The following is a 57,671-nucleotide window of genomic DNA, read 5'->3' as shown; positions in this document are numbered from 1 at the left end:
TCCACTGGCTGAATATTCATGAGCATCTGTTCTTTCCCCTCTATGTCTCGAAGCATGGCACTGGCTTTGATCTGTCCTTTTTGAATGATGATCATACGGTCACATAGCTCTTCTACCTCATGCAATAAATGTGTGGCGAATAAGACGGACGTTCCTTCTTCTCTTACTAGCGTTTGCAAGTGCTCCCTGAATTCCTTCATACCTGCAGGATCAAGTCCATTTGTCGGTTCGTCTAAAATGAGCAGGTTCGGCTGATGTAATATGGCTTGTGCAATCCCAAGCCTTTGTTTCATCCCCAGTGAATATGTCTTCACCTTCTGATGAATGGCGTGCTCCAGACGAACTCTTTTCACCACTTCCTGTATTCGTTCCTCTGTCACTCCATCGTGCATCGCCGCATACAGTTCAAGGTTTTCGAAGCCTGTTAAATAAGAATAAAATTCGGGATTTTCTATGATTGCACCAACAGATGACATCGCATGTAGGAAATCCTCATCCTGTGAATATCCATTGATCATGATTCGGCCATTGTTTTTTTTCATCAAGCCAACGATCAAACGAATCAAGGTTGTTTTTCCAGACCCATTTGGTCCTAGTAAGCCGACGATTTCCCCTTTCCCTATTTCTATAGATATATCTTGTAAGATCATTTTCCGGCCAATTCGTTTATCGACTTTCTCTACTTTTAGAACAGCAGATTCCAACGTGGTTCCTCCTTCTGATGTAAAACCTAAAGCGGCAAATAAGACCGCTCATTCTGTTAAAAGTATATCACGCAAGACAAGGGACTCCATGAAAAAAAGGCTGATCGAGTCAGCCCTTCTTTTACATTACATGGATAGGTTCGGTGATGCTGCGTCTGTCTCGTGTTTTTTCTCCGTTTCTGTCACAATCACCGCACATGCGGCGTCACCTGTAATATTGACAACGGTTCTTGCCATATCTAATAAGCGGTCTATGCCAAGGATGAGCGCAATGCCTTCAACCGGCAGATTCACAGAGTTCAGTACCATAGCGAGCATAATGAGCCCAACTCCTGGCACACCCGCTGTACCGATACTTGCTAAGACAGCCGTTAAGACAACCGTCAACATTTGGACAAGCGTCAGTTCAACTCCATACACTTGCGCGATAAAAATAGTCGCGACCCCTTGCATAATCGCTGTGCCATCCATATTAATGGTTGCACCAAGCGGCTGTACAAAGCTTGAAATCGGCTCCGGCACCTTCAAACGTTTCTGGGCTGTTTCCATCGAGACTGGGAGGACTGCGTTACTACTTGACGTACTAAATGCGACAACCATTGCTGGAGAAAATCCTTTGAAAAATGCCATCGGATTTCGCTTCGCTAAAATGGCGACAGTTGACCCATAAGTTAGGAAGAAATGCAGCACGAGCGCAACTAACACGACCGAGAAATAAAGGCCCATCGCTTTCATCGCATCAAATCCCTGACTGCCAATGGCAGTTGCGATCAAACCGAATGTTCCGTACGGTGCGAACTTCATCACTATGCCGACAAGGTACATCATTAATTCATTTCCTTGTTCAAACAGCTTCAGCAAACCTTCCGTCTTCTTCCCAAGCATGGCAATGCCAAGACCTAAAAATACACAAAAGACGATGATTTGAAGCATGTTTCCTTCAACTAAAGATTGGACTGGATTGGTTGGGATGATGTTGAGTAGTGTTTCTGCCATTGATGGGGCTTCCTCTGCGGAATAATCAGCTGCTTTCGTATCAAAATGACCGAATGCTCCCGGCTTGATTAATAAGGCTAATGAAATGCCAATGATGATGGCAAAAGTAGTAGTAAGCAGGAAATAAGTAATGGTTTTTACGCCGATTCTGCCAAGCTTTTTCGGATCACCTAGACCTGCTACACCTAGTGTGATGGAAAAGAATACGATCGGCACCACTAACATTTTAATCAGGTTTAAGAAGATTTGACCTAGAGGCGTAAATAGATAAGGGTCTAACACTTTGAATACATTTGGAGCAAAAATGTTAAGCAATAGTCCTGTGATTGCACCTACAAACAAGGCAATAATAATTTTCGTCGCTAGCTTCAATAAAATCTCCCCTTCCTCATCAAAAAAGACCCACAAGAGAGTTTTCTCGTGGGTCTTTGTTTCCATACACGTACCACTGTTTACTCTCTTCACGCCGATGAGGTTAGCTGACGGGTTAGGACGAAGAGATGTCCTTTTTTCTCACAGAGAAAAATTCACCCCAAAAACATGGGTCCCCCATTCCTTTAGAAGGATTAAGCGTGTGGTAATATGATATTTTCATACTATTTATACCTTATTTTCGGAAAATTGTAAACAGGTTCATATGAACTTTTTAATTACTTTCTTCCTTATTCGTGACCTCCAAAATATCTAAAATGAACACAAAGATCGGGATACCAATAATCAGTCCCCAAATGCCGATGTAGTGTTCAGAGAAGATCAGCACAACAAATGTGAAGAAGATAGGGAGTTCTGTTTTTGCTGACATGAGCTTCGGGTTTAGGAAATAGGCTTCAATGGCATGGATGATGACGATCACAAGCACGATATACAGGACATACATGCCGCCTCCAAGCGTATACGCAATGATGCTGAGTGGAATAAGTGAGATAACCACACCTGCCACAGGGATTAAGCCTAGCAAAAAGACCATGACCGCTAATCCAAATAATTGCGGGAATCCCATAATACCTAGCGCAATGGTTGTTAAAACACAGTTAACAGTTGCAATAATAAACTGTGCTTCGAGTACCTTTCCGAACGTTCTGGAAAATTTACGTCCAAAGAAGGCGATTTCGTTATAGAACACAGAGATTTTACTCGTTTTGAACTTGTTCATGAATTGAATGAGGCGTTCCTTTTCGAACAGGAAGAACATGCTTAATATTAAGGACATAATGACCTGGATACTGAACGTACTGAAATCAGTTAAGTATGTATAGAGGAAATTAAACCCTTTCTCAAAGTAAGCTGATATTTTAAAATCTCCGAATACGTTCGTGATGACATCAATGAAGGGTAAATCTTGTGGATGATCTGCAATTTTCTTTCCTAAATGAAATAGCTGCTCCACCTGTTTGGCGATGATTGGCACAAACACGAATCCGCCAACCGTCAATCCACCAGCCAAAAGAATATACAAAATGGTAATAACCGATTTCTGCCCTATTTTCAGGAAGCGACTTAAAAAGCCTCTAATGACCTCTTCTAACCGATTCATCAAAAAGGTGAATATGAAGGTCAAGAGAATTAAATTCATCATTCCTCTTAATAAATATAAGGCTGTGGCTAATACTACAAATACAGAAAACCGCTTAACACCGGGTTTTTCGAACAATTTTAAAAATGCTGCCATTTCGTTATACACCTGCCAGGACTAAAGTCTATTTTTCATTGGATCTGATATACATTATATCGGATCTTTCTGTAAATTATATAACAAAAGGTCAATGAGGTCTTACGATTCGCACTAAATTTATCAAGCTTTCATGTTTTTTCTTTTTTTACACAAGAAAAAACCGAACCCCATGTAGACATAAGGTTTCGGTTTTTGGTTGTTTTTATACTATACAGCTTGCTTCATATTGCGCATTTCTTGAAGGGCTGTTTTGCTCTTCGCTTCGTCAAATTCACCTTCACTTTTCGCCACAACAATTGTCGCGATTCCATTTCCAATGAGGTTTGTGATGGCTCTTCCTTCGCTCATGAATCGATCTACTCCAAGCAGAAGTGCAAGCCCCTCTAGCGGAATGACCTGTAGTGCAGCGAGTGTAGAAGCCAGCACGATAAATCCGCTTCCTGTCACCCCAGCCGCTCCCTTTGATGTGAGCATTAGAACAAGGATAATGGTGATCTGCTGGCCGATAGACAAGTCTACACCAAACACTTGCGCTAAGAAGACCACAGCCATCGATAAGTAGATCGAGGTTCCGTCCAAGTTAAAGGAATACCCTGTTGGGATGACAAGACCCACAACAGACTTAGAGCACCCGTAGCGTTCCATTTTATCCATCATTCTTGGTAGCACGGATTCTGATGAGCTTGTGCCAAGAACAATTAAAATTTCATCCTTGATAAATCGCAGGTAACCAAACAGGCTGAAGCCATACATTTTACAAATGATATTCAGCACAACGAAGATGAACAGGAACATAGTCAAATAAACGGAGAGCATCAGACTTGCGAGCGGTTTAATCGATGCCAAACCAAAGTGACCGATTGTATAGGCCATTGCCCCAAATGCACCGAGCGGAGCTGCACGCATGATATATCCAATGATTTTAAAGAAAACAAGTGACAGCTTATCAAGCCACTCAATGATTCCTTTCCCCTTCTCGCCAAGTGCAGCAAGCGCAACACCGAATAAAATAGAGAAGAATAAGACCTGTAAAATATCACCCTTTGCAAAAGCATCTACCATGTTAGATGGCACAATGTGTGTGACAAATTCCATCCAGTCGATACCCTGTCCCCCGTTTTGGGTATACTGTGAAACATCCCCTTTTTCAAGCTTGCTATAGTCCAGACCTGCACCTGGCTTCATGATATTTACGACAAAAAGACCGATGACCAAAGCAAGCGTCGTGACGACTTCAAAATAAATAAATGCTTTTCCCCCAACTTTTCCAACCTTTTTCATATCCCCCATCTTGGCAATACCAAGAACAATGGTTAAGAAAATAATTGGTGCGATGACCATTTTAACGGCATTGATAAAGGTGTCACCAAGCGGCTTCATTTCTTTTCCGACGTTTGGCCAAACCATCCCGACAATGATCCCGATAATGACAGCTGCAATCACCTGAAATGTCAGGTTCTTCAAAAGCCTCTTCATAAAAAATCAACTCCCTCACCCTTCGATGTAAACGCTTAACTGTTATCTGTAGCTAAATGATAGCGATTTCATCAAAGGCTGTGAAGCTTATGAACATATCGTACATTTTGGTCTTTTTGGTCTCTTAGTCAGAATGTACGATATATTTATTGACAGGCCGGCCTACCCCGCCATATTGCATATCTAATTTCAGCTCGCCTTCTTTCACTAAGAAGTCTAAATACCGGCGTGCCGTGACACGTGCAATGCCGAGTGCATTGGCAACTTCCTCTGCAGACTGCGGACCTTCCTGCATGCCCATATAGGCTTTAATTTCATTCATCGTATGCACATTCAGCCCCTTAGGGAGCCAAGTATCTTCCTGCTTAACAGCAGGCTTTCGTATGATATCATCCAGCATCTCCTGAGAAAATTCTGCTGCTGTGCGAATTTTAGATTTAAACGCTTTATAGCTTTCAAGTGATTCTTTCATACGTTCGAACTTAAATGGCTTGATGATATAATCTCGTGCACCATTTTGAAGCATGGTGCCAATCGTCTCTTTGTCCTTTGCCGCAGAAATAACGATCACGTCCACCTGTATCTTTTGCTTTCTAATGTCTTGAAGCGTCTTTACGCCATCTTTTTTTGGCATATATACATCGAGGACAACAAGGTCTGGACGAATTTCTTTGATGAGCTGGATGCCCTGCTCCCCATTACCTGCGATTGCCGCCACTTGAAAGCCAGGAACACTCTTAATGAACTCCTTATTCACTTCTTGCACCATCGGATCATCTTCAATTAATAGCACCTTAATCTGAGTCATCTGTCTCTCTCCTCTATGATCATTGGGAATTCGATTGAGAAGGTGGTACCAATGCCGATGCTTGATGTGACTTCTACATTTCCCATCCCTTTGTCGATAATCGTTTTTACAATATACAGGCCATAGCCTGTTCCGCCTTCTTTGCCGTGTGTGAAGCCTTTATCGAAAATAGAAGGAATCATTTCCTCTTCAATCCCGGAGCCGTTGTCTTCAATTAAAATCGCGAGGACATCCTCGGTTTGATCAATACTAATCGAAATTCGTTTTGTGTCTCTTTCTACAGTATCATACGAAGCAAAGGCGTTCTCGATCAGGTTGCCAAGCAGCTTCGTTATATCATGTTGATCTAGACGTTCAGGGAAATCACGCAGACAGCTATGTTCGTCTACTTCGACCTTTATGCCTAGCTCCTTGCCCCTTCTGATTTTGCTCATCAATAATCCCGCAACGGCATCATGCTGTATGACACGGTGAAGAAAGTCCAGCACATGTTCCTGTTCTTCCGTCGTTTGAAAGGCTAAATCGAGCGCCTGATCGGCTTTACCAAGCTGAATCAGCCCGGCAATCGTATGAAGCTTATTCATATGCTCATGATTTTGCACCCGCAGACCGTCTACAAAGTTCTTAACCCCGGTTAGCTCCTCTGCTAATTTTGCCGCTTCTGTCCGGTCCTGAAAAATGGCGACCGCTCCAATAATTTTCTTTTTCATGACAATCGGAATCCGGCTGCTCATAATCCGCTTTCCGCTCATATGAATCTCTTCATTATAGACAGGCTCAGCACGATCAATGATCTCTGGAAGTCTTGTGTCAGACAGCACATCCCAAATATTCCGTCCTACGACATCCCCTGTCACGCCAAAGATTTGCTTCGCCTTTTCATTAAAAATGGTGATCATGTGCTGATTATCAATGGCGATGACCCCTTCATTAATAGAGTGAAAGGTTGCGGTACGCTCCTCTAGCATTCTGACAATCTCATGCGGCTCCAGCTTAAACATTTGCTGTTTAATATGACGAGCGAGTAAAAATGAACCTACAAGCCCAAAGCTGAGCGTCAGCAAAAGGATCATGAGGATATCCCGCTTCATTTCTCCTAATATATCGATCATACTTGGCAGCGTTCTCCCTACAAGGACGACCCCTGTTTGATTAAATTGATCATCCTTCACTGGATAAAAGGCTCTGATGGCGGTCCCAAGCTCTCCCTCTGCTTCTGAGAAATAAATATGCTCGGCAAAAGCAGGCTCTTCATCTGTCCCCTCCGAACGCTGGCCAATCCTTGCTTTCACTGGATGCGTTAATCTCACATGCTCCATATCCATGACGACAATGTAGTCAGCGTCTTGAATAATCCGAATCTCTTCGATGGCATGCTGTAATCGGTCACGTTTCTTTGTTTGATCAGCTAACGCCTGCTTTACCTCATTCATCTCCGCAACTGTTCTTGCTGTGTTCATGAGCCTTTTTCGAAGCTCTCGTTCCTCTGTTTGCTGGATTCCCCCAACAAGGACAATTCCTCCGATTAAAAGGGCGAAAATGACAACGAAATATGTGAGGATGGTGAGCTTCCATCTAATAGATAATTGTTGTAATTTCAATCGATTTCTCATCATTTTTTTCACCTGTATCTTTACGAATTCTTCCTCGGTCAAGTATGCTTGACATAAGGGGGATCGGACGCATGAAGAATTTACTCGCCTATACACTATTGCTCTTGATCGGTTTTGTAACCGCTTTATACTTTGGTTTCTATCATATGATGCCAAAAGCAGCGACGACCTTTGACGATGAACAGACAGGGCTGAAGGATCAGCTTGTGTTCAAATTTAGCCATGTCGTGGCAGATAATACACCAAAAGGACTTGCCGCAAAGAAATTTGCTGAGCTTGTGCACGAAAAATCCGATGGGAAGATCACCATTCAAATTTTCTCCAACGGAAGTCTTTATTCTGATATAGAAGAAATTAATGCACTCAAAGAGAATCAAGTTCAATTTATCGCACCATCTACCTCGAAGCTCGGCATGCTATCCTCTGAGTGGCTGGCACTTGACCTTCCTTTTGCTTTTTCTAATTATGATGCGGTTCAGGAAGGCTTGCACGGTGCAATTGGACAAAGATTGTTTGGCACCCTGCAAAAAGACGGGCTAAAGGGAATGGCGTATTGGACAAATGGCTTTAAGCAAATCACCTCTAATAAAGGTCCAATCAAACAGCCTAGTGATTTAAAAAACCAATCTCTCCGCATTATGCAAAGCGACATGATTGAAAAACAATTCAAACTTCTTGGCGCAAAGCCCTATCAGGAATCGTTTAATTCGACGTTTCAGCTATTAGAAACAAAAAAAGTAGATGGTGAAGAAAATACCATTTCAAATATTTATTCAAAAAAATTCTATCATATACAAGACTATATGACGATCAGTAATCACGGGTATTTAGGCTATGTGGTCTTAACAGATCAATCCTTCTTTGATCGCCAGACACCTGAAACGAAACGAATTTTACTTGAAGCGATGGAAGAAACAACAGCTTGGAATGAAAAACATGCAGAACAGATGAACAAAGATCAGCTGGAGGACATTAAACGGGAATCGCAGATTGCCATTCATGAATTGACGCCAGCAGAAAGACAAAAATGGATGAAAGCCCTCGATCCTTTGTATGAGGAAGCCGAAAAAACCATTGGTTCTACCCTAATCAAACAGATACGTGAGCTGCGTGCGCGTTATGAACATTCTCCGATCCATGCTTTTCAAGAAGAGGATCAGACCAAATAAAAAATCCCTTTGAGAAAGGGATTTTTTATGCACCAGATTCACTCTGTTCTTGCTGCGTGAGCTCTTCTAATCTTGAGACAATTCTTCGCTTTCGGTATTGCATCATGCCTGTTTCGGCAATACTTTTTAGTTGTGAGCGGTTGGAAACTGCGCCAAATAAAATCCCTGCTACGGGAACAAGCTGAAACAGTTTCTTCCAGCCAAATGAATCTCGGTAATTATAGACTACCTCACGCCATCCTTGGATTTGTGAGAACATGTTTTCGTGTTTCCCTTCGGAAGCATGATAGCTCCTGAGTTCTTTTAATATCGATTTCTTCCCAACCACATCAGCAGAGGTCAACTGTAAGCATTTTATGATGAAGACCCGCTCTTCCTTGTTTTTAGGATCATAGCCATAGGTGACGGCAATATCCTGTAATGTTTTAAGGGAGAGACCAAGTACCGCAGGAATATCTGCAGCCAGTGTAAACATACCACCGACACCCGTTGTCGCCCCTTGTACCGTGGCGAGATTCGTCCTATTTTTCCCCATATGTTCACTAATGGCATCCATGATTTCAATTGGAGCTTTTTCTATATCTTCTATACGCTGAATCGATTCGTCGGCACATTTCTTTTGAAATTGATGGATGATGCCTTTTTCTGATGTCAAATAGGCACCGCCTGATTGAATGTAATGCCCCATTTCATCTAGCAGCACACCGATTTTTTTCTGGATAAAGGCAGGCGTCAGCTTGTCCAGCATTTGAAATGGCAGGCGGCTGAGTTTCTCCCAAAACCATACCTTTTGCTGATCTTTCTCCCACTGTTCAATCTGCTTTAATTGTGCTTTTAGCCACTCTCTTTCCTCCATGCCTTTTTCCTCCTTAGATGCTGCTGAAGTATTTGTTTGTTATTATACACAATCCTTTTCCATCATACGTATAGAACATTGAATCGGTTTCGAAAGGTTTGAAACTTTTTCAAAACGGTTATTGCTTAATACACAAACAAAAAGAGGAGTGATCAACATGTTAGGATTTCTGATTTCATTAGTTGTGGCGATTGTCATCGGCCTTATTGGCAGTGCACTCGCTGGAGGTAGTGTACCAGGAGGATGGATCGGTTCAATGATTGCAGGACTTGCAGGTGCTTGGATTGGTCATGGATTACTTGGAACGTGGGGTCCTAGTTTGGCAGGCTTTGCGATCATTCCAGCAATCTTAGGTGCAGCGATCTTTGTCATCATCTTAAGCCTGATCTTCCGTAGTGTGGGATCAAGGGTATCTTAAAAAAACAAATAACAGAGGAAGCAGTAGGGACACCGTCTATAAAGGCGGTGTTTTTTATGTGTTGGATTGACAAGGTATCTATTTTTTTCACTTACATATGATAAACAAACCTATTAGTTCAGATAGTTGACTTTTCATGAAGATGGGCATATGATGATTAAAAATTGCATCAAGGAAACATTTTGTGCCCAAGCAAAACTTTGTAGAATCTAGGTGATGACATATGACAAACAAATACATCGAGGCACAGGCACACATGTCAGAGGCAGCTGAGCGTGCACTTGAAGGAAAAGTCAAGGGATTTAGAAGACTCCTTCCTTTTCTCGGTCCTGCTTTTATCGCAGCCATTGCTTATATTGATCCAGGAAATTTCGCCACCAACATTGCGGCTGGCTCCAAATATGGATATCTCCTTTTATGGGTCATTCTCATATCAAATCTCATGGCTTTGCTCATCCAGTCTTTATCCGCAAAGCTTGGAATTGCGACAGGCAAAAACTTACCTGAAATCGCACGTGAAGAGTTTCCAAAGCCCGTTTCGATCGGTTTATGGATTCAGGGAGAGCTCGTCATTATTGCCACGGATTTAGCTGAGTTTATCGGGGCGGCACTTGGTTTATACTTGCTCTTTCGAATCCCGCTGCTTGAAGCATCCATTATCGCGGCTATCGGTTCATTTGCGATATTGGAGCTGCAAAGACGAGGATATCGAGCATTAGAAGCAGGTATCACAGGCATGTTGTTCGTTGTCGTGATCGCTTTCGCTGTACAAACCTTTGTCGCCAAACCAGATATCGCAAGTGTCGCTGGCGGACTGTTCATTCCAAAATTTGATGGCGCAGACAGCGTACTGCTTGCAGCTGGAATTTTAGGTGCCACTGTGATGCCTCACGCAATCTACTTACATTCAGCTTTAACCCAAAGAAGAGTCGTCGGCAGAACGGAAAAGGAGAAAAAGCAGATTTTCCGCTTTGAGTTTTTAGATATCCTCATTGCAATGATCGTCGCCGGGGCCATCAATGCCAGCATGTTGATTGTGGCAGCCGCTTTATTTTATAAAAATGGTCTTTTTGTTGAAGATTTGGATGTTGCGTTTCAGCATTTTGGTACACTCGCAGGGCCTGTATCAGCCATCTTATTTGGTGTAGGTCTGCTTGTAGCCGGACTATCCAGCTCTTCTGTCGGTACATTGTCAGGCGACATCATTATGCAGGGCTTTATTCAATACCGGATCCCGCTGTATGTTCGCCGGCTGATTACCATCATTCCTCCTATTGCAATTATTGCATCTGGAGTGAATCCGACCTCCGCGCTTGTGATGAGTCAGGTCGTCTTATCGTTTGGGATTGCCTTTGCTTTAATTCCGCTCATTTTATTTACAAGTAAAAAACGAATTATGGGCGAATTGACGAATGCTCGCTGGGTGACAGGAATATCTTGGGTGATAGCAGCTCTTGTTGTAGCACTTAATCTCTTCTTAATTGTAGATACGTTTATGTAAAAGACCGTGTTGAGCTGTCTTTTTCTTTCCATTTGGTTATGGTAGAATTCCCCTGAGAGGATGTGGATACATGTTTGTTTATCAGGATCAAGAGATATCCATGCGGCTGCTTGAGCCAAGAGACGCAAGAAGTCTGTATTTGCTCATCCAGCGGTCGAGAGAGCATTTACGTGAATGGATGCTTTGGGTGGATTCAACGCAGACAGAGGAAGACAGTATGGCGTTTATCCAAGGTGCGATGCAGCAAGCGATGCAGAACAACGGTTTTCAAGCGGGCATTTGGTCACATGGAGAACTTGTCGGCATCATTGGCACCCATCAAATTCATTGGATCAATAGAACCGTTTCAGTCGGCTATTGGCTCGGAGAAGGCCATCAAGGAAAAGGCATCATGACAAAAGCATGCCAAGCAGTCATTCGCTATTTATTTGAAGAGTGCGGGCTGCATCGTATTGAGATTAGGGCTGCTGTCGATAACCAGAAAAGCAGACGCATCCCAGAGCGATTATCCTTTTCGCTTGAGGGAATTTTAAGACAATGTGAATGGCTGGGCAATCGCTTTACCGATCATTGTGTGTACGCCCTTTTACAGCCTGAATATATAAAACAAAAAACGCATTCGATGAATCAGCCCACTTAATTGTGTCGATTGCATGAATTATTTTACAAAGTGAAGCTTTGTAGTATCCGTTGTGATCGGCATCTGATAAAATAGAAGGAAAAATCGAGGTATGATGTATGTCTCTTATTATTTTATTTTACTTATGGATTGTCCCTTTGTTATTTGGTATTTTCTTCTCCTTTCTAACAAAGAAAGCCACCTACAAACGCCGCTTTGTCCCATCCTATAGCATGATAGGACTCAGCATCGTTTTTCTCATTCTGGCACTCGTCTTTTCAGCCAGCCATTTTCTATTTATTTGCGGTATGTTCCTATTTGCCACCACCCTTGTTGGCACAGGCATTCCCTTATTCTTAGCCTTTGGAAAAACACCATCCTAAACAAAAACCACCTTTTCACGATGGAAAGGTGGTTTCTTTTTATTGAAGAGGCATTCGGTATGTCATTGTGGCATTTGGATGTTCTTCAATCGTCTTCATCATGTCTTGAAGGATCTCGGCTGCGCGATCATTTGAGTCATACTTGCCGAGCATCTTTGCCCAGGAAGTACTCCCCAAGATCATCCCTTCAATTTTTTTGCCGCTTACTGAGACTTCTTGGACATGAATCAGCGTTTGTTGGTTTTGTGTGAGGATCCATAGCATGGTTGTTATTCCCCTTTTCAATTTGTAATGACTTCTATTTGATTTCTTCTCATTTTAAGCTTTTTTAACTGATAATTCATTTGACCATTGATCATTCATTGAATTTTTCAGCATATATTAAATCTGATTCCTTAGGTTCTTCCTTATACTCTTTCACATGACCATCTTTATCATATTTTATGTAAGTCATCTCTCGACCAGCAATACATTCACACTCATACTTTTTATTTCCATTCTCAAAAAACTCCACTTGATATCCCTCTGTAGTGTTCTTCCTCATATACCCTATTTTTTTCAAACTGCCATTTGGGTAAAACTCCACGTACTTCCCCTGTTTAATACCTTTCTCTACATAGAAATAACTTTCAACATGTCCGTTTTCGTACATATCATAGGCTAGTCCCGTAAATAGTTTTTCTTTCCCTCCTTGAGTATATTCTACAATCGCTAGTTCATAGGGTCCCCCATACTCTAGAGACTTTTCAAACTCAATACCACTTTCTACAACTAACTTCTTTGTCAATATATCATTCAATATTTAAAAACCCTTTCCGTTTCTATGTTTGAACAAAACAAAAAAACAGCTGTAAAAAATTATATAATCCGTTTTCACTTGCTCATGAGGTGGCTTCTAGCACTTTCTTGATAATGAAAAATTCCTTCACCATATTCATCACTATCAAATAATTTTCTAAACTCCGATCAACACAAAAAACCTTTTAAGACATTTAGTCATCAAGGTTTTTGTATTTCATAATACTCTAATTCAATGCATCTTCTAATGTTTTCTTTTCATGTTCTAACATGCCACTTATGATAATACCACATACTACTTCTTCTTTATCCAAAGCAAATCCTACTGTATCATTTTGTAAAATAGATACTGCATCATTTTCTGAGAATGAAATGAATACCTTATCCCTACCTATATACACGTCTAATTTACCTTTTTCGTCTATATAGGTATTATCATTAGATTCTTCTATCTGAAAACTCGGTACACCTTTAACCATAATTATATCTTCCATATCTAATTTCAAACTTTCCATTTTGTGTACATTTTCACTTAACGTTAGTGTAATTGAACGAATATTACCCGTATATTTCCCTAAACCTATTTCAATTAAAGATTTCTTGAAATCTCCAGTTCTCCAATATATCGTTGGCTCTTTTGATATATTCCAACTACCAAATTCTATATTAATCGGTGTATAAAGATCATATTCAATGTTGATAGGTTGACTGTCTTTATATTCTATTACTTTTAACATCATCATTTCTCCTTTTAAGGCATATACACAGCATGCTTTATTACTGGTAGCAATCCGTCTCCGCGAGGTTTACTAAATATTAATTCCCAATTACCTACCTTCATAATTTCTTCATATTTAATTCCTTGCTTGGCAGCATTGTTAACAGAGCTTTGGAAACTCGACAATAAAGTTTGACTATTTATCGGCATACCATGTGTCGTTGCATCTCTAGTTATATACTCAACCATATGTTTTGTCCCATTAGGGTGCACCCAGAACTTTCCATCAACTGTTGCTAATTCAAAAGATTTTGGGATTTTTGTACCTTCATAAAGTGGTTGAGTAACTTTTATATCCTTCCACACTGTACCATTATCCACATTTTTAACAGTACCACCTTTAATCCCCATCTTCCCATTGAACCCCTTCGCCCCAAACGGCAAAAGCATTCCCAGAGCCGCATTCATACTCGCTTCCTGCTGTTCTTTCGAGACCTTATTTCCAAACATGTCTCTACCTGTAATCGCTTCGCTGAAGCCGTTGGTGGCGGTAAGACCATATAAGCCTTTTTGAGATGTTTTTAAGGCGTCAAAGGATTTTTGCGATGTCTTGTAAATGTCGACTGCTCTGACTGCGGCTGATGTGGCTTGAGTTGTTTTATAGACGGCTTTTCCACCTTTGAAAATACGACCTGCCCATCCGACGATTGGGATATAACCTGCTGCTGCCATGCCGCCTGCGGCGACGCGCTGTCCTGCGGTAAGTTCTTCGCCTGTGATCGGGTCAACACCTGTTGCGGCGCGTTTTGCATCGTTCACGCCTGTCAATTCATTGACGATATTTCCGCCATAATCAAGTGCTTTTTCATACCAAGGACGGTTGGCGAGTGCTTCTTGTTCCTTTGCAATCTCACGGGCCTCTTCTTGTTCTTTTTTGATTTTCAGATATTCAGAAGTTTGCTTCTCAATATCGCTTTTTGCCTTGTAGATTTCACTATTTTGATACGCTTTCTTGTCAAAATTCATAGGCGAAATGGCTTTTCCGTCATTTGTGGCATTCATCATTTCCGTATACAATGCCATTGTAGCTTGCTGCTCCGTTTCTGACAAAGCATATTCATCTTTTACATTTTGATCAAGCTCTCTTAGGTCTTTCACTGTCTTTTTTCGCTCGTCTTCCGCATCTGCAATTTTTTCATCAAAGGTTTGACTATCAAATACTTCTAAAGAAATAAGGTCGTCGATGTCTTGAAAAATCGTTTTAAGCGCCTTTTTTTGATCCTTCACAATGCTTTTGGCATTTTTGATGCCCATATGTACAGCGTTGTCTAAAAAGTGTTCTTCTACAAAGGTGTCGCCGCCAAAGTTTGTATCATCTAGTGTCCCAGAAACACCTTCATGAAAGGCTTTTTGCTTATCAATGAAGCTGATAAACATATCTACATTTCCAGCCAGTTCTTTATAAAAGCTTTTAATGTTATCGGCACCTTTTCCAGTGAAATCATCACCGAGGTTAGAAACACCTTGTAATGCTTTTTTTAAATCTACCATTTGTTCACGGAGTTCCTGGTAGTGTTTTGCCCTTGCATCCATGGCACTTGTTAGTGCTTTTGCATCAAGTATCTTGCCCAGAAGAAGTCACTCCCTCCATTATTGATCATAAAGTCTATTTTACCTTTCTCAGCGAATTGGAAAAATAGGCTTTAAGTTACAAAAATAATTTCCAAATATTTTAATAGAGATGGAGGCAAGTGACAATTGAAATGTTTTTCCTAATCATCACAAAAAAAGTCAGCCCTCTTTTCAGAAGACCGACTACTTTGTGTTTAGAAAAAGCGTTTGAGGCTTTTCTTGAGTGGAGGTATATCCAGCTCACCTTTTTCAAAGAATTTTTTCAATAAATATTTACTGAAGCCTGCTGCTTGGGTGTAAGTGATTTTCCCAGGTAACGGAGGTTCATTGGCGACAGCGACATCAATAATGACTGGTTTATCGGATTGAAGAGCTGTATCAAAGGCTGGAGCTAATTCTTCATGTGATGACACGGAGATTCCTTTGCCGCCACACGCTTCTGCAAACTTAGCAAAATCAATATCCTCCAGCTCTATACCATAATTTATGTTTCCTTTTACCTGTTGTTCATATTCAATCATCCCTAAATTGTTGTTGTTTAAGATTACGACAACGATCGGCAGCTTATATTTTACAGCTGTCACAAAGTCTTGCATGACCATTGTGAAGCCTCCATCACCACAAACGGCAATGGCTTGTCGGTTCGGTTCATTCAATTTAGCTGAAATCGCACCAGGTAAACCGCAGCCCATTGTGGCAAGCCAGCTGGAGATAATGAAATCCTGCTGTTTCATTTCAAAATGACGTGCCATCCATACCGTGACATTACCAACATCAACTGAAAGAATGGCATTGTCCTCGACTGCTTCTTCTAGTCTAGCAATGACTTGCTGCGGTTTAATTGGTGAAGTAGCAACAGATTTTTCTTTATCCATTTCTTCTCGCCACTTCATCATATGCTCTGTACAAGCTTCAAGAAAGCCACGCTGTTCTTTATATTCAATGTAGGAAGTTAGTTCATGCAAACCACTCTTGCTGTCGCTCACAATTCCCACATCTACCGGATACCTTTTGCCGATTTGATCTGGTTTAATATCTAGTTGAATGGCTGGCGTGTCCTCTGGTAAGTAGTCTCTATATGGAAAGGAGGTGCCAAGCATAATTAAGAGATCACATTCTTCCATCGCTTCATATGCCGGCTTCGTTCCAATTTGACCTAAGTTACCTAAAAAGTATGGATGCCTGTCTGGCACAACCCCTTTTGCAGGAAGCGTGATGACGATAGGAGCAGCTGCCTTTTCTGCAAATGAAAGAAGCTCTTCTTTTGCATGTCTTAATCCTTTACCTGCTAAGATGACTGGCTTCTTAGCATTGTTAATCAGCTGAGCTGCCTTTAGCAATTGATCTTTCTTCGCCCGTACTTCTCCCTCAACATAAAGAGGAGATGTATAGACGGGTTTACGCTTTATTTTTTGAGAAAATAAGTCATCCGATACGGTGAGAACTGCCACACCTTTATGGGTATAAGCTGCTTTGATGGCTTGATTCAATAAGTCAGGCAGCGCCTCTGCTGTCTGTACCTGCTGATTAAAGACAGCGACATCGTCAAACATTCGCTCCAATTTGATTTCTTGGAATGCGTCTCTGCCTACTTCGGCCGAAGCAACCTGCCCTGCAATTGCTAAAACTGGTGCACCATCTGCTTTTGCATCATACAGCCCATTTAATAAGTGGACAGCACCCGGCCCAGCGATTGATAAGCAGACACCAAGTTTACCTGTTAGTTTGGCATCAGCCGCCGCTGATAGTGCTGCCACTTCTTCATGTCTCGTTTGGATAAATTTTATTTGGCTTGATTCATGCCTAAGTTCTTCAATCAATTCGTTTATACTATCGCCGGGCATTCCATAAATATGTTTCACGCCCCACTCTTCCAGTAGCGCTGTTACTTCTTTTCCTGCGGTTCTTTGCGGCATGTGAGAAAACTCCTTTTTTCTTACTCCATACCACCGCATCCTTTTGATCAAACGTTTCAACCTGCTTCTGCTACTTTTTAAAATGATAGGGCAGGGTTGCCACCACAATATCCCGCTTCCATAATAGGCGGAATCTTAATAAAAAGGCAGATTGATTATGCAAAATGGTGTGCCATCTTTTTTTCGGTATAAATTGTGGCACGAGGACCATCACTTTATATTGATGGGCATTTGCTTTTGTCTCAACTGTCTCAAGAAATTTATCTAGTGGGTGAATGAGGCTTCGATAGGACGAATGCAGCATCACAAGCCGTACACCGCTATTGAGTTTTTCCCAATCTTCTTCAATTTTCTTATCCTTTTCTTTATCAAAGGATACATGAACCGCTATGACTTGCTCTGATAAAGATTTTGCATACTGAACAGATTGTTCAACAACACGTGTGACTCCTGCTATCGGTACGATGACCACATTTCCTTTAATCTCAACTGGCTCTGTTTCATTCAATAAACGCAGTTGTTCTCCAACAGACAAATAATGCTTTTTAATGGAATGAAAGATAAATAAAACAATAGGCAGGAAAACAAATATTGGCCATACGAGATGGAACTTGGTCAAAATGAGAATCATAAAAACTGTAAAAGAAATCAGTGCTCCGACAATATTGATTGGCATTTTCGTTTTCCAGCCCTGCGGTTTTTCACGAATCCACTTCACACACATGCCGGTCTGCGACAGGGTAAATGGAATAAACACACCGACAGCATATAGCGGGATGAGATGTTCTGTCTTCCCATCAAACAACCAGATGAGCAGCATAGAGGCTACGCCTAGAAAGATAATGCCATTAGAGTAACCAAGCCGGTCTCCTCTAACAGTAAACATACGCGGCATATATTTATCCTTTGCTAAATTGACAGCCAATAACGGAAAGGCTGAAAAGCCGGTATTTGCCGCTAATATTAGAATTAGCGCTGTGACTGCCTGAATCACGTAATAGAAAAACGTACGTCCAAAAGTGTCTGACGCAATTTGTGATACAACCGTTTCTTCTGGCTTTGGCGAGATGCCGAAACCAAATGCAAGCAATGTGACTCCCACAAATAAAACAGCTAGCAATCCACCCATCATCAACAATGTTCTCGCTGCGTTTTGTGCAGCTGGTTTTTTAAAGGATGGAATCGTATTTGAAATGGCTTCTACTCCAGTCAGAGCAGAACAGCCAGATGAAAAAGCTTTTAATAACAAAAATAATGTAATGCCTTGTACGTGTGTGCCTACCGCTGTATGTTCAGGTGCTGGCGGTACGCCGCCTGTTAATAATTTAAAACCGCCTACTCCAATTAATATAAGGAGTGAAAATACAAACAAGTATACAGGATAAGCCAGAATAGATGCCGATTCTGTTAATCCACGGAGGTTGAGCACCATAATCACGATGACCAATACAATTGAGATCAAGACATGATATGGATATAGTGTTGGAAAAGCCGATGTGACGGCATCGGTCCCCGCTGAAATGCTCACTGCTACAGTCAAAATATAGTCTACAAGCAATGATCCGCCAGCGATCAATCCCGGTTTTTCACCTAGGTTTCTGCTAGAGACGATATATGCCCCGCCGCCTTCTGGATAAGCATAAATGATCTGGCGGTAAGACAGAATTAACGCCATTAAAAGAATTAATACACAACCTGCAATCGGGAGTGAATACCAAAATGCTGCTGCACTAACGACAGAAAGAACAATTAAGATTTGTTCTGTACCATATGCAACTGATGATAATGCGTCTGATGACAATAATGCCAACGCTTTGATTTTTGATAGTTTTTGTTCTCCTGCTGCCTGTGATTTTAATGGTTTACCAATTAAAATACGCTTCATCAAACTGTACATGTGATGCCCGCTCCTTTAGTGTCAAACGATTTAAGTTGCAAAAGATGGATCGCCAAAAAGACACAGAGGCAATAGAATGCCCCTGTGCCTATTGTTTAGATCACAGGTTGGTCTTTGCTCTCTTTAACGCTTACGAGGTTAGCTGACGGATTCGGGCGCATGAGACTTTGCCCTACCTTAAAAGGATTCACCCCACATGGTGTTTTATACCACCAAAATTGGTTCCCCCGCTCATCGAAATGATTCAGCGATTGGTCTTTTATAAAAGAGATCATACTCCCGTTTGACACCAAAGTAAAGAGATTTTTTCGAGGTCTTTTGACCGTTTATTAATCAGTCTTTTTGCGGTTTTTTCGTACGAAATAAACAATCATCACAACGACAAAAATGATCAATACAGCGATACATGCAAAGTAAATCCAAGAATCACCGACGCCTTGCTTTTCACCTTTTTTAAGATCATTTTTTGCATTGCTGACTGTTTGGTGATTAGAGAACACATCTTTGTTTTTGCTTTCTATTGCAACTGTTGCGGTCTCAGTATTTGTTTGAAGGAATCGAATCACTTCATTTGATATATCAGCGTCAGCTGCCGTCATTCCTGAAAAAACGGTCATGGTTTGTTCTTTATTCCATACGGATGGCTGCGTCCATACAATACGAGCTGTTGTTTCGTTGATCATGCCAAATGAGGATACATCATATTGACCCTTTTTCGCTGGAACGATGAGATCATCTGCTTTTTCTTTTAAAAGAGAGAATGTCTGGATGCCTCCGATGAAAATGAGAGAGTTCTTTTTCAATTGTTCATTTGTCACATTCGATGCTTCAATCAAATGATATTGAGCAGCTTCCGGCTGACTAAATGATTCGGTCAGCATAGCCATTTGATTGATTGAGGCTTGATTGATTTGATCTGGCATAATGATCAATGTGTTTCCTTGCTCCGTTTCTGAAGTGTAAGGAAGCGGCCATGCGGCTAAGTCCGGTGTATCACTAGTTGTTCCTTCTGGTATTTGAAGAGAGCTGTTCTTATCAATGTAAATCCAGCCTTCTTCATCTGTATGTCTACAGGATTCCATGTTTTTAAAACCTGTTGTGACAAACTGTAAGTCCACATATTCGTTCTTTTGAAGCACTTGTGAATCTACTGGAATCGACACATGGTAGAACCCATTCTCATCTTTGTTTCCTAGTTTTGTTAACGGTACGTCGTGCGGTTCGTTATTGATCATCACTGTTAGACGCTCTGCTTTGTTCGCTGGATCTGATTTTTTAAATGATAGATTTAGTTTTGCACCTGATTTTTGTTGAGCCATTAATGCTTTCGGATAATAGTAATGATCAGATGCTGTCTTTTTGGTTCCAACTTTGACATCATCTGCGCCAAAATCTATTAAGGAAATATGATGAGATGGCTTAGAAGCACTAGCTGTCACCTTTTGCAGCAGCAAGTCGGTTCCAGTGAGCTGACCTGTCAGTTCTGGCTGAGTCAAGACATTGATTTTTTCAGCAATTGTCTTTGGCTGCTTAGCAGTGACAAATAAAATGGGCTGTTCTTTTTTCTTTGCTGTCAGGGTTCTCACCGCTAACGTAAGTTGATCGCCTTCTGTTTTAATTCCAGCCGCTTGCTCGAGCGATTTCATTCGTCCATTCCAGCTTCCTTTTGCTCCAACAGCAATAGTTGGGTGCGCAATTTGCTCGACGTCCTTTTCTTGAACGAGTTTGAGGTCTGCTAGGCGGTCTTTGTTTTTCAACGTACGATATACTTTCATAGCCGCTTCTAATTCAGCCGCTTCTGGTTTATTTGGAATCACAATATCTGTTTGTTCTTCCTGATCACCTGATGGAATAAATGGTGAAGGGAAGCTGTCTAACGTCACGTCTTTCGTTTGAACTCCTTTGAACGCCAGCTCACTTTCAGGATATACTTTCATCCAATTGGCAGGCGTCTCTTGGTTGATACACACACCTTCTTTTAACACACCATAAAATGCGAGCTGAATTTGATGAGATCCTTTTTTCAGTTGCGTTTTGTTCAATTTGATTTGAATCGATTTTTTTGGGTTTTTCCCTGATACAGGGATCGTTTTTTCAATCTCTCCATCGATCATCACTGTGAAAGATGATGGCGATATTAGTAATGGTGAAGCCTCTATATTTAATGTAAGAGTGCTAGACTCTACTTTTTCTTTCTCCATTTGATAGGAAAATTCAGTGCGGTCTTCTTGACCATACAAGGTCACCACATCTTCTGATAGATGCTGCGTTTCTGTTTGATTTCCTTTTGATGAGTGAACCCAATCGTCTTTCACTTGTACTCGATTGGATTGCGCCATTGCTTGACTTGCCATGAAAAAAGGCTGAATGGCAAGGGATAGCGCTAATATTAAAAACATCCATTTGACCGATTTCAATTTGTCACCCGCTTTTCTTTTGTTGTTGATCGTAACGCTCTGTTTTGTACCATTTCACTTCTTGTTTCAATAATCGGCTCTTCACCTCTACACATAAGGAGTACACGACAAGCGCAATCCATACTTGAGAATAGGTGAAGTACATGAGGACCACAATGAGAATATTTTGTTTGGTGAGCTCTGTTTTCTCAATACTTAATGTAATCATCACTTCTGTTAGAAAGAGGAAGAAGGCTAATCCCCAAAGGATTAGTGCGACAGCCCCTACAGATAAATGAAGATCAACAAATAGGTTTACAATAAAGATGCCATTTGAGAGCAGAACGCCGAAGAAAAATAAGAAATACGTAAAGAAGAAATAAAACAAATCGAAAACCATTCGTTTTCGTTTCAGCTTCATAAACTGCCTTAAAAATTTAAGGACAACATATTGATTCCCTCTAGCCCAGCGCGTTCTTTGCCGCCACCAGACCTTCCATGTCTCAGGCTCTTGTTCCCATGTGATCGCAGCTGGAAAAAATCGAATCACATATCCCAGGTTATACACACGGATCGTTAATTCGGTGTCCTCGGCCAAAGCTTGGACATCCCAGCCGCCGAGCTCTTCTAAAATGTGCCGGCGGATGGCGAAGTTGGTACCTGGTATTGTTGCAATACCAAACCATTTCCATCTCCCGCCCTGCGCCATCCATTGGAAACAGATGGTCTCAATATTAATAAATTTGGTCAGCAAATTTTTGGTTGCATTGATCACCCTGAATTTCCCGACAACAGCGCCTGCTTTTGGGTCATTTAATAATCCAAGAACCAAATGATAGACAGCCTTTGGTTCAGGCATGTTATCTGCATCGTATACGCAAATCACTTCTCCTGTTGAAGCCTTCAAACCTTCATTCAGTGCAGTGGATTTTCCCTTCCCTGCAAATGGCGGCTTCGTTTCAATCATATGGACATGATCATATTGCTCACTGAATGATTGCACAATCTCTCCTGTGCGATCAGAAGAATTGTCATTAATCACAATGATTTCAAGGAGGTGTTTAGGATAAGATAGCTGAACCATCGCTTTTAATGTCTGCCGAATGACGACCTCTTCATTATGAGCAGGAATCAGGATACTGACGGTCGGCAGCTCTTTCCCTTGTTTTGTCCATTTAGGCAGCACTTTTTCATAGGTGAGGTAATGCTGAAAGCCGCCCTGCATGAGAAACATGTGGTATAGAAGCATGATCCAAATGAGCATTAATGAAAGATAAAATAAGACATCAGCCACCTAATTTTCTCTCCTTAAAAATTCGTTTTTTCATTGTCAGTCTTAAATACAATGTGTATAAAGCAAATGCCGCAATAAACAGCATGACCACGACCGTGAGAATTCTCAGCATATTTTCCATGCCACTTCGTTTGACTGTTTTTGTTTCGGCGATGTTGGATTCCTCTACTTGAATATGTCCATTCCCAGATGTTTGGATTTTTACATGTGCAGTTTGGACCGTCTGTTTTGTTTTCTTTACATCCAGCCATTCGCTAGAAGGGATTGCCTCCATCTGTGTGATCAAATCCTGTAACCCTGCTATCCCTAACTCCACGTCATAGGACAGCCCGATTGCGGCTGATTGCAGATGCTGCACGGATTGAATCGTCTGTTCAGTTAAAACATTTGAACCTTCTTTGTCAGACACTTGCTCAACTTGCTGCTGAGGATATAAGGTCATGCCGTGTAACATGGCAGGAGACGTCACGAGCGGCGATGCACCGGCTGTTTTCCAAGTGCGGTCTGACAGCTGCACCTGTCCAAATAGACTGGACACATGCTTTGAAATTACTTCATAACCTTTTTGTGATATCGCATCATGCGGCACCTCGAACGCAAGAGGATATAAGCCTTGCCTAGCAAGAAGCTCAATGCCCTTTGTCAGTTTCTTTTCTGTATAGGCGACTTCTTGCTGCTGATTCAATTTGGTATACGTATGAAAGTCTTTTTCATTTGGGAATTGGCTTTTACTTTGTTTCTTCTCTGCATTTTTTGGATCATTTGTCGTGATGGGCTGATCATATTTTGCATCCCAGAACTCAAATCCCTGACCAGATTCCTCCGTTCGATACGTACGGCTAAAGCCATGAAGAATGATACTCGCTCCATTTTCTTGCAATTGTTTTAACACATTCACGAGCTTCGGGCGGTCGCTCAGTGTGACTTCATCACCTGTTGCTCGATCTATCCAAACAGGGGTCACTGCAATTTGATAAGGAATATGCTGTGCGGATACGTATTGTCCAAGTTCTAGTAGCTTCTTCTCGTCACTTGCTGGACTGATGTTCCCGAGCATTAAGTATTTTGTCTTCATTTGCACAGAAGATGGCATGTATTTTTCTAGCACTTCTGCAAGAAGCTTGTTGTGTTGCACGACATCTAAGATACCGATATATGCCGTACCTTCTTTTGTCTGAGTCACAAATGGCAGATCAGATTGACGTTTCTTCACTAGAAATTCATTTTCCAAGTCTGTCCCTCGAACCGTTAACACATTGATCCTTCTCTCTAGCTGACGGTATGTCTGATCATGTGTATGTTTCAATTGACTGATATGATCTTGTTTGTGAAAAGTAAGCTTGGAGAATGGGCGAAGCTGTTCCGCATTGTATCCAATGGCGATGAATTGCTGTGATTCGTTCATCGCACGAATGGTTTGTTTTGACAGGGTTCTCTTTATTTCTCCAAGATAAATGACTTGCTGAAATTCATTCATCCTCTTTTCAGCCAAATGTTCATCAGATACAATCGTCGTCTGTTTTGAAAAATGACCGGCGAGTAGATCCAGCATATGAACGGCTGGAGTCACTTCCCCCGATGGTGTGGAATAAACGATCAGTGTATTTGGCTGCGTGACGAGCGCATCGGCTGAAGCCATGTGTTTAAACGAAAGAATCGAAAAAAGCGTGATCATCAAACAACATTTCATCAAAGAATTAAAGTTCATTCATCATCATCTCTTTTTCTAGTTCTTCTAAAAACTGCTCTGGCGTACGATAATCCGAGCTGCTTGTTAAATGACAGACATGAAATGTCAAGGTCACTTCACGACCGTTTAATAGGACATGCGTTTGCAGTTTATCCTTTAGCTTATCAAGGACAACTGACACATTTTCTTCTGGTGTATGGGTTAGCAGCAAGCCCATTCGTTCTTCAGATAACCGAAATTTTTTATCGGTTTCTCTTACGCTTTCGCGTATCTTGAGACTTAATTGCTGAAATAGATGCTGCATTTCTTTTTCTCCATATAACGATTTGAATTCCGCTGCGTAATTCATATGAAGAAGGATAAAGACAAATGGCTGTTTGTACCGTTCTGCCCGTTTCATTTCCTCGGATAATTCGAGCTTCATTCGCTCAGCATTGTCAAATCCTGTTGTCGAGTCAATCGCCACAAATTGTTTGATGGCCTGCTTTTGTTGTTCAATGGTGTGACGCAGCGTATTGATCCGTTCATGCAAGCTTCCCGCTGAAATAGCGAAAAAAAGAAGTGCTACGCCCCAAATTACTACATCTTGCAATGTTTGATTTGAAAAAAGGGAATTTTCATGACCAAGCTCTGTAAAGAACATGACGCTTCCAATAAAGAACAAAAACAGTAAGGTGAAAATTAATGCTGGTAGGATACCAAATAAAATACCACAGCCTAACACGACAAATGTCAGTGCGATGATCATAAAGCTCTCCGCATCTTGTACGTTAAGGTAGCCCATAAACAAAATAAGGCCTGCAAACGTGAGGAGCAGAGAATAGTACAAGCGATACGTGTTACTGAACAACCGATTCATTTAGAAGCTCCCTTTCTGCAATTAAAGGCAATAAGTTATCAAATGAGTGTGTCTCTTTTTCATTCATGTATCCTCCGTAGTAAGGCTTGAGAGGATCTTGAGTTTGTAATTCTTTCATGCGGTGATAGACAGTCTTTGCGAATTTCAGCTCGTTTTGTTTAAGGGCATACAAAATGACGAGTGCATATACCGAAGGCGATTCATATGTGACAGATGGCTTCAATGTGCTCAGTTTGTATCTTCCGTACAGTTTGCCTTCTTGTTTAAACGACGTTTTAAGCCATTTCATGATCTCGGACGTATTCACCTTTGCATGATATGCATGTAAAGCTGTATAAAGTTGATCGATCATATTGATTTCTTGATCGAATGAATAGGTTTTTTTCTTTATGTCATAGGATTTAGGAAAGAATCCTTTTTTTCTCGGTGCTTGTTTTAGAATGGCTAATTGGTTACTGGTCATTTGTTTCGTGAATATTTGGAGGGATTCCAATTCTTTGATTGCTTTTGGGTCTATATATGAGAGTGTGATTGTATGTGAAGTTCGATTGGTTGATGCATCATAATAATCGGACAATATGCCTTTGAACATGTTTTTTTCTTTTAACGCTTGAGCGATTTCTTTTGCTGTCGTTTGATACGCTGACTTCTTCCACAAATGATTTGCCTTTTGAAGTGCCGTCACTACACGTAAATCATCGACTAAAGCATTGGCCTTATTTTTTTGATCGGATTCAATTTGCCAGCTGAGAAGATGATGGTCTAGTAAAAATTGATCTTGCAGAACATCAAATTGTTGGTCAAATGAATTTTGATCTTTTTTTCGAACAAGATAATCCATCCAAAGTCCAAGTGATTCAGATAAGTAGATGTGCTGCTCTGCAAAAGAGGTGCGAATTAAGCCTTGATCTGTCATTAAGTGGTGAGTGATAAAATATTCTCCAGGCAAAACGGGCTGAGATGATACTGGATCAGCTGATTCTTTCTGCTGTTCCCAGGTACATCCGCCTAGTAGAATGACAATGAGTAAAACAATTGCTGTACGATATATGCGTGTATGCATTCGTGTCCCCTTTCAATTCCGCGTTCTCTAAGCATCTAACGATTTATTATAGAGCGTTTTTGTTTAAATTTAAATGAATATTTTATGCCAAATTACGAGCCTTTCCGCATATTCATTCCCATTTCCAGAAAAACAATATGCCGATATACTTAATAATACTGAAAAACCCATGCGTTTCCGCACGGGTTTTTATAGAACTATTGATCTAATTTTAACTTCTTTAATTGTTCAGCTAGTGCGTTATTAATTGGTTCTTCCACTTTCTTTTGTTTCTTCATATATTTAGACACATCGTGCTTACTGGCTTTCTTTTGATTGGATTGAGATTTGCGTTTTTCGAAGACAGACAGTTTTTCTCTATGGCCGCATACACAAGCAAAGATTTTGCCATCGCCTTCTCCGCGCAGCTCGAGCTTTTTAAGACAGTTCGGGCAGCGTGCGTTTGTTTTCTTCGCCACATTTTTACGATGGCCGCATTCTCGGTCCTGGCAAACGAGCATCGTGCCATGTTTTCCATTCACTTTCAGCATGAGTTTACCGCAGTCTGGACAATGGGTGCCAGTGACATTGTCATGCTTAAAGGTCTGGTTCGTCTGTTTGATTTCAGATACAGCTTGTTTGGCATATGACTTCATTTCACTCATGAATTGAGAAGCCTTCAATTGCCCTTTGGCGATTTTAGAAAGCTTTTGTTCCCATTCCGCTGTTAACGCAGGGGACTTTAAGTCCTCAGGCACTAACGAGAGCAGCTGCTTCCCTTTCGATGTGATGAAAATGTCTTTGCCCTTTTTCTCAATTAAGAAGCTATTGAACAGCTTTTCAATAATATCCGCTCTTGTTGCTACTGTCCCTAAACCACCTGTTTCACCAAGGGTTTTTACTAAGTCCTTTTCCTCGTTCTGCATAAATGCCGCTGGGTTTTCCATAGCAGATAATAGGGTCGCTTCATTAAAACGTGCAGGAGGTTTCGTTTCTCCTCTTGTCTCTTTCAGCTGTCGTACATCTAGTGACTGTCCTTCTGAAAGCAGCGGCAAATGTTGATCTGCCTCGGCTGATTCCTCTTCTTCATATGAGTCATCGTACACGGCTTTCCAGCCAGCTGCTTGCACGGTTTTCCCTTTTGCTGTGAACGTTTCACTGCCTATTTTGGTGATGACCGTTGTTTCCTCATACTCGAAAGGATTCATGAGTACCGCAAGGAATCGTTTGGCAATGAGGTCATATAATTTACGCTCTTTATCGCTTAATACTCCTGGGTACAGCTCTTCCTCGGTTGGAATAATCGCATGGTGATCTGACACTTTGGCATCATTGACGAAGCCTTTGTGCGCTTTCACACCTGATTGTAAAATCCGGTTCACATGCTGGGCGTACGGTCTGACGTTCATTCCTTTTAAACGATCTTTTAATGTAGGAACGATATCCGCTGAAATAAATCGTGAATCTGTACGTGGATATGTTACGAGCTTATGCTGCTCATACAATCGCTGAAGCGTAGATAATGTTTCTTTGGCTGAAAAACCATAGCGTTTATGTGCATCACGCTGCAATTCAGTCAGATCGTACAGTCCCGGCGCGAAAGCTTTTTTCGCTGTTTTTTTCAACGCATCAACCACTGCTGGTTTTCCTTCGCAGGCTGTCAAGCGTTCTTTGATCACACTCTCTTGGAATGTCCGGTTTTGCTTTGTTTTGGCATCCTGCCATGTCAAAGTCAGTCCATCTACTTGTGCAGTCAATCCATAGAACGGCTTCGGCTGAAATTGCTGAATGTCTTCTTCTCGTTTGGCGATCATGGCGATCGTTGGTGTTTGCACCCGTCCGCAGGAAAGCTGTGCATTGAACTTCGTTGTCAGCGCTCTTGTTGCGTTGATGCCGACAATCCAGTCTGCCTCTGCACGTGCAACGGCTGAGCGATACAGGTTATCGTATTCTTTGCCGTCTTTTAATCGTTTGAAGCCTTCTTGAATGGCTTTGTCCGTTACAGATGAGATCCATAATCGTTTCAAAGGCTTTTTCACATGCGCTTTTTCAAGAATCCATCGAGCGACAAGCTCCCCTTCACGTCCAGCATCTGTTGCGATGACAATGTCTTTGACATCTTTCCTCGCAAGCTGCGCTTTCACTGCTTGGAATTGTTTGCCTGTTTTTTTCATCACCACAAGCTTAAGCGGTTCGGGAATGATTGGTAAATCCTCTAAACGCCAGGATTGAAATTCTTTTCCGTAGCCTTCTGGATCAGCCAGTGTGACCAAATGGCCAAGCGCCCACGTCACAATGTATTGATCTCCTTCTAAAAAGCCATTTCCTTTTTTATGACACTTCAGTACACGTGCAAGATCACGTCCGACTGAAGGTTTCTCTGCTAATACAACTGTTTTTGACACTAGATTTCACATCTCTTTCTTCTATCCATCCTTTTATTATAGCAGACGTGGAGATGCGGTTCTAATAACGGATTATTTCTTCAATCGTGTGATGATCTCATTTTAGATTGTCCTATATAGCTATTGGTACACACCTTCACAAATGTTATAATTAGTATAAAAAGAAAAAATTAAGGAGAACGAATGCAAACTGTTTGGACCTACATCACTAAAGTTAGTATAAAAAAAGGTTTGAATTTATCTTTAGGGTATTATATTTTGATAAGTTTACTTAGTTCCATACATATTATGATATTTAAACTATCATTTTCTCTCATCCCATTATTTTGGATTTTAAAAACCATATCTATATATATATCAACACTTAAACTTAAGCACCTAGATATTACTGATGAGAACTTTAAAGTAGACCGTCAAATCCGAGGTCAAATTATAATGTTAATATCTATAATTTTTATTTTAGTAGAAATAACCATTGGTTTGAATTTCAATATATTTTATCATTTTTGGAATAGTATCCATGGAATTTCTTTGCTTTCTTTTAGTTTTTGCTTATTTCTAATCGGTTTATCAATATATCGCAATAATTTTTACATTAGATTTTTAGGGATTATTAGCACTACATTTTTGGGATTTTTCGGTTTGATTTTTTTAATCCTTTCAGTTTTAACGTTGGTTATAACTCTTTTTTCATTTTCCACAAACAATAATGCATATAATCACCTTATAAAATTCATATCAACTTTCAAAAATGAAAACCTTATTATTGTTTCTTATATTCTTAATGAGAAATATATTTTTGTTTTTATTATAATAACTATATATTCTGTAATATTTCTTTTAATAATTATTATATTTCATCCACCATATCAACTGGATCAATTAAGCAATGTACTTAAATTAAGTAATATTATCATTTCATTAGTATCTATCTCTATTTTTTTTCATGTAAGTATTAATTTCTCTGGACCTTCATTATTAGAACAAAAACAAGTTGCATTGAAATTAGCAGAAAAAGAAAAAATAAATTTCAATGAGATAAATATATATATAAAGAATTTTTCAAAAGCTAATCTTATTAATCTCGCTACAATTTTATTTACACCTTACATCGTTGCACTTTTAGTTACAAATTTCTTTTTGGATTTGAAGAAAAATCTAGCTAAGAAAAAATCCTCGAAAATTTTAAGTGAATGTATTCACTTAGGTATTTGTTATAAAAATGAAGATATCCAAAGCAAAAAATATTTTTTCTATGCAGGAGATAAAAACGCTTGGTTACTATATAACACACTTTCAAAAAAAATAAAATCTAAGGGCGAGTTATAGATAATACTTGCCTATATTTATAATTAATACGTTATTTCTTCAATCGTGTGATGATTTCGTTTGTGACTTCTTGCGTTTGATAGGCGCCGCCGATGTCTGCCGTTAAAAAGCCATCTGCTGTGACTGATTCGATGGTTTTGAGCAGATGTGTGCCCAGTTCTTCCTCCCCGAAATAATCAAGCATGAGTTTAGCGGTCCAGATTTGACCGATTGGGTTGGCGATTCCTTTTCCCGCAATGTCTGGAGCTGATCCGTGTACAGGCTCAAACATGGATGGGTATTTACCATTTACATTAATGTTGGCGGCAGGCGCTACGCCAATACTTCCCATAATGGCTGCCCCAAGGTCTGTCAAAATATCACCAAACAAATTACTGGCAACAATCACATCGAATTTTTCTGGTCTTGTTACAAAGAAGGCTGAGAGCGCGTCAATGTGCTGTGAGTCTGCTGTCACCTCTGGATAATCCTTTGCTACGTCTTGAAACACTTCATCCCAAAAAGGCATGGTATGAACGATCCCATTCGATTTGGTTGCACTCGTCACATGCTTTCGTCTTTTTTCTGCTAATTGAAAGGCAAAACGCATCGCACGCTCTGTCCCTTTTCTTGAGAACACCGCATTTTGAACTGCAAGCTGATCTTCCCCTTGATACATACGGCCTCCAATTTCACTATATTCACCTTCACCGTTTTCTCTGACAACTAGAAGATCGAAATCCTTTGGCTGAGCAAGCGGTGAGCGAATGCCGCTAAGCTGTTTTGCAGGTCTGATGTTTATCACCTGTTCAAATTCCCGCCTAATCTTAATAAGCAGTCCCCAAAGTGATACGTGATCCGGCACTAAATTGGCATCTCCGACAGCCCCTAAGAAAATGCTGTCAAAGGCTTTCAATTGATGTAATCCATTCTTTGGCATCATCTCGCCATGCTCTAAATAATATTCACAGCTCCACGGAAAATCCTGAAAGGTAAAAGACAGACCGCCATGCACTTCTGATACCGCTTTCAATACTCGTATGGCTTCAGGTACAACTTCCTTCCCAACCCCGTCACCTGGTATCGCCGCAATTGAAACATGCTTCATTTATTTCTCCCCCTTTATTTTCGGTCGACCGTCGACCGTTTAAGTTTGAGTTTACTAGAGAGTGCATGTTCTTTCAATGGATAAAGGCGCTTTTTTGATCAAAGCGCCTGTTTATCCTGCAAAAGCATCGAGGGTTTCTCCTTCTTCCTCTTCGTACCTTTTTTATCTGAAAGCAGCAGTCCGCCTAAGATCAGTGCCGTTCCAAGCACAGACATGAGGGTCAATCTCTCATGAAGAACGATCATTGAAATGACCATCGTAATAATAGGAACGCCATAAATATACACACTCGCTTTCACCACACCGAGCGTTTTCACTGAAAAACTCCATGTGAGAAAACAAATAGCTGATGCGAACAGGCCTAAAAACAATAAGTGAAAGGCAAACGACGGGTTCGTCAATCGCTCCCAGTCTATACGAATCTTAAAGTGCCAGATCAGGGGAAGCATCCAGAGTAAGCCGTAAAAAAAGACACGTCTCGTCACTTGAATGATATGGTATCCATATTGATTGATGATTTTCGATAAAATAGAATAGAAGGCCCAGACAATGGTCGCCGTTAATGCTAGCGCATCACCGATTGGATTCAATTGGAACGTCGTCATTCCATTAAAGCTAATCAGGACAATTCCTGTCATCGCGATGAAAAAGCCTATGAAAAACCGGCGATGCAAAGGCTCATCTTTCAATAAAAAATAAGCCAATAAAAATGAGAAGAATGGTACAACTGAGCTGATGACACCTGCATTCGAAGCAAACGTATAGGTGAGTGCGACATTTTCTAAAAAATAGTATAAGACCACACCACATAACCCTGCGAGCGCAAACATCAATTCATGCTTTTTACGCTGCACCTTCATAGTGACCGGATAGATCATCATCAGAGCGAGATATCCAATAAAAAAGCGAAAAAATAATATTTCTGTTGGAGAAAAAGCCGTTAACAATATTTTGGTTGAGATAAAGGTTGATCCCCATAGAAAAATGGTGAACATGGCCGCTAGATGACCAAGAAGCTGTTTATTTTTCATCTGCTGTTACCTGCTTTGTGAAAATTTGCTGATATTGCCCTGGTGTGAGCCCAATAAATTCTGAAAAGAAATGACTCAAATGACTTTGATCAGAAAAACCGGTGGAGACTGCCGCATCTACAGGCTTCACTCCTTTGGCGAGAAGCTCCTTCGCATAATTCACTCTCACTGTTTGTAAATAACGATACGGCGTGATCCCTCTGTACTTTGTAAAAGCACGCAGAAGTGAGTATTTATTCATGGAGACAAGCTCTCCTAAGTCGTCTAACGATATATTTTCCGTAAGGTGTGTTTCAATATATTGCTGTACGTCTTGGACTTTTTGTTCGGTGGCATGTACTACTGACGCTTTTTCCTCTGATGTATCAGCGTAGGCTTCAATCAGCTGCTTCATAAAGAAATAGAACGTTTCCTGTTTATTCAAAGCTGGGGCTTCTTCTGTAATCATTTGATGAAGATCATATAACGGCTTTGTCAGTTCACTTTGTGAAAACACAGGAGCTTTAAAATGCGGCTTGTGCTGAAACATCTTCTCTATCACATCTGCTTCAATATTTAAACAACGATAATCTAGTGTACTGTGATCAATCTGCTCGCATGCATGATTGTCATATGGATTGAAAAGAAGAATGTCTCCCTTTTCAATGATGTATTCTTTATTTTGGCAGATCAAACGTCTTTGACCATCCTCAATAAATCCAATCACATAGTATGTATGAAAATGATTCGGGAACTTTTGCATGATGCCATGAAAGCGATACGCCTCTATTTGCAAGTCCTGATCAAAATGTACCGTTCGTTCCTCTTGTGTTTTCATGTCGATCCCCTCTTTCACTGAACTGATCATCAGTGTAGCACACCCTTTTTCTCTTGAATTGTACGATATTGACTTTTCCGATGCAGGCTTGCCTAGAGGGAAAAACTTGGATAACATGAGACAAAAGATGATGTGTAAATGAGGGAATGACAGGATGAATTCATTCGAGATGGAAAGACCAGCACCATACCATATGCAATTTTATGAACAGCTGAAGCAAATGATATTTGATGGACAGTTTCAGCCGGGGGAACGCATCAATGAGACACAGCTTGCCAAACAATTTGGTGTAAGCCGATCACCAGTGAGAGAGGCAATGAGACTTTTAGAAAAAGATGAGCTCTTGATCGCTGATCATCGGTCGGGCTACTCTGTCTATACGTTAACGGAAAAAGATGTCGAGGAGCTTTATCAAATTCGGATCGCCCTAGAAACGCTTGCTGTTGAGCTTGTATGCAAGGAAGCCTCGCAAAGAGAGCTGGAGGAAATTGGGCATGTCCTCACGCAGGCAGACGAAGCAATCAAACAGCAGCTGCCATCTAAAGACATCGTCCAGTTACATGAAGCCTTTCATCAAAAAATCATTCTAGCGAGTCACAATCACCGCTTATGTAAACAATTGAATCATGTGAATGCACTCATTCATTTTTGCCGCATCTTTCATTTTAGCGGCGGGGCGCGTGCTGAGACGATTCAAACAGAGCATGCTGCCATTTATTCTGAAATGAAAGAGCGCCGCTCCACAGAAGCCGTTCAAGCGATGACGAATCATTTGTTACATGATGTGATGCACTTAAAGCAAGTACTCTCTGAAACAAACACGGATTAAGTGATTTTTCCTTTTTCCCATTTTTTAAGCATTACATGAACATATTTTGAATTTTTCGTAGATTTTAGCATGTCCAGACGATCTTTCGTTTATATTAGAAGATGAGAAACTAGCTTTTATACAGGAGGATTTGTTTATGCATACAAGTATTAGCCGTCTTCGAAAGGCGGGTTTTATTGAGGGTATGTCTCTTTTAACCCTTCTTTTAATTGCCATGCCTCTGAAATATTTTGCGGATATTCCGATGGCAGTCACCATTGTAGGCTCTCTTCATGGCGCATTGTTTGTCATCTATATGCTGATTTTGGCATATGTGACCTTTAAAGTTCGCTGGCATTTGAAATGGTCGATCGCTGGTTTTTTTGCGGCGTTCATTCCTTTCGGCAACTTCGCCTATGATAAGGTGCTCCGCCAGTATGATACAAAAGCTTAATCAAAAAGGGCTAAAACGAAATTCGTTTTAGCCCTTTTTCTACACGCTGAAGTATTTTTTAAATCGATGCATATTTCACTATGGCTGCTTGACGCGTCATTTCGTGATATGCCACCCATAATTCATCACCCGGCAGTACGCTAGTGATTGGATCGATTGGCTGTTTCACTTCATACATCATGCCATCTCGCTCAATCTGAATGATCGCTAGCGGCTGGTTGCCGATGACACCAGCAAATGCGACATGGGTCACTTTTGCACTTCCTTGTTTCTCTTGCATGAGACTGATTTCTTTATCCAGCTCTTCTTGTTTTGTCTGCATCGTGATTTGAGTTCCTGGCGCGACCTCCATATGATCAGGGATGAATTGACTGACCGTTTTTGTGATGGACTGATCTCCGCTAGAAACCGTCACATCTAGCATGATCGGCTTCTGACCATGAATCGTGACTGGATATTGCTTCACCCGCTGGATGGTTCCTGTTAATGTCGCGTCTTTCCCCGATCGATTCCGCACTTCATGGCCATAGGCTGCCATTTTCAACTGACCGCTAATGTCGACGAGGTCGGCTTTTTCTGCTGTTCTAAATTCAAAACCAGCGGCTTGAATCATCGGAATGGTATACCTTTCCTGATCTGCTTCAAATGTAAGCGATAAGACCGTGCCTCGTCCTACGGTTCCATATGATTCTATATTTCTTAAAACAGCGCCTTTGATGAACTTTGGCTCACTTGTCTGTGAGAAGTCCCCCTCTTTTAAGAGCATCGCCTTTTTCTTCTTCGGATTGTAGAGAATGGCGATACGCTGACCCGGCTGCGGTATTTGGGTGTAGGATACAACCGTTTTAGCTGCCTTCTCGATATTTTCCCCATCGTATTTAAATTGCAGCTGCATTTTGACAAGCGGCTGTTCGTTGATGTAGGTACCCGTTTCTTTGACAGATACAATATTGGCTTCTAATGTGACACTGTCTTTCATCTTGTTCTTTCTCACCAGTCTCAAAATCGGCGGCAGGAAGATGGCTAGCACAAATAACAGCAGTGGAATAAACAGCCATATCGCCCAGTTGAGAATGAGCGGTCCGCCTTTCATGACATATTGCATAAAGGTGTCAACAGACGTTTGGTGAGCAGGACTGGCGTTTTCGATTGAGATCATTTTTTTCAAAGGAAATTCCTTTAGCTCTTTGCTCTTCGTCTCAAATGCACCCGTTAATTGATTGTCGATTGAATAATAGATCCAATCGCTTTTCACATTTTTATTGAAAGAGAGTCCTTCTCTTTGTAACGTTTCATATGAAAACGACTGCAAAAGTTTGCTGACGGACGTCGTCTTATTCGTGCGGTGGTTATAAATATAACCAGTCAGCTTGCCTTTTGCTTCGTCCTTTGCTGTAGAGCCTGCAAGAAGAACTTCTTCCTCATTAAGCTGGTAGATAAGGGTTTGATAAATCGGTTTTGGTGTTGGAACGACTTCCCCAAGCCTTCCCTCTGCATTCACTTTCCTTGGTCTTTTTGGATAGTTAGATTCGACAGCGACTGCAAAGTTTTGGGATGTTCCGATCGTTTTTTCCAGCTGCTGCTCCACTTTATCTTCAATGAGGCTAAACGGTTCAGCGTTTTTGGAGACATAGACCCCAAGCTGATTCTTATCGTTTGAGACTCCGCTGACATATGCCTTCTGGTCATTTTTCAAAGTCAATTCAAATATAGGAATAGGCGTCTGTCCTCTAAAGGAATTCATGACGACATCCATAGAGACTGGCCTTGCTGGCAGCTTTAGCTCGCTTAGATTGTGCACATGAAACTGACCATCCTTTAGCTCACCAAGGACTGCAGCGGCGCCTTCCATTTCTCCTGTAAACACAAGCCGTCCATTCCATTGATATGTATTCGTTTTTAAAAACGAGGGTATCTGTAGATTTTGCTTAACGAGCTCTTTCTTTTCTCCGCTTGGCGTTAGTTTCTCGATCAACAGCTGCCCGTCTTTATTTTTTAAAGCAAGTAAGAGATTGTTACCTTGAATGGATGGCAGCATTTCATTAAACGAATCGCTTGCTGTCGTCCATTCACTGATTCTTTTTCCTGATTGAGGATCATACATTTCAAAATGGAGCTGCTGGTCTTTTGATACAGCACTCACCACTCGTTTTCCTTCATCAAATGTAAATATTCGTTTGACGTCATATTCCGTCACTTTCCCTGCTGACAAATCATCTTGGTAATGGTTCCACACCAAGACACTAAGAATGATCGCTGGAATAAAGAAGACAATATATCTGAGGAAAATCACTGGTATTCTTTTCACTTGATCGCTTCCTTTCATGAGGTTCCTTTATCTTATACGTCAGTGCAACGAGAATGTTTCATGCTAGAAGAATACCATTCCAGCCTTTAAGTTCCATATTTTACAAACTTGGTAATTTGCGATAAAATCCAATCAGATTCGAAAAAAGGATGTTATCACAATGAGTAAGCTATCATCGATCATTCTAGCGGCTTGGCTGCGTGTTCCCCGTTGGTTCAAGCAATGGGTGCTCGTATCCATTTCCATTTTCTTTTTTTATATGTGTTTTGTAAAGGGGCTGACTAGCTGGCATACCTTGCCGCCTGTCACTTTACTATCATGTGTCATCGGTTCTTTCTTCATTTGGCTGTTATGGCTAAAAGGTCAAAAAAATAAATGAAAGGGGGAAAATCATGAAAGAATCCATTAGTTATTTTGCTATCTCTTTTGTTCTGCAATGGGTTTGGTTTGGCATTGTGCACCCAAATAGAGGCGTGACACTCTTGGACATGTTCATTTTTTCTATTTTGTTTGCGGTGATGTTCTTTTTTATTCAGAAGATTTGGCGTTATCAGAAGAAAGGAAGAATTGAGTGATCATGAAATGAATCCAATGAAAAAGGCTGCCAAATAGATGGCAGCCTTTTTCTTGCTTTTTTCATGCAAATAAATAATCAATGTGTGATCTCCGTTACGGAGTGTATGAATTAAGATTCGATCATATCAGTGTGTCATATGTGTTCCGAGTGAACCTACGTTTGAAAGTAAACGCCATGGAAGTTCTGGATAACAAGACAACGAAAGCCCTACCTCTCATTCGTCCTTACGGCTCCGAAGCCGTGCCAGTGTGAATTGTAAATCAAAACGTCTTTTTTCCACTCTTCCGCTTTTATAGGGGGCGGGTGCAGAAGGAAAAGAATAAGTTTGTTCGCTTTGACAGCGTCTCGTTCTTATCTAGTAGAAGCTCTATTGCTTCTCATTATGTCATAGAAAAAAGAAAGTTTACTTTCTTTATTTATTTGCTTATTTCAACACTTAATATAAAACTATAACACATCCCCCCATCTTACGCAAGTGTTAAAGTGATAATTCAGCTGGAGTACGGTTTCCTTCATTCATGTAACGAATAGATGTTGGATCAATCTTCAGAATCACTAGGTTCGGATCATCTTTTCCTTTAAACCATTTCTCCATCTCCTCAGACCAAAGGCGGTCGATCAGTTCTGGATCATCGGTTAATGTGGCGGTACCTGCGATTTCTGCATACGTGTCACCGAATCCTTCACCTGAATAACCAATGAGAATATGGACATTCGGGTTTTTTTCAATTTCGTCTGCTTTATGTGTTTCTTTGCTCGTTGGTGTATATAATGTCAGTCCCTCATGGAAAAAAGTCATGTAGCGGGTATGCGGCTTATCCTGTTCAACGGTCGCCAGTGTTCCGACCTTTTGTTCATCTAATAGATTGAGTACCTTTTGTTTTAATTCTTCTTGTGACATATCGTTTCACTCCTTCAAATTTCATCCGTACTCTTAGGTTTCCACGACAATCCATTCATTAAACAAAGAAATGTGTTTTTCATAAAAAGAGATCTTCTGGCTGATGCTATAGAAAACAGGCTCAATGAAGGGAGAAGTTGAACATGCATCATGAAACGATGTTCCATTTAAGTTCACTTGTCATTGCGGCAGTTGTTGTGGGCATTATCGTATGGTCTGTCTCATCTGTGCAGAAAAATCGCAAGAAATACTAAACACACCGCCCAATCAGGTGGGCGGTGCGCTATTGATCATGTATTCATAAAGGAACCGCCGTTGACGTGAAGTGTTTGTCCTGTCATATAAGACGATTCGTCAGAAGCAAGCAGCACATAGCAGCCGACATGCTCTACAGGCTGTCCTGGTCTTCCCATTGGGGTTTCTGCCCCGAAGCTTTCCACACGATCCTCATCAAATGTAGATGGAATGAGCGGCGTCCAAATTGGACCTGGCGCTACACCGTTCACCCGAATCCCATCCTTCACAAGCGACTGAGCCATAGAACGCGTAAAGCCATTGATGGCGCCTTTTGTCGCCGTATAATCAATCAGCACTTTGTTGCCTCGATATGGGTTAATGGATGTTGTATTAATAATTGTACTTCCTGGTTTTAAGTAATCCAGTGCTTTCTTCGTAAAATAAAAATAGGAATAGAAGTTGGTTCTAAAGGTTTGGTGAAGCTGTTCACTAGATATATCCTGAATCCGTTCTTTCGGATGCTGTTCAGCCGCATTATTCACTAAAATATCTAATTGCCCAAAGGCTTCAACTGTTTTTTCTACCGCTTTCTCGCAAAAGACTTCGTCACCGACATCTCCTGCAATCGTTAAACATTTGACGCCTTCCTGTTCTACGCGCTTTTGCGTATCCTTTGCATCCTCATGTTCATTTAAGTACACAATGGCGACGTGTGCCCCTTCTTTTGCATAGGCAACAGATACAGCACGTCCAATTCCACTATCTCCGCCTGTAATCAGTGCGACTTTCCCTTTGAGCTTGCCAGACCCTTGATATGATTCATCCTCAAAGATCGGCGCAGGATTCATTTCCCTTTCACTGCCTGGCTGCTGATCCTGTGTTTGGCGCGGAATGCCATTTGTTAAATATTCACGTAAATCCATGTGTAAGCTCCTCCTTGATTTGTTGATGTATCCTTTCATTACCACCTCACTTTTTCACTCAAACATCCCGGTGCGGCACAGATGCGTTTTGAAAAACGGCATGTTTCAAGATGGATAAAATCGGTTACTAGATCATTAAAAAGGAGCGTTCTCACATGCTGTCAACCATTTCGAAAACCTTTAGCAAACCAAAAGGCTGGCTCGGAAGCATTGCAGGTTTCATTATGGCAAATGAAAATAAAGCACTGAATCAGTGGGCGATCCAGCATTTAGATTTGTCAGATGGTGAAAACATTTTGGAAATCGGCTATGGACCCGGCTACAGCATCAAGCATATGCTTAAGCATTATGAAGGTCTCCATATAGATGGGCTAGATGCTTCCTCGACCATGCAGGAGCAAGCACAGTCCCGCGTAAACAAACGGTCAATGGACAAACAAGTCCGGCTGTATGTAGGAAAAATCGAGAAAACACGTTTGCCGGGAAAGCAGTATGACAAAGTACTGTCTGTGAACAACTTTACGATTTGGGATGATCCAAAGACTGGCCTACTCAACCTTTATCACACGTTGAAACCCGGCGGAAAACTCGTCATTGTGATGCAGCCAAGAGAAAAAGGTGCTGATGCGAGCCGGACAAAAGAGATGGGTGAAAACATATTGAATGATTTACAGTTTGCGGGGTTTGACCATTTTTCTGTTGAGTATGAGGAAATTCGTCCAACGCTTGCTGTCTGTGTCACAGCCAAAAAGCCGAGAAGCGAATAAGCTCTCGGCTTTTTTCTTACCACTTTGCCTCTTTGACAAATTGATAGAACAGCTGATGCAATTTCTGTTCAATGTCTTCCTTTAACCCATGACCATAAAGCGTCATGCTTTCCTCACTTTCAATGATGGATGAACTGATCAGACTAAACATTTCTGACCCTTCCTTGCCTAGCTCTAGCGGCGCCAGCATCATGAGCATTCGTGACATCTGCTGCTGCCCGCCGTCCATGCTTTTGACCTCGTATGCCTGATCAAGATCATAAATATGAAAGATGGGTTCCTTGATGAACGTATGCTTTAAATGAAAAAGAGCAAATTCTGTACCAGGAATCCCTAAACCACCTTGCTGTTCACGTTCTAGTAAACCACTTGCTACCTCATCCGCATGTGTGATAAATCCTTCCTCTTCAAGCTGACGAAGCAGCTGACTGATTGTTGCCTCATGCTGCGGCATCGCCTTTCTATTGTCGATGGTGAAATGGGACAAGATGCTGCGAATCACAGACATGTAATTCGTCACCTGCTCTGCAACCGCCATCATATTAATGGATTCTTGTACCGGTTCTTTGGCAGCTTCTTTCATCCTTTTTTTCTCGATCATATAAGGAATCTTTCGTTTAATATGAGCCTTCACACGCATAGCATCATCCTCGTTTAAGAGCGGACTGACCATGATGTAATCGATATGCTCATATGGGATAGGAACGGTCGAGACAATCATGTCATAGCTTGATGCATCGATTTCTTTTAGTTCCATCAAGGAAGACAGATCAAATTCGGCGATCTCTGGCAATTCTTTTTTTAACCGAGATGCGAGCATTTTAGAGGAACCGATCCCGCTTGAGCACACGACCAATGCATGAATGTTCGTTTCTTCTTTTTTGATCTCAAGCACTGAGCCAAAGTGAAGCACAATAAAGGCGATTTCATCCTCTGGAAATTCGATCTCTGGAAAGAAACGTTCGACTCCTTCTTCAATCGCCATGAAAAGTAAAAAGTAGTCCTTTTTAATTTGTTGTGTAAGTGGATTGTAGATTCTCATCTTTTCCTTTAAACGGTTCATGGCAGGTTCAAGATGAGACACGAGTCCCTCATACAATGAATCATTCTCATTTAAATGATAGCCAGTTTTATTTGAAATAAAATCAATGAGCTTCTTCGTTCTAATCGCGATATCCAGCTCGATTTCATCAATACGGTATTCTGCCCCAAAGCTGCGGTTTGCACTGCGCAGATGGATGGTCATATATCCGACCTCTGCTTCAGGGATTTCGACATTAAACATGCGTTCAAGTGCTCTTGCGATTCGCAGTGATGATTCAAATTCTTTCGTCCGCTTTAGTTCAAGCAGCTCTTCCTCTTCCATTCGAATGGTTTCGCCAAGCTGAATCCGTTCGATAGCATAGGTTAAGTGAACGACAAGCGCAATATAGGCACTATCAGATAAAGAGAGTGACAGTCGATTTTTCAAATGAAAGAGAAGTCTTTCTACCTTGAGCAGCTGCCCTCTGCTGACAACGCCAAACACTTTTTCCGTCGCTTTCGTTCGTTGCTTGATATTCATTTCAATCGTTTCTAAAAATAATTGAATATCGAGCCGGTCGACAATGAGGTTGCCGACAATCTTTCGTTTTGCTTCCTCCGGTCCTTTTAATTCAATGCCATACCCGCGTTTTCGGATCAGCTGCAAACCGTATGGCGCGATCCACTCCGTCAGTTCATCTAAGTCATAGCTGATCGTCGCATTTGTGACCTGCAAATCGGAAGCGAGTGTATATAATTTCACCGGTTCCTTTGCTTCAAGCAGCGCACATAATATTAAGAGCTTCCGTTCATCAGAGCTATATTCAATTTGATCCTCATTTGACATATGAGCAAGAAGCCGCTGTTTATCCTCCTGTTCACCGACTGCCTTCAAGCCTTTCCCCGGCTGTTTATCTAGTGAAAGATCATAATTCTTTAATATGGGTTTAATCGATTTTAGTTCTCTATGAATCGTTCTTGTACTCACCTGAACAGAATCGGCTATCTCACGAATCGTGACATAACGATTTTGCTGAATGATGTATTTGATGATCTTCTGTTCTCGTGCCGTTATGTACATGAAATGCCTCCTTCTGCAAAAATAGGTCTATTGTCGTACCCTAATATAAAACGCTTTCAACAAAAGATGCAATCTTAAGTTGATCTGACTTTGGCACATGGGCTGTGACAAAATTAAATACAACGTCTGATCATACATTTCTCCAAAATGACGGTCCATAATCCTTTTGATGAAATTGAACCTTTTGTTCATGAAAAGGCAGTGAACCCCCAGCTTTTAAAGAATACGTCGGATTGTATATTGGAGAGCCAAAGCAATAATCCATTGTTCCTTCTTCCGGACGGAAGATGACGGTTCGCATTGTTCCAAACAGCTCCTCATAATTGTGCACAGCCAGACCATCAGGATATTCTGTCTGAAACAGCTTAACAAGAGAATCACTTGTTTGTTGTTCTTTTAATGCCTCTATTAGCATGTCATATCTGACAACAGAATGATGTTTCGTCACCCCTTTTGCTGTTTGATCAGCAATTGGATGATTTGTGGCTGCAATATAACCTTCCTCCGGTCTTCTCACCATTTTACGGCCATCAATGATTTCAATCACAGCCGCTTCTCCTTTTCGATCGGCAAGCATGAGGTGGACATTTGAGGCAACGGGCATTTCCTGAATAGAGCGAATGGCTTCCTCAACCGTTCTACAGTTTTCCAGAACGGATCGAATCACATGATACACTTGCAAGCCGGCAACTGCTGGAGGCTTTAAACCGGGTTCATTTCCAACCGGCGGACCACATGCAGAGAATGTGACAGAAAGACCATGCTCATTCATCCCATCAGATCTGCCAAACAAAAGCAGCGACGAGCCTGTATGATATGCCAAGCCCTTCACATGTGTCGTCACAAGACGCATATCATCAAATATCGGAGAGAAATCATAGTTACGCAGCATGACCGTTTGTTGACCCGTCTCCATATTTTCCTGCCTCACGCAGTGGGAACAGCCTGGCTGTAGATGAGATGAATAGAAAAAGGTCAAATAGCGCTCATCTAATTGCAGTTCATCACAAAATCCAGCAATCTCTTCTTCTAACTGAGGAAGATAAGGGCGCATCAGCTGCTTCGTTTCTTTCACAGCCTCTTTTGCAAGCGGTTCTGTTCGAATGTATTGTGTCTGTAGCCATTGCTTTTTCTTCATCCAGACAGCCTGCTGTTTTCCCACTTCATAAGCGGTTCCTGTCATTTTTTGAAAATATGCACTGATTTCCTCCATGCCTGCACACCTCTTTCGCTTTCGTTTCTTTTATCATATCGAAACCCTCCTTCATTTAAAAGGATGAAAAAAACTGCAATCCCAATGGATTACAGCTGTTTACAGGATTGTTGAAACAATGCTTTTGCCATTGCTTCATATCCTTTATGGTTCGGATGAAATTGATCAATCGATAAGTACTCATTTTCATGTCCTTCAAACCCCCGGTACACATCCACAACCTCTACATGCGGATTTGCAGCAAGCGAGCGAAGCTGATGATTGTATTGCTGAAGCCACCGCCCGGCTATAGGTATTTGCGGAAAAGGATTATATAAATTCATGAGATACACGCAATAGGGCTGCTTCTGCCCTCTTTTGATCTGAGCGATTTCTTGAATCATTTTGCTGAAATTCGCTTGGCAATGCAGCGTCGCTTGCAGCAATTTCTTTTCATCTTCACCCTTTTCATACTGCTGAATCGCTTGAACAAGGTCATTCCCACAGCCTGTGATGGTGATGATGTCAGCTGCTGCAATAGCACGCCTCACATCAGATCGTTTGAACAGCTGTAAAATCTGATCTGTTGTTAACCCTGACTTTGCAAATACAGACAGCTCGACTGGCGTATGTGTCTTTTTTTCAAGCATCCACTGATACCGCTCTGCGAAGCCTCCACCAAATAAACGTGCCCCCACTCCAACTGTTAAGGAATCTCCAATCGCAACATAGGATCGTCCCACTCTTATCCCTCACTCTCTCCTGCCTTCTCTTATATATACGAAATCGAAGAACAGATGCTTGTAGCAGATGACTTAGAGGCATTCATCTTTTTTTCATGAGATGTCTTTACAAACTCTTTACTTGCGAGATCGACTGATTTTTTGTTCAATAAGAATAGGTTGAGATCATGAAATTTGCACCTGCATGCGTTCCAGAAAAATTGACAAACTTTTTATCTTGATTTCGAGACTTTATACCTTGACTTCAAACTACATTGTGATTACAATAAAAATATCAGTTTTTATGTAACTGTGCTTGTTACATCTTTTTCGTAGCATTCCACTATGATTAAAGATGCCACATATTCAGTGTATCTTTGGGATACGCTAAAAAAATCACTGAAACAGAAAGGATTGAATGAACATGGCAAAAGTTTTATACATCACTGCACATCCGCATGATGAAACAGTTTCTTACAGTATGGCTACTGCTAAAGCATTTATCGAATCTTATAAGGAAGCAAACCCAAGTGACGAGGTTGTACATATCGATTTGTACAAAGAAAACATCCCTCACATTGATGCAGATGTATTCGCTGGCTGGGGCAAGCTGCAATCAGGTGCTGGTTTCGATACACTTTCAGCTGAAGAGCAAGCGAAAGTTGCTCGCCTAAACGAATTAAGCGATCAATTCGTTTCTGCTGACAAATATGTATTTGTTTCACCACTTTGGAACTTCTCATTCCCACCAGTTCTTAAAGCATACATCGACTCTGTTGCTGTAGCTGGTAAAACATTCAAATACACGGAGCAAGGTCCTGTTGGATTATTAACAGACAAAAAAGCTCTACACATCCAAGCACGTGGCGGATACTACACTGAAGGTCCTGCTGCTGAACTTGAAGCAGGCCACCGTTACCTTGGTACAATTGCGAGCTTCTTCGGAATTCCTTCTTTCGAAGGTCTTATCGTTGAAGGTCACAATGCTGAACCTGCGAAAGCAGAGCAAATTAAAGCAGATGCAATCGAACGTGCAAAAGCTTTAGGTAAAACTTTCTAATAAACTGAACGCGAAAAGCCAATGATCTTAACGGTCATTGGCTTTTTATTTATCTAGATGAAAGCCTAATTCTCTGGAGATACCGCTCGCGGCTTTTTTGACTTGTTCAATTAAGTATGGAAGACGTTCCTTTTGATAACCCGCTTCAAACCCAGCAATGCTAATTCCTGCTGCGACTTCCCCAAGGTGATTGAATATAGGTGCTCCAACCGCAGCTGTATAGTTTTCAAGCTCCGAATAACTTAACGTATAGCCCCGCTCATTTGATTCTTCCAGTATGTTTCGAAGAACCTCTTTATCTGTAATGGTTCCGATTCCGATTTTCCCTAGCTCAATCGAATCGATATAGGCGAGTCTCTCGTTCTCTGGCAAAAAGGAGAGAATACTTCTCGCACAAGCACCCGCATATAAAGGAGAGCGCCTGCCGACGGCGGTGTAGAGACGAACAGGCTGCGTCCCTTCAATTTTATCCACGTAAATGGCTTCGTCTCCTTCACGAACGATGAGCTGTACAGCTTCTCCCACTTCATCCCGCAAGCCTTCCATAAATGGTCTCGCAATTCTCCGAATATCAAGGCGATCCGCCACAAGCTGACCGTATTCTAGAAACATCAGTCCTAACCGATAAGCACCTGAATCTTGCTTTTCTAATAACCCCATATCGGTTAAAGAGCTCGCCATGCGGTGCACAGACGTTTTCGGCATGCTGGAAAGCTCGATCATTTCATTTAACGTTAATTGGTCACGAGCGATAAACAGCCGCAAAATCTCCATTGATTTCACGACGGTTTTATTTGTATTTTGCATGGCCATCCCCTTTTCTAAACGAATGCTTCCAGCTTGATTCTAGCAGCAAGCTCCTTCAGTTCTGCTTCTTGCTTAAATAGCGCCTGCTCCGCGTCCTGATGGTCGATTCGCTTAAAATACAAATTCGCCCCGGGCATCGGTTGTGCTATGAGCGGCAGATCGACCGTCGCAACTTCTCCAATCCGCGGGTATCCGCCTGTTGTTTGCCGATCTGCCAGCAGAATAATCGGCTGACCGTCAGGAGGAATTTGAATAGAACCAAAGGCAACCGCCTCTGAAATCAATTCAAGCTTTTCTTTTAAATGAACCGGCTCCCCCTTCAAGCGGCAGCCCATGCGATCTGATTGAGGCGTGACCTGGTAAGGCTGTTCAAAAAAGGTGTGTTGAGATGTTTCTTGAAAAAAAGAAAGGTGTCTCCCTGGCAGCACCCGAATCACGGGCGATTTCCGCAGCGGCAAAAAATGTGTATGACTTACAGTCCAATCGGGTGCGCTGTACGCCGACTGCTTCAGATTGCTTTTGAGTCTATCAGACAATCGATCCGCTACGATTAAAGGCTTTCCAATGGACAGGACGTCTCCTTTTTCAAGCGGACGTCCGTTCAGTCCACCGATTCCTGCTCTCACATAGGTGCTTTTGCTCTCCATCACCGGCTCTACATCGAATCCGCCTGCCACAGCAAAGTAAGCGCGGCAGCCTCTTTTACAAGGTCCAAAGGTGATTGTGCTTCCTGCTCGAATAAAAAGCGGCTTCCATAAAGGGGCTGGCTCTCCATCGATGTCGATCTCTACATCAGCGCCAGTCACTGCAATAAGCGCATCCTTGTGACATGTCAACACAGGACCCGGCCCCATTAATGTGATTTCCAGTACGGCTTCGTTTTCCTCGTTGCCTGTGAGAATGTTGGCAATTCTAAGCGAGAGCGCATCCATGCCGCCGCTCGTTAAGACGCCATACTTTTGATAGCCTTTCCGCCCTTTATCTTGAATGGTTGTGAACATTCCTGGCTTGATGACATGAATACTCAACGTTCTGCCTCCTTCATGCTGAAAAATTCCTTTTCAGACATTTGGACAAATCTGACCTCGTCCCCTGCTCTCAATAGACTCGGGACTTTCTCGTCTGGTCGAAAGAGTGGCAGCGGTGTTTGTCCAATGAGCTGCCAGCCGCCAGGTGTGGAAATGGGGTAAACGCCGGTCTGCTTTCCCGCAATGCCGACAGATCCTTTTGGAATGGACATTCTTGGTGTTTCCCTGCGCGGGGCTGCGATCTTTTCAGACAGCCCGCCTAAAAACGGAAACCCTGGGGCAAATCCAATCATATAGACAAGATACGTCCCTGCGGTGTGAATACGCACGACTTCTTCTGGTGTTAAATGATTGATCCGGGCGACTTCTTCTAAATCAGGACCCAGCTCTCCCCCGTAGCAGACCGGTATGTCGATGGTGCGGCGCTTAGCCTGAACCCCCTCCTGCCATTTCTCTTCAAGGAGTGTTTCAATATAGCTTTTCACCCATTCATAGGGGGACAAATCTTGTTGTTGAAGATGGGCAGATTGATAAACGGTATACGGCTCGTAGAAAACAGTCACGTTTGTAAAGGCTTGAACAGCTTCCACATATCCGGCAAATGGATGCTGTTCAATACAAGAAAACAGCTGCACAACACGCTCATGAATTTCTTCACATATATCTGCTCCTGCTTGAATAACAATCGCTGCATCTCCTAACGGGTGGAAGGTGATAGAATTTTTTATTGTTGAAAATGCCACTTGAGGACCCCTCTCTTTCTAAAGCACACCAAGCTGTTGATCTCGTTGATCTGTGATGAACATATGCCCAGGTGCATGGGTAATCGCAATGTCTGGTTTTGTATGCATGACAATGGCTTGCGGCGTCACCCCACATGCCCAAAACACCGGGACCTCTCCTTCTTTGATCACAGATGGTTCTCCAAAGTCCGGCTGATCCACATTGTCAATTCCGATCATCGCTGGGTCACCTATATGAATGGGGCCACCATGAACTGACGGGAACCTAGACGTCACTTGTACACTTCTTGTGATCTGATGCGCCGGAATGGGTCTCATGCTGACGACCATCGGGCCATGAAATGCCCCCGCCCTTTCACAAGCGATATTCGTTTGATACATCGGAACGTTATGGCCGTTTTCAATATGGCGAACAGGGATATCATTCAGCATGAGCGCATGCTCAAACGTAAAACTGCAGCCGATGAGAAAGGCAACCATATCGTCCTCCCAATAAGCAGAGATATCTGACACCTCTTCTTGAAGAATCCCTTTTCGGTAAACACGGTATTTAGGAAAGTCCGTACGAATATCCGCTTGAGGTGCAGACCGTCTCGGCACTGGATCACCCGGCTCCAGCACATCAAGCAAGGGGCATGCAGCCGGATTGCGCTGACAAAACAACAGGAAATCAAAGGCAAGTTCCTTTTTGACGATCATTAAGTTGGCTTGAGCATATCCCTCTGCTAGGCCTGCCGTTGGCCCTGTGATTTCTTTTTTACGAATCAACTCTCTGATCTGTGAAGGCTCATATGTTTGATAGATATTCATTCGATTCAGCTCCATAGTTTTGGAATTTCATTGATGATGGTATATCCGCCCATCATTGACATGATGACAACTACAAATGCGCCTGATACTGTCAAAAAGAATGGATGTCGATAATCCCCGACAATGTCTTTCTTATAAGCCGCTACCAGCAAGGTGCCAAGCGCGAGCGGTAAGATTAATGCATTGATTGCCCCAACTAATATCAATATGTTCACAGGTCTTCCGATCGTAATAAAACAAATGGTCGAGAGGGCAATAAAGCCGATGATAATGCCACGTTGATTTTGCTCAATTTTTGGCGAGAAGGTTTTAAAGAAGGAAACTGATGTATATGCTGCTCCAATGACGGACGTAATTGCCGCAGCCCACATAATAATGCCAAACATTTTATATCCGATATTTCCTGAAGCTAGTTGAAATACAGAGGCAGGCGGGTTAGATGGATCAATCTGCAAGCCTTTTGCGACAACTCCTAATGTAGCAAGAAAGAGTGCTACACGCATGATGGACGTAATGAGGACACCGAAAATAGAGCTTTTCGTCACTTGGGGCAATGCTTCCTTCCCCTTAATACCTGCATCCAGCAAGCGGTGTCCGCCAGCGAAGACGATATAGCCGCCTACTGTTCCGCCTACAAGTGTCACAATGGATAAAATATCAATTTTCTCTGGGACAAATGTTCTCACTGCCGCTTCTCCAACTGGCGGTGCTGTTGAAATCGCCACATACAGCATCAGACCAATCATGACAAAACCCGCTATCTGTGTGAAACGGTCCATCGCTTTTCCAGCCTCTTTGATCACAAAGATCAGAATAGCAATAGCAGCACTGACCCCTGCACCGATTCGCGGATCGACTCCAAAAATGACCTGAAAACCGAGACCAGCACCAGCGATATTTCCGATGTTAAAGGCAAGTCCCCCAATGACAATCAAAACGGCCAGGACATAGCCGAGACCCGGCAGAACCATATTTGCAATATCCTGCCCTCGTTTTTCTGACACAGCGATGATGCGCCATACATTGGTTTGCGCAAAAATATCTAACAAAATAGAGATGAGAATGACAAACCCAAAGCTAGCCGCCAGCTGCTGTGTAAAGACAGTCGTTTGTGTTAAAAATCCCGGTCCGATGGCGGACGTCGCCATTAAAAAGGCTGCGCCCATCAGCATAGACCGGTTCCCCTTTGGTGCCTTCGTGTGCTTGACTTCCTCTTTTTTCATGCTGTTTCCCCCTTTGATGACGATTTTTATTGAAAGGCTTTGAGATGAATGCTCGCTTCTTTTAGCTTTGATGTAATAGTTTTGGCAAATTGGAGCGCATGGATGCCGTCTCCGTGAATACAGACAGTATCCGCTTTAAGCGAAATGTCTTCCCCTTGAACGGTATGAACCTTCCCTTCTCTCACCATACGAACGACCTGCTGAACGGCCAGTTCATCGTCTTCAATGAGTGCGTGTGGTTCGCGGCGGGATGTCAGCGTCCCGTCTGATTGATAGGTCCGATCAGAAAATACTTCATGCGCCACTTGAAGACCCATTCTCTCACCTGCTATCGCAAGTTCACTGCCTGAAAGCCCGTATAATACAAGACTTGGATCGACATGATACACAGCCTTCGCAATCGATTCAGATAATTCAGTATTTTTAGCCGCCATGTTGTACAGGGCGCCGTGTGGCTTGACATGCTGCATCGTGCCGCCTTCTGCTTTGAGAAAGGCTGATAGAGCGCCAATTTGATAGACGACGAGATCATAGGCTTCCTCTGCTGAAATCGCCATTGGACGTCTGCCAAATCCGACTAAATCTTGCAGACCCGGATGTGCGCCAATTCGGACCCCTTTATCCAGTGCCATTCTGACGGTTTTTCTCATGACTGTTGGATCTCCTGCATGAAAACCACAAGCGATGTTGGCTGAGGTGACATATTCTAAAATTTGTTCATCCGAACCGATAGTATATTGACCAAAGCTTTCTCCCAAATCACAGTTGATATCTACTTGATACATAGGATCCCTCCTTGTTGTTCCGAATAACGGAACATAAAGTCCGAATATTCGAATTTATATTGATTATATCAATTTTGGATAGATTGCACATGACATTGTCAGAAAACATAACAATAGAACTAGGACATAAAAAAGCGAGAGGATATCGCCTCTCGCTTTTTCATCATGTTCTTTATTTAGACAGCACCCAATGCTGGATGGCTTTTGCTACACCGTGTTCTGTGTTAGGAGCTGTAATCCAATCAGCGGCTTCTTTCACCACTTCTTGCGCATTTCCCATCGCAATACCTAATCCGGCTTCTTGGATCATAGCCATATCATTTAGGCTGTCGCCAAGTGACATGACATTGTCCATCGTACAGCCAATGCGTTCTGCTACCTTTGCAAGAGCTGCCGCTTTGTTAATGCCAGCTGCGTTGACTTCGATATTGGTTGGACTTGAATTTGTGATTTCTAGATGCTCGTTTGTTTTCAATGTATTGAGTACTTCCTCTCGAACGTCATCATCATGAATATCAAAGCCAAATTTCAACCATTCATGGTCATGAATTCGTTCTGGGAATTCACCTCTCCACACCTTATCCACAGTGGAAGCCCAGTAATCGGTTTCGTACCTATTTTTTAGATCCCACATCATTTGGACATGATCAGGATGCAATAGATCTCGTTCGATCAGCTGGAAGTTTGAATCCCAGATTTCACTTCCGTTTGCTGTCACAAGGTAAGAAGACAGCTTAAGCGGCTCAACCAGCTCTCGGCATGTCATCAGCGTCCGCCCTGTGCTAATCACCACATGGACCCCTTTTGCTTCAGCATCTTTAATGGCTTGTTTATTTTCCTCTGGAATGACATGTTCACTGTTTAACAGCGTGCCATCCATATCAATAGCAATCAATCGGATGTCTTTCTTATCAGTTTGTATGGACAAATTGAGTACCCCACTTTGTATCATTTTTTTTAACTATCTTTATTTTAATATAAAGAGGGAGATGGCACAAAGGGACGAGTTTGATCCCATAGAAAAAAGACCTTGTTACAGGTCTCTTCGCATTGGCTTAGCGTTCACATGCAATCCCGTCTTTATCACGGTCAAGTCGCTTATTTTTTTGATAAAGTGCTTTTGACACATACGGCTTGTACTTTGTTTTGCCGCCTTTGTTTTTCGTGTTTTTGCTTTTCGCTACGCCGCCTTTATAGACTTTGTTCAGCGCTTTGCAGTTTTTGTAGGACTTGACTGTTTTTGCATCTGCAGTGTGGGTGTCGACTTGTGTAACGCTTAGTAAAAGACCTAAGGACAAGACAGCCACCATGATTTTTTTCAACATGTAGAATCCCCCTATTTTTTCTATTTTTACATTTTTATCATATGTCACCACTTTTTGTTTTTCAAGACTATCGAGCTAAATATATTGATTTTTTTGGAATAAAACATGCTTTATATCCTATATGGTACACTGAGTGGGAAACCTTTCCGGTTTTGACACGTATATGAAGAGAGGAGTTTTTCACATGAAAATGAAATATACCATTCTATATGTAAACGATGTTGAGGCAAGTATTCATTTTTATCAACATGTACTTGGCTTTCCTATGAAACTTAGGGTTGAATCCTATGTTGAGTTTGACACGGGGGACGTGACATTATCGATTAACTCGCGTCAGGATGTCAAAGATGCACTTGGATTGCCTGTCCCTGAAGCAAATCAATCCTCGCAAACGTTTGAGATTGGATTTGTTGTGGATGATGTGGAACAAACCATTGCATCAATGAAGGAAAAAGGGGTTTCGATCATCAAAGAACCTGCAAAAAAACCATGGGGTCAAACCGTCGCTTATGTCGCTGATCCTGATGGTCATTTCATTGAAATATGTGATGCCGTCTCCTAATCCTGTTTAAAGGAGTGAACCAGTATGAGAAAAAAACATGCCTTTATCGCCGGTGTTTGCTCAATGATTGTGATTTGCAGTGCCGCTATTATTTTGCAGCACCATGAGTGGATAGGATGGGTCAGTGGTGGAATCTCTATTATCGGGATCATGATGTCTGGGCTTCTAATGGGGGCTTGGACAAGCGGAAATGAAACAAGAGCCGCCTATCATTCTGAAACGAAAGAACACCGCATGTGGCGTCTGGATACGGCCTTTCTCATGATGATCTTTGCACTTCCGCACATGGCAGTGTCGATCTTTTATTTTTTAATGTAAACACTTGTTAAAAGGAGTTCGTCATATGGCTGTTTTTATTTTATTCGTTGTATTTGGCTTCCCTATTCTTTCTGTGCTGATTGGCATTTTTGGCACAATGCTTTTGAAGAATGTTTGTATGCCGACTTTGATTGTCCTGTTAGCCAGCGTCATTCTCATGTACACATACATTGGCGGGGATGAATCCTTTCTCATTTGGGTCATCATCTACACCGTCTTTACGTTGATCGCTGCATGGATGACAAAGCGGTTTCGGTTCAAGTAAAAAAGAACAGTTTGCACTGTTCTTTTTTTGATCATATATCGGCGCACCATAGCTCAATTTCAATTTTCAGCTCAGGCCATCCTAAAGCTGATACATAAGCAACCGTCATTGATGGGTAAGCTGTTTTGAAGATCGTATCCCACTGAGGATATAGATGATCCCAGTCGATTTCTTCTGTTGCCCATATATTGACCTTGATGACATGCTCTTCATTCAATCCTTCTGATTCAAGGATTTTTTTGATATTTTCAAACGTATTGGTTACCTGGTCGTTTAAACTTGATGGTACCTGTCCATCGATATCTGTTCCGACTTGACCCGATGTAACAAATAATCCCGCGCCCTTTGGTACTCTTGTGATATGACTATAGCTGCCAACGGGCTTCGGCATACTTTCTGGGTTTTTTCTTGTGATTTTTTCCATATGATTTCCCTCACTCACTTTGATTTTTCTGCTAGATTTCTCTTCATGTAGACAGACTTCACCAATTTCTATCTATCCTAAAAGAAAACAGCAGTGGAGTATCCATAGCCACAAGGTAAGAACATCAATATTTTCTTTTTCATGACCGGAACACTCCCTTTTGATTGCGTGAGCAAGGTTTTGATTAACTATATAGTACCTGAAACGAGACGTTCAGTCAAAATGGTTTATAGACGATAGCGCGCAATATCGTGATTCAATCGTATGCTTAGTTCATTGAGCCTTTCTGCTGCTTTTGCCACATTGGATATGGCTGTCACTTGTTCGTCTGTGGATGCGGTGATCTCTTCGATCGCAGCGGCATTTTCCTGAGAAATATGGGCTGCGCCTTGCATGGCTTTTGTGATGAGGTCGTTTTGCTCTAGTAATGCATTCAGCTCTTTTGCCATGGCGTCTGTTTCAACGATGGTTTGTGAAATCGACGTAGAGATGGCATTGAATTCATGTTCTGTTGCATGTACCGCGTCATCTAACTCAGCGAAACGATCCATTGTGTTTGACATCATGTCGGCTGTTGCCGTCGTTTCTTCTTTAATGCCTTGTACCATTTGCTGAATTTGCACAGCTGATTGTTTTGTCTGCTCTGCTAAATTCCGCACTTCACTCGCCACAACCGAGAAGCCCTTGCCGTGCTCTCCTGCGCGTGCTGCTTCTATGCTGGCATTCAGCGCAAGTAAATTCGTCTCATTTGAAATACTTTCAATCGTATCTGTAATTTTAGAGATATCCTGTACTTTTGTACTTAATTGCTCAATGCCTGCTCTAATGCCTTGAGACGCTTGAATGGATTGTTCATTTGATTGTTTTAATTGCTGAACAATTTGCTGGCCCTGCTGCGAAGATTGATTCGATTGGTCAGAGATTCGTTTAATTTGGTCACTTTGTTCTTTGACGTTCTCAATCGATTGATTGAACTGGGTCATTTGTTGATTGGCTACATCAAGGTCAGATGCCTGATGAAGCGTTCCAGTCGATATGTCACCAATCGCTCGGCCAATCTCTTCACTGCTAGCTGAGGTTTCTTCAGATATTGCTGATAAATCTGTGGCTGATTCGACGAGTTGACTGCTCGTTTCCTGTAGACCGCTTACAAGTGTCCGGAGTTCTCCTGACATATGATTAAAGCCTTTTGCCAGCTGTCCAATCTCATCTGTTGTTTCTTTTAAACTTGTGCGTTCAAGATTCCCCGCCGCAATTTCTTTTGAAGCAGCAGTGACTTGTTTGAGCAGTCTGACCTTTCTTCGAGCAGCTAAATAAAAGACGCCAAGACTGAGAAGAGCGACACCTGCTGTAATGAGCATGATATAGAGCTTCATCTGCTCTAATTCTTTATAAAATTCATCCTGAAAGACGGCAATGCCGATACTCCAATTCCAGGGCGTGAACTGGCTCATATAGGTAAGCTTTTGCTTTTCTTCCCCAGTGGCATCGTCCTTATCTAAATAGGTCACATAGTGTGCATCCTCGCCTTCTGATTTGGCTCCAGCGACCATTTTTTCACGATTGGTCGTGTTATCTGGAATGACGCCAATGTCATTGACAGGATGGACTTGAGAGGAATAATCTGCTCCATATGCGACAAGATAGCCTTTATTTTTATAGATAAAATCTGACTTTTGAAATTGGTACCCTTTCCCGTTGTCATTTTTTGGCCCGCTCAAGTAAATGCGGGCTTGTTCCTGTGCCTGATCGAGCGTCAGTTCTTTTTTCTCAACACGATCATTCAACTGTTCAAGTGTAGCCATTGCTCCGCTGACGATGTGCTTTAAATCGGCTTTCCCTGCATCAATTAAGACATGTTTCGCTAATAAATACCCCGTTGTCCCAACAAGTCCGCCGGTTAAGATCGTGATGACGATAATGGCAGACATTAATTGAAAAAAGACACTCCTTGACGCAAACATTTTCCTTTTCATATACAAATTCCCCCTTACTTCATATATCGACAAACGGGGTAAAGTATTAAAAAGTCATCAAAAAATCCCTTTCACTCGTTGGAAAGGGATTTTCTAATTATCGATCTGTTTCTTTAAGAATGGCTTGATAGAGAGCATCTGCTGGCGTGAGGCCACATACTTCTTCCAGCACACCTTCAATGCCTTTTTCTTTTCTTAATGCCTGCAAACGAACCGCTTCTTCGTCTTCGGCAAAGTCATAAGCGAGAGCTGCAGCAATGCCTTTGATTAAGTACACTGGCTGCTTGATCTTTTTCGCCGGACCGATTAAACGGTCATCTGCTCCTAGCTTTCTAAGAGGAGAGCGTGCGACGCGAGTGACTTCGTCGGAGATAAAAACATTTTCGAATCGTTTGATGATTTTTTGAATATACGCATCATGTTCTTCTTTTTCAAAGCCATATGTGTCGATTAAATAACTGCCCGTTTCGTGCAGTGCACCTTCAACCACCTGGCGAATCTCTGGTGTATCGACGGCTTCTTTAATCGTTTGAACGCCTTGCTGATACCCGACATAAGCCGCTAGTGCATGTCCTGTATTGACAGTAAAGAGCTTGCGCTCAATATACGGCGTCAAATCTTGTACAAAGGTCGCTCCGTCAATTTGAGGAACGTCCCCAATAAAGCCAGTCTCATCAATGACCCATTCGAAAAATGGCTCGACTGATACTTTTAAAATGTCCTCATGGTGCTGAATCGGCACAATGCGGTCCACAGCAGCGTTTGGAAAACCAACTGTTTTTGATAACGCTTCTTGTTCCTCTTTTGTTAGATGAGAGAAAACGGCTTCTTTTAAATGAGAGCTGCCTCCAATCATATTTTCACATGCCACGATGTTGATGATATGGTCAGGCTTTTTCTGTTTCAATCCTTCAGCAATCGATGAAGCAATGATCTTCAAAACGGTTGGTCCAACAGCTGTTGTAATCAAATCGGCTGATGCCACCGCCTCTGTTAATGCCGCTGGGTCTTGTGCAGAATTGATCGCTGTCACTGGACCGACTACTTCTTGCTTCTGACCTGGTGCTGCGAGTTCAACCGTGTATTCTCCTCTTGCATTCAGCTCGTTGATGACCGCTTCATTTACATCAGTGAAGACAAGCTCAAAGCCTGATGTTTTTAACAAAGAACCGATAAACCCTCTGCCAATATTCCCTGCTCCAAAATGAAGTGCCTTCATGTTAGTTCACCTCGTTAAAGATGGCGATCAATTCATCCTGATCCTTTGCATGGATGATGCGTTCTACATTTTCCTCTTCTGAACAGACAATCGCAATTTGAGAAAGAATATCGAGATGTTCGTTGTTTTTACCTGCGATGCCAAAGACGACTTTGGCGATATTTCCTTCGCCGTATTCAACGCCATCTGGAATTTGAATGATGGAAATCCCAGAATGAAGGACAGCTGCTTTCGCATCCTCTGTTCCATGAGGAATCGCAATCCCGTTGCCCATAAATGTAGACGAGATATTTTCTCTTTCAAACATTTTGTCAACATAATCACTTGTGACATAGCCATTTGCCACTAGGACTTCGCCTGCTTTTTTAATGGCTTCTTCTTTCGAGCCTGCTTGTTCGTTTAGAAATATATTGTCTTTTGATAGTACTTGTTTCATGAATGATCACACCTTTTTTTAGAATGGAAAATCAGGAAAACAACCAAAACGGGGAGTTCAATGAAGAAAAATTGAACTCAACCCGTTTCGCCATGTTATTTTTTCAATTTCTCAATTAGCTCATCGTATTTCGGGCTGTTTAAGAAATTATCAACTGAGATATGCACAGCGCCTGGCAATTTTGCCTTGGCTCTGTCTGTTAAATCTTTATGAGTGAAGACCACATCAGCATCATTTGGAATGTTGCTGATGGATGTGTTTGTCACATCAATATCAAGCTCTGCCTTTTTGACTTTATTCTTTAAGATGGATGCGCCCATCGCACTTGAGCCCATTCCTGCATCACAGGCAAAGATGATTTTGTTCACATCATCTGGATTGACATCACTTGGAGATGCTGCTTGCTCATTTGCTTCAGCGTCTTCTTTTTGTGCTGTAAGAGCAGAGGCGGCTGCGCTTTTCTTCCCTTTCATGTCCTGCATTTTTTCTGTTGCTGCTGTTAAGTCTTCGTCAACTGCTTTTGAAGCTTTTAAAATCACAGAAGCGACAAGGAATGAGACGACGGTAGCCA

General features: G+C 41.8%; 56 protein-coding genes and 2 riboswitches (2 of these 58 only partly in view). Of the genes, 15 read left to right on the top strand and 41 right to left on the bottom strand.

Going from position 1 to position 57,671, the window contains the following annotated elements; all coding sequences use genetic code 11:
- The 6 genes from NSS78_RS02495 to NSS78_RS02470 form a co-directional block, all read right to left on the bottom strand.
- Positions 1-704: the 5' portion of an ABC transporter ATP-binding protein gene (locus tag NSS78_RS02495; RefSeq protein WP_050945542.1), read on the bottom strand. 223 nt of this gene lie to the left of the window's left edge; 704 of the gene's 927 nt are visible here — the first part of the coding sequence; its start codon is at positions 702-704; its stop codon lies off the left edge, out of view.
- A gap of 126 nt (positions 705-830) precedes the next feature.
- Positions 831-2,072 carry a dicarboxylate/amino acid:cation symporter gene (locus tag NSS78_RS02490; RefSeq protein WP_034620244.1) on the bottom strand — a complete coding sequence of 414 codons (1,242 nt, stop codon included), beginning with the start codon at positions 2,070-2,072 and terminating at the stop codon, positions 831-833.
- Positions 2,073-2,150: 78 nt separating this feature from the next.
- Positions 2,151-2,283: riboswitch (cyclic di-AMP (ydaO/yuaA leader) on the bottom strand.
- A 63-nt stretch (positions 2,284-2,346) separates the two neighbouring features.
- Positions 2,347-3,369: an AI-2E family transporter gene (locus NSS78_RS02485; RefSeq protein WP_050945541.1), complete on the bottom strand. Its 1,023-nt coding sequence runs from the start codon at positions 3,367-3,369 to the stop codon at positions 2,347-2,349.
- Between the two features lie 210 nt (positions 3,370-3,579).
- Positions 3,580-4,848, bottom strand: a complete 1,269-nt coding sequence (gene dctP / locus NSS78_RS02480) for a C4-dicarboxylate transporter DctP (RefSeq protein ID WP_050945540.1) — start codon at positions 4,846-4,848, stop codon at positions 3,580-3,582.
- 124 nt (positions 4,849-4,972) lie between these two features.
- Positions 4,973-5,656, bottom strand: coding sequence for a response regulator (locus NSS78_RS02475; RefSeq protein ID WP_003214207.1), 684 nt, complete (start codon positions 5,654-5,656; stop codon positions 4,973-4,975).
- Positions 5,653-7,257, bottom strand: a complete 1,605-nt coding sequence (locus NSS78_RS02470) for a sensor histidine kinase (protein WP_212046681.1) — start codon at positions 7,255-7,257, stop codon at positions 5,653-5,655. Before NSS78_RS02470 ends, NSS78_RS02475 begins: the two co-directional genes overlap by 4 nt.
- 83 nt (positions 7,258-7,340) lie before the next feature.
- Between NSS78_RS02470 and NSS78_RS02465 the strand changes: the two genes are divergently transcribed.
- On the top strand, positions 7,341-8,438 hold the full coding sequence (locus NSS78_RS02465) for a DctP family TRAP transporter solute-binding subunit (protein WP_003214354.1): 1,098 nt from the start codon (positions 7,341-7,343) through the stop codon (positions 8,436-8,438).
- Between the two features lie 25 nt (positions 8,439-8,463).
- Here the strand turns inward: NSS78_RS02465 and NSS78_RS02460 are convergent, their stop codons facing one another.
- Positions 8,464-9,294: an EcsC family protein gene (locus NSS78_RS02460; RefSeq protein ID WP_126741652.1), complete on the bottom strand. Its 831-nt coding sequence runs from the start codon at positions 9,292-9,294 to the stop codon at positions 8,464-8,466.
- A gap of 157 nt (positions 9,295-9,451) precedes the next feature.
- Between NSS78_RS02460 and NSS78_RS02455 the strand changes: the two genes are divergently transcribed.
- The 4 genes from NSS78_RS02455 to NSS78_RS02440 all read left to right on the top strand — a co-directional run bounded on the left by NSS78_RS02455 (position 9,452) and on the right by NSS78_RS02440 (position 12,215).
- Positions 9,452-9,712 carry a GlsB/YeaQ/YmgE family stress response membrane protein gene (locus NSS78_RS02455; RefSeq protein ID WP_003214275.1) on the top strand — a complete coding sequence of 87 codons (261 nt, stop codon included), beginning with the start codon at positions 9,452-9,454 and terminating at the stop codon, positions 9,710-9,712.
- 223 nt (positions 9,713-9,935) lie between these two features.
- A complete protein-coding gene (locus NSS78_RS02450; protein ID WP_003214137.1) occupies positions 9,936-11,213 on the top strand; it encodes an Nramp family divalent metal transporter in 1,278 nt (425 codons plus the stop codon).
- A 70-nt stretch (positions 11,214-11,283) separates the two neighbouring features.
- Positions 11,284-11,853: a GNAT family protein gene (locus tag NSS78_RS02445; protein ID WP_003213957.1), complete on the top strand. Its 570-nt coding sequence runs from the start codon at positions 11,284-11,286 to the stop codon at positions 11,851-11,853.
- A 98-nt stretch (positions 11,854-11,951) separates the two neighbouring features.
- The gene (locus NSS78_RS02440; RefSeq protein WP_003214365.1) at positions 11,952-12,215 is read left to right on the top strand and encodes a hypothetical protein; all 264 of its coding nucleotides are present in this window, start codon (positions 11,952-11,954) and stop codon (positions 12,213-12,215) included.
- 39 nt (positions 12,216-12,254) lie between these two features.
- Here the strand turns inward: NSS78_RS02440 and NSS78_RS02435 are convergent, their stop codons facing one another.
- The 12 genes from NSS78_RS02435 to NSS78_RS02380 all read right to left on the bottom strand — a co-directional run bounded on the left by NSS78_RS02435 (position 12,255) and on the right by NSS78_RS02380 (position 28,862).
- The gene (locus tag NSS78_RS02435; RefSeq protein WP_003214145.1) at positions 12,255-12,479 is read right to left on the bottom strand and encodes a hypothetical protein; all 225 of its coding nucleotides are present in this window, start codon (positions 12,477-12,479) and stop codon (positions 12,255-12,257) included.
- Positions 12,480-12,570: 91 nt separating this feature from the next.
- Complete coding sequence (locus tag NSS78_RS02430) at positions 12,571-13,017, bottom strand: hypothetical protein (protein WP_212046682.1); 447 nt, start codon at positions 13,015-13,017, stop codon at positions 12,571-12,573.
- Positions 13,018-13,240: 223 nt separating this feature from the next.
- Positions 13,241-13,756 carry a hypothetical protein gene (locus tag NSS78_RS02425; RefSeq protein ID WP_342468278.1) on the bottom strand — a complete coding sequence of 172 codons (516 nt, stop codon included), beginning with the start codon at positions 13,754-13,756 and terminating at the stop codon, positions 13,241-13,243.
- Positions 13,757-13,764: 8 nt separating this feature from the next.
- On the bottom strand, positions 13,765-15,363 hold the full coding sequence (locus NSS78_RS02420; RefSeq protein ID WP_342468372.1) for a T7SS effector LXG polymorphic toxin: 1,599 nt from the start codon (positions 15,361-15,363) through the stop codon (positions 13,765-13,767).
- A 194-nt stretch (positions 15,364-15,557) separates the two neighbouring features.
- Positions 15,558-17,279: a pyruvate oxidase gene (locus NSS78_RS02415; protein WP_050945531.1), complete on the bottom strand. Its 1,722-nt coding sequence runs from the start codon at positions 17,277-17,279 to the stop codon at positions 15,558-15,560.
- 70 nt (positions 17,280-17,349) lie between these two features.
- Positions 17,350-19,176: an APC family permease gene (locus NSS78_RS02410; protein WP_212046400.1), complete on the bottom strand. Its 1,827-nt coding sequence runs from the start codon at positions 19,174-19,176 to the stop codon at positions 17,350-17,352.
- A gap of 112 nt (positions 19,177-19,288) precedes the next feature.
- Positions 19,289-19,436, bottom strand: a riboswitch (cyclic di-AMP (ydaO/yuaA leader).
- 69 nt (positions 19,437-19,505) lie between these two features.
- Positions 19,506-21,593, bottom strand: a complete 2,088-nt coding sequence (locus tag NSS78_RS02405; RefSeq protein ID WP_212046399.1) for a cellulose biosynthesis cyclic di-GMP-binding regulatory protein BcsB — start codon at positions 21,591-21,593, stop codon at positions 19,506-19,508.
- A gap of 4 nt (positions 21,594-21,597) precedes the next feature.
- Positions 21,598-22,866 (bottom strand): glycosyltransferase, encoded by a 1,269-nt coding sequence (locus tag NSS78_RS02400; protein WP_113386728.1) that lies wholly within the window; start codon positions 22,864-22,866, stop codon positions 21,598-21,600.
- A complete protein-coding gene (locus NSS78_RS02395) occupies positions 22,859-24,574 on the bottom strand; it encodes a DUF2334 domain-containing protein (protein ID WP_212046398.1) in 1,716 nt (571 codons plus the stop codon). The genes NSS78_RS02400 and NSS78_RS02395 overlap by 8 nt, the downstream gene beginning before the upstream one ends.
- Positions 24,564-25,415, bottom strand: coding sequence for a GGDEF domain-containing protein (locus NSS78_RS02390; protein WP_034620220.1), 852 nt, complete (start codon positions 25,413-25,415; stop codon positions 24,564-24,566). The genes NSS78_RS02395 and NSS78_RS02390 overlap by 11 nt, the downstream gene beginning before the upstream one ends.
- Positions 25,396-26,478, bottom strand: coding sequence for a glycosyl hydrolase family 8 (locus NSS78_RS02385; protein ID WP_003214245.1), 1,083 nt, complete (start codon positions 26,476-26,478; stop codon positions 25,396-25,398). Before NSS78_RS02385 ends, NSS78_RS02390 begins: the two co-directional genes overlap by 20 nt.
- Before the next feature lie 197 nt (positions 26,479-26,675).
- On the bottom strand, positions 26,676-28,862 hold the full coding sequence (locus NSS78_RS02380) for a DNA topoisomerase III (protein WP_212046397.1): 2,187 nt from the start codon (positions 28,860-28,862) through the stop codon (positions 26,676-26,678).
- Positions 28,863-29,045: 183 nt separating this feature from the next.
- On the opposite strand from NSS78_RS02380, the gene NSS78_RS02375 reads away from it, so the two are divergent.
- Entirely contained in the window at positions 29,046-30,191 is a 1,146-nt protein-coding gene (locus tag NSS78_RS02375) for a hypothetical protein (RefSeq protein WP_212046396.1), read from the top strand.
- A gap of 31 nt (positions 30,192-30,222) precedes the next feature.
- On the opposite strand, the gene NSS78_RS02370 is transcribed toward NSS78_RS02375, so the two are convergent.
- The 3 genes from NSS78_RS02370 to NSS78_RS02360 all read right to left on the bottom strand — a co-directional run bounded on the left by NSS78_RS02370 (position 30,223) and on the right by NSS78_RS02360 (position 33,126).
- On the bottom strand, positions 30,223-31,278 hold the full coding sequence (locus NSS78_RS02370; RefSeq protein ID WP_212046395.1) for a tartrate dehydrogenase: 1,056 nt from the start codon (positions 31,276-31,278) through the stop codon (positions 30,223-30,225).
- Positions 31,279-31,376: 98 nt separating this feature from the next.
- On the bottom strand, positions 31,377-32,309 hold the full coding sequence (locus NSS78_RS02365; protein WP_212046394.1) for a DMT family transporter: 933 nt from the start codon (positions 32,307-32,309) through the stop codon (positions 31,377-31,379).
- Positions 32,299-33,126, bottom strand: a complete 828-nt coding sequence (locus NSS78_RS02360) for an AraC family transcriptional regulator (protein WP_212046393.1) — start codon at positions 33,124-33,126, stop codon at positions 32,299-32,301. Before NSS78_RS02360 ends, NSS78_RS02365 begins: the two co-directional genes overlap by 11 nt.
- Positions 33,127-33,280: 154 nt before the next feature.
- On the opposite strand from NSS78_RS02360, the gene NSS78_RS02355 reads away from it, so the two are divergent.
- Positions 33,281-33,955, top strand: a complete 675-nt coding sequence (locus tag NSS78_RS02355) for a GntR family transcriptional regulator (RefSeq protein ID WP_212046392.1) — start codon at positions 33,281-33,283, stop codon at positions 33,953-33,955.
- 136 nt (positions 33,956-34,091) lie between these two features.
- Entirely contained in the window at positions 34,092-34,388 is a 297-nt protein-coding gene (locus NSS78_RS02350; RefSeq protein ID WP_003214125.1) for a DUF3817 domain-containing protein, read from the top strand.
- Positions 34,389-34,446: 58 nt separating this feature from the next.
- Here the strand turns inward: NSS78_RS02350 and NSS78_RS02345 are convergent, their stop codons facing one another.
- On the bottom strand, positions 34,447-36,696 hold the full coding sequence (locus tag NSS78_RS02345; protein ID WP_327840441.1) for a hypothetical protein: 2,250 nt from the start codon (positions 36,694-36,696) through the stop codon (positions 34,447-34,449).
- A 160-nt stretch (positions 36,697-36,856) separates the two neighbouring features.
- On the opposite strand from NSS78_RS02345, the gene NSS78_RS02340 reads away from it, so the two are divergent.
- Both NSS78_RS02340 and NSS78_RS02335 read left to right on the top strand, forming a co-directional pair.
- Positions 36,857-37,075, top strand: coding sequence for a hypothetical protein (locus tag NSS78_RS02340; RefSeq protein WP_137055625.1), 219 nt, complete (start codon positions 36,857-36,859; stop codon positions 37,073-37,075).
- Between the two features lie 13 nt (positions 37,076-37,088).
- Positions 37,089-37,271, top strand: coding sequence for a hypothetical protein (locus tag NSS78_RS02335; RefSeq protein ID WP_212046390.1), 183 nt, complete (start codon positions 37,089-37,091; stop codon positions 37,269-37,271).
- Between the two features lie 480 nt (positions 37,272-37,751).
- Here the strand turns inward: NSS78_RS02335 and NSS78_RS02330 are convergent, their stop codons facing one another.
- Together NSS78_RS02330 and NSS78_RS02325 are read right to left on the bottom strand one after the other, a co-directional pair.
- The gene (locus NSS78_RS02330; protein WP_003213986.1) at positions 37,752-38,174 is read right to left on the bottom strand and encodes a pyridoxamine 5'-phosphate oxidase family protein; all 423 of its coding nucleotides are present in this window, start codon (positions 38,172-38,174) and stop codon (positions 37,752-37,754) included.
- A 290-nt stretch (positions 38,175-38,464) separates the two neighbouring features.
- On the bottom strand, positions 38,465-39,334 hold the full coding sequence (locus tag NSS78_RS02325) for an SDR family oxidoreductase (RefSeq protein ID WP_212046389.1): 870 nt from the start codon (positions 39,332-39,334) through the stop codon (positions 38,465-38,467).
- Positions 39,335-39,489: 155 nt separating this feature from the next.
- Between NSS78_RS02325 and NSS78_RS02320 the strand changes: the two genes are divergently transcribed.
- Positions 39,490-40,101: a class I SAM-dependent methyltransferase gene (locus tag NSS78_RS02320; protein WP_212046388.1), complete on the top strand. Its 612-nt coding sequence runs from the start codon at positions 39,490-39,492 to the stop codon at positions 40,099-40,101.
- A 16-nt stretch (positions 40,102-40,117) separates the two neighbouring features.
- Here NSS78_RS02320 and NSS78_RS02315 read toward each other — a convergent pair whose 3' ends face one another.
- The 3 genes from NSS78_RS02315 to NSS78_RS02305 all read right to left on the bottom strand — a co-directional run bounded on the left by NSS78_RS02315 (position 40,118) and on the right by NSS78_RS02305 (position 44,140).
- Entirely contained in the window at positions 40,118-42,205 is a 2,088-nt protein-coding gene (locus NSS78_RS02315; protein WP_212046387.1) for a BglG family transcription antiterminator, read from the bottom strand.
- 130 nt (positions 42,206-42,335) lie between these two features.
- A complete protein-coding gene (locus NSS78_RS02310) occupies positions 42,336-43,418 on the bottom strand; it encodes a C45 family peptidase (protein WP_212046386.1) in 1,083 nt (360 codons plus the stop codon).
- Positions 43,419-43,507: 89 nt separating this feature from the next.
- Positions 43,508-44,140: a GDSL-type esterase/lipase family protein gene (locus NSS78_RS02305; RefSeq protein ID WP_212046385.1), complete on the bottom strand. Its 633-nt coding sequence runs from the start codon at positions 44,138-44,140 to the stop codon at positions 43,508-43,510.
- A gap of 403 nt (positions 44,141-44,543) precedes the next feature.
- Between NSS78_RS02305 and NSS78_RS02300 the strand changes: the two genes are divergently transcribed.
- Positions 44,544-45,179 carry an FMN-dependent NADH-azoreductase gene (locus NSS78_RS02300; protein WP_003214444.1) on the top strand — a complete coding sequence of 212 codons (636 nt, stop codon included), beginning with the start codon at positions 44,544-44,546 and terminating at the stop codon, positions 45,177-45,179.
- Positions 45,180-45,224: 45 nt separating this feature from the next.
- Here NSS78_RS02300 and NSS78_RS02295 read toward each other — a convergent pair whose 3' ends face one another.
- The 8 genes from NSS78_RS02295 to NSS78_RS02260 all read right to left on the bottom strand — a co-directional run bounded on the left by NSS78_RS02295 (position 45,225) and on the right by NSS78_RS02260 (position 51,900).
- Entirely contained in the window at positions 45,225-45,986 is a 762-nt protein-coding gene (locus NSS78_RS02295; RefSeq protein ID WP_050945516.1) for an IclR family transcriptional regulator, read from the bottom strand.
- A 14-nt stretch (positions 45,987-46,000) separates the two neighbouring features.
- Positions 46,001-47,014, bottom strand: a complete 1,014-nt coding sequence (locus tag NSS78_RS02290; RefSeq protein ID WP_212046384.1) for a biotin-dependent carboxyltransferase family protein — start codon at positions 47,012-47,014, stop codon at positions 46,001-46,003.
- Positions 47,011-47,757 carry a 5-oxoprolinase subunit PxpB gene (pxpB, locus tag NSS78_RS02285; RefSeq protein ID WP_212046383.1) on the bottom strand — a complete coding sequence of 249 codons (747 nt, stop codon included), beginning with the start codon at positions 47,755-47,757 and terminating at the stop codon, positions 47,011-47,013. The genes NSS78_RS02290 and pxpB overlap by 4 nt, the downstream gene beginning before the upstream one ends.
- Before the next feature lie 18 nt (positions 47,758-47,775).
- Entirely contained in the window at positions 47,776-48,567 is a 792-nt protein-coding gene (locus tag NSS78_RS02280; protein ID WP_212046382.1) for a putative hydro-lyase, read from the bottom strand.
- Between the two features lie 5 nt (positions 48,568-48,572).
- A complete protein-coding gene (locus tag NSS78_RS02275) occupies positions 48,573-49,790 on the bottom strand; it encodes an NRAMP family divalent metal transporter (RefSeq protein WP_212046381.1) in 1,218 nt (405 codons plus the stop codon).
- A gap of 26 nt (positions 49,791-49,816) precedes the next feature.
- A complete protein-coding gene (locus NSS78_RS02270; protein ID WP_003214363.1) occupies positions 49,817-50,575 on the bottom strand; it encodes a 5-oxoprolinase subunit PxpA in 759 nt (252 codons plus the stop codon).
- Between the two features lie 172 nt (positions 50,576-50,747).
- Positions 50,748-51,503, bottom strand: coding sequence for a Cof-type HAD-IIB family hydrolase (locus tag NSS78_RS02265; protein WP_137055615.1), 756 nt, complete (start codon positions 51,501-51,503; stop codon positions 50,748-50,750).
- A 127-nt stretch (positions 51,504-51,630) separates the two neighbouring features.
- Positions 51,631-51,900 (bottom strand): excalibur calcium-binding domain-containing protein, encoded by a 270-nt coding sequence (locus NSS78_RS02260; protein ID WP_003214076.1) that lies wholly within the window; start codon positions 51,898-51,900, stop codon positions 51,631-51,633.
- 184 nt (positions 51,901-52,084) lie between these two features.
- Between NSS78_RS02260 and NSS78_RS02255 the strand changes: the two genes are divergently transcribed.
- The 3 genes from NSS78_RS02255 to NSS78_RS02245 are packed head-to-tail and all read left to right on the top strand — an operon-like array spanning position 52,085 to position 53,045.
- Positions 52,085-52,462 (top strand): VOC family protein, encoded by a 378-nt coding sequence (locus NSS78_RS02255; RefSeq protein WP_003214168.1) that lies wholly within the window; start codon positions 52,085-52,087, stop codon positions 52,460-52,462.
- A gap of 24 nt (positions 52,463-52,486) precedes the next feature.
- Positions 52,487-52,780, top strand: coding sequence for a DUF5316 family protein (locus NSS78_RS02250; protein ID WP_003214359.1), 294 nt, complete (start codon positions 52,487-52,489; stop codon positions 52,778-52,780).
- A 25-nt stretch (positions 52,781-52,805) separates the two neighbouring features.
- Positions 52,806-53,045 (top strand): DUF2651 family protein, encoded by a 240-nt coding sequence (locus NSS78_RS02245; protein WP_327840426.1) that lies wholly within the window; start codon positions 52,806-52,808, stop codon positions 53,043-53,045.
- A 31-nt stretch (positions 53,046-53,076) separates the two neighbouring features.
- Here the strand turns inward: NSS78_RS02245 and NSS78_RS02240 are convergent, their stop codons facing one another.
- The 5 genes from NSS78_RS02240 to NSS78_RS02220 form a co-directional block, all read right to left on the bottom strand.
- Complete coding sequence (locus NSS78_RS02240; protein ID WP_034664057.1) at positions 53,077-53,469, bottom strand: RidA family protein; 393 nt, start codon at positions 53,467-53,469, stop codon at positions 53,077-53,079.
- Between the two features lie 227 nt (positions 53,470-53,696).
- Complete coding sequence (locus NSS78_RS02235) at positions 53,697-55,445, bottom strand: methyl-accepting chemotaxis protein (RefSeq protein ID WP_212046380.1); 1,749 nt, start codon at positions 55,443-55,445, stop codon at positions 53,697-53,699.
- A 97-nt stretch (positions 55,446-55,542) separates the two neighbouring features.
- Positions 55,543-56,664 (bottom strand): mannitol-1-phosphate 5-dehydrogenase, encoded by a 1,122-nt coding sequence (locus tag NSS78_RS02230; protein WP_212046379.1) that lies wholly within the window; start codon positions 56,662-56,664, stop codon positions 55,543-55,545.
- 1 nt (position 56,665) lies between these two features.
- On the bottom strand, positions 56,666-57,100 hold the full coding sequence (locus NSS78_RS02225; RefSeq protein ID WP_012008933.1) for a PTS sugar transporter subunit IIA: 435 nt from the start codon (positions 57,098-57,100) through the stop codon (positions 56,666-56,668).
- Positions 57,101-57,195: 95 nt separating this feature from the next.
- Positions 57,196-57,671 carry the end of a PTS mannitol transporter subunit IICB gene (locus NSS78_RS02220; RefSeq protein ID WP_212046378.1) on the bottom strand. It continues 967 nt past the right edge of the window, so 476 of the gene's 1,443 nt are visible here — the last part of the coding sequence; its start codon lies beyond the right edge, outside the window — the gene reads right to left on this strand; the stop codon is at positions 57,196-57,198.

It is taken from the genome of Bacillus sp. FSL W8-0920, assembly GCF_038593215.1.
Taxonomy (GTDB): Bacteria; Bacillota; Bacilli; order Bacillales; family Bacillaceae; genus Bacillus; species Bacillus pumilus.
The sequence above is the reverse complement of the archived record's forward strand: the minus strand, read 5'-3'. Positions and strand labels throughout refer to the sequence as shown.

Excerpts from the sequence above, each read along its gene's own strand:
- NSS78_RS02360 (WP_212046393.1), bottom strand. The coding sequence starts at position 33,126 with ATGAAAACACAAGAGGAACGAACGGTACATTTTGATCAGGACTTGCAA.
- NSS78_RS02350 (WP_003214125.1), top strand. The coding sequence starts at position 34,092 with ATGCATACAAGTATTAGCCGTCTTCGAAAGGCGGGTTTTATTGAGGGT.
- NSS78_RS02260 (WP_003214076.1), bottom strand. The coding sequence starts at position 51,900 with ATGTTGAAAAAAATCATGGTGGCTGTCTTGTCCTTAGGTCTTTTACTA.
- NSS78_RS02435 (WP_003214145.1), bottom strand. The coding sequence starts at position 12,479 with ATGCTATGGATCCTCACACAAAACCAACAAACGCTGATTCATGTCCAA.
- NSS78_RS02330 (WP_003213986.1), bottom strand. The coding sequence starts at position 38,174 with ATGTCACAAGAAGAATTAAAACAAAAGGTACTCAATCTATTAGATGAA.
- NSS78_RS02465 (WP_003214354.1), top strand. The coding sequence starts at position 7,341 with ATGAAGAATTTACTCGCCTATACACTATTGCTCTTGATCGGTTTTGTA.
- NSS78_RS02395 (WP_212046398.1), bottom strand. The coding sequence starts at position 24,574 with ATGAACTTTAATTCTTTGATGAAATGTTGTTTGATGATCACGCTTTTT.
- NSS78_RS02365 (WP_212046394.1), bottom strand. The coding sequence starts at position 32,309 with ATGAAAAATAAACAGCTTCTTGGTCATCTAGCGGCCATGTTCACCATT.
- NSS78_RS02425 (WP_342468278.1), bottom strand. The coding sequence starts at position 13,756 with ATGATGATGTTAAAAGTAATAGAATATAAAGACAGTCAACCTATCAAC.
- NSS78_RS02245 (WP_327840426.1), top strand. The coding sequence starts at position 52,806 with ATGGCTGTTTTTATTTTATTCGTTGTATTTGGCTTCCCTATTCTTTCT.
- NSS78_RS02230 (WP_212046379.1), bottom strand. The coding sequence starts at position 56,664 with ATGAAGGCACTTCATTTTGGAGCAGGGAATATTGGCAGAGGGTTTATC.
- NSS78_RS02375 (WP_212046396.1), top strand. The coding sequence starts at position 29,046 with ATGCAAACTGTTTGGACCTACATCACTAAAGTTAGTATAAAAAAAGGT.
- NSS78_RS02270 (WP_003214363.1), bottom strand. The coding sequence starts at position 50,575 with ATGTATCAAGTAGATATCAACTGTGATTTGGGAGAAAGCTTTGGTCAA.
- NSS78_RS02440 (WP_003214365.1), top strand. The coding sequence starts at position 11,952 with ATGTCTCTTATTATTTTATTTTACTTATGGATTGTCCCTTTGTTATTT.
- NSS78_RS02250 (WP_003214359.1), top strand. The coding sequence starts at position 52,487 with ATGAGAAAAAAACATGCCTTTATCGCCGGTGTTTGCTCAATGATTGTG.
- NSS78_RS02355 (WP_212046392.1), top strand. The coding sequence starts at position 33,281 with ATGAATTCATTCGAGATGGAAAGACCAGCACCATACCATATGCAATTT.
- NSS78_RS02255 (WP_003214168.1), top strand. The coding sequence starts at position 52,085 with ATGAAAATGAAATATACCATTCTATATGTAAACGATGTTGAGGCAAGT.
- NSS78_RS02280 (WP_212046382.1), bottom strand. The coding sequence starts at position 48,567 with ATGAATATCTATCAAACATATGAGCCTTCACAGATCAGAGAGTTGATT.
- NSS78_RS02460 (WP_126741652.1), bottom strand. The coding sequence starts at position 9,294 with ATGGAGGAAAGAGAGTGGCTAAAAGCACAATTAAAGCAGATTGAACAG.
- NSS78_RS02340 (WP_137055625.1), top strand. The coding sequence starts at position 36,857 with ATGAGTAAGCTATCATCGATCATTCTAGCGGCTTGGCTGCGTGTTCCC.
- NSS78_RS02415 (WP_050945531.1), bottom strand. The coding sequence starts at position 17,279 with ATGCCGCAAAGAACCGCAGGAAAAGAAGTAACAGCGCTACTGGAAGAG.
- NSS78_RS02390 (WP_034620220.1), bottom strand. The coding sequence starts at position 25,415 with ATGAATCGGTTGTTCAGTAACACGTATCGCTTGTACTATTCTCTGCTC.
- NSS78_RS02410 (WP_212046400.1), bottom strand. The coding sequence starts at position 19,176 with ATGTACAGTTTGATGAAGCGTATTTTAATTGGTAAACCATTAAAATCA.
- NSS78_RS02455 (WP_003214275.1), top strand. The coding sequence starts at position 9,452 with ATGTTAGGATTTCTGATTTCATTAGTTGTGGCGATTGTCATCGGCCTT.
- NSS78_RS02315 (WP_212046387.1), bottom strand. The coding sequence starts at position 42,205 with ATGTACATAACGGCACGAGAACAGAAGATCATCAAATACATCATTCAG.
- NSS78_RS02385 (WP_003214245.1), bottom strand. The coding sequence starts at position 26,478 with ATGCATACACGCATATATCGTACAGCAATTGTTTTACTCATTGTCATT.
- NSS78_RS02240 (WP_034664057.1), bottom strand. The coding sequence starts at position 53,469 with ATGGAAAAAATCACAAGAAAAAACCCAGAAAGTATGCCGAAGCCCGTT.
- NSS78_RS02325 (WP_212046389.1), bottom strand. The coding sequence starts at position 39,334 with ATGGATTTACGTGAATATTTAACAAATGGCATTCCGCGCCAAACACAG.
- NSS78_RS02450 (WP_003214137.1), top strand. The coding sequence starts at position 9,936 with ATGACAAACAAATACATCGAGGCACAGGCACACATGTCAGAGGCAGCT.
- NSS78_RS02320 (WP_212046388.1), top strand. The coding sequence starts at position 39,490 with ATGCTGTCAACCATTTCGAAAACCTTTAGCAAACCAAAAGGCTGGCTC.
- NSS78_RS02300 (WP_003214444.1), top strand. The coding sequence starts at position 44,544 with ATGGCAAAAGTTTTATACATCACTGCACATCCGCATGATGAAACAGTT.
- NSS78_RS02445 (WP_003213957.1), top strand. The coding sequence starts at position 11,284 with ATGTTTGTTTATCAGGATCAAGAGATATCCATGCGGCTGCTTGAGCCA.
- dctP (WP_050945540.1), bottom strand. The coding sequence starts at position 4,848 with ATGAAGAGGCTTTTGAAGAACCTGACATTTCAGGTGATTGCAGCTGTC.
- NSS78_RS02235 (WP_212046380.1), bottom strand. The coding sequence starts at position 55,445 with ATGAAAAGGAAAATGTTTGCGTCAAGGAGTGTCTTTTTTCAATTAATG.
- NSS78_RS02225 (WP_012008933.1), bottom strand. The coding sequence starts at position 57,100 with ATGAAACAAGTACTATCAAAAGACAATATATTTCTAAACGAACAAGCA.
- NSS78_RS02295 (WP_050945516.1), bottom strand. The coding sequence starts at position 45,986 with ATGCAAAATACAAATAAAACCGTCGTGAAATCAATGGAGATTTTGCGG.
- NSS78_RS02475 (WP_003214207.1), bottom strand. The coding sequence starts at position 5,656 with ATGACTCAGATTAAGGTGCTATTAATTGAAGATGATCCGATGGTGCAA.
- NSS78_RS02310 (WP_212046386.1), bottom strand. The coding sequence starts at position 43,418 with ATGGAGGAAATCAGTGCATATTTTCAAAAAATGACAGGAACCGCTTAT.
- NSS78_RS02485 (WP_050945541.1), bottom strand. The coding sequence starts at position 3,369 with ATGGCAGCATTTTTAAAATTGTTCGAAAAACCCGGTGTTAAGCGGTTT.
- NSS78_RS02275 (WP_212046381.1), bottom strand. The coding sequence starts at position 49,790 with ATGAAAAAAGAGGAAGTCAAGCACACGAAGGCACCAAAGGGGAACCGG.
- NSS78_RS02335 (WP_212046390.1), top strand. The coding sequence starts at position 37,089 with ATGAAAGAATCCATTAGTTATTTTGCTATCTCTTTTGTTCTGCAATGG.
- NSS78_RS02370 (WP_212046395.1), bottom strand. The coding sequence starts at position 31,278 with ATGAAGCATGTTTCAATTGCGGCGATACCAGGTGACGGGGTTGGGAAG.